The sequence below is a fragment of the bacterium genome, from assembly GCA_040755795.1.
Lineage (GTDB): Bacteria > UBA9089 > CG2-30-40-21 > CG2-30-40-21 > SBAY01 > JBFLXS01.
Genome location: JBFLXS010000004.1, coordinates 1 through 47,998, shown reverse-complemented (window position 1 = coordinate 47,998; position 47,998 = coordinate 1). Strand labels below are relative to the sequence as shown.

42 protein-coding genes and 1 pseudogene are annotated in these 47,998 nt (G+C 38.2%); 26 read left to right on the top strand and 17 right to left on the bottom strand.

The window, feature by feature from the left end; translation table 11 throughout:
• Positions 1 to 325: 325 nt before the first annotated feature.
• Positions 326 to 742 carry a nickel-responsive transcriptional regulator NikR gene (gene nikR, locus AB1414_00585; GenBank protein MEW6605931.1) on the top strand — a complete coding sequence of 139 codons (417 nt, stop codon included), beginning with the start codon at positions 326 to 328 and terminating at the stop codon, positions 740 to 742.
• A 13-nt stretch (positions 743 to 755) separates the two neighbouring features.
• Here the strand turns inward: nikR and AB1414_00580 are convergent, their stop codons facing one another.
• Entirely contained in the window at positions 756 to 2,351 is a 1,596-nt protein-coding gene (locus AB1414_00580; GenBank protein MEW6605930.1) for an HD domain-containing phosphohydrolase, read from the bottom strand.
• Positions 2,352 to 2,733: 382 nt separating this feature from the next.
• Between AB1414_00580 and surE the strand changes: the two genes are divergently transcribed.
• Complete coding sequence (surE, locus tag AB1414_00575) at positions 2,734 to 3,486, top strand: 5'/3'-nucleotidase SurE (GenBank protein MEW6605929.1); 753 nt, start codon at positions 2,734 to 2,736, stop codon at positions 3,484 to 3,486.
• 735 nt (positions 3,487 to 4,221) lie between these two features.
• Here surE and AB1414_00570 read toward each other — a convergent pair.
• The gene (locus AB1414_00570; protein ID MEW6605928.1) at positions 4,222 to 4,896 is read right to left on the bottom strand and encodes a methylenetetrahydrofolate reductase C-terminal domain-containing protein; all 675 of its coding nucleotides are present in this window, start codon (positions 4,894 to 4,896) and stop codon (positions 4,222 to 4,224) included.
• Between the two features lie 260 nt (positions 4,897 to 5,156).
• Between AB1414_00570 and AB1414_00565 the strand changes: the two genes are divergently transcribed.
• The 18 genes and pseudogenes from AB1414_00565 to AB1414_00480 all read left to right on the top strand — a co-directional run bounded on the left by AB1414_00565 (position 5,157) and on the right by AB1414_00480 (position 22,292).
• Positions 5,157 to 5,726, top strand: a complete 570-nt coding sequence (locus AB1414_00565) for a 4Fe-4S dicluster domain-containing protein (GenBank protein ID MEW6605927.1) — start codon at positions 5,157 to 5,159, stop codon at positions 5,724 to 5,726.
• Positions 5,719 to 6,042, top strand: a complete 324-nt coding sequence (locus tag AB1414_00560) for a nucleotidyltransferase domain-containing protein (GenBank protein ID MEW6605926.1) — start codon at positions 5,719 to 5,721, stop codon at positions 6,040 to 6,042. Before AB1414_00565 ends, AB1414_00560 begins: the two co-directional genes overlap by 8 nt.
• Positions 6,023 to 6,463 carry a HEPN domain-containing protein gene (locus tag AB1414_00555; protein MEW6605925.1) on the top strand — a complete coding sequence of 147 codons (441 nt, stop codon included), beginning with the start codon at positions 6,023 to 6,025 and terminating at the stop codon, positions 6,461 to 6,463. The genes AB1414_00560 and AB1414_00555 overlap by 20 nt, the downstream gene beginning before the upstream one ends.
• Before the next feature lie 15 nt (positions 6,464 to 6,478).
• Positions 6,479 to 7,318 (top strand): CoB--CoM heterodisulfide reductase iron-sulfur subunit B family protein, encoded by an 840-nt coding sequence (locus AB1414_00550; protein ID MEW6605924.1) that lies wholly within the window; start codon positions 6,479 to 6,481, stop codon positions 7,316 to 7,318.
• A gap of 13 nt (positions 7,319 to 7,331) precedes the next feature.
• Positions 7,332 to 7,607: a hypothetical protein gene (locus tag AB1414_00545; GenBank protein MEW6605923.1), complete on the top strand. Its 276-nt coding sequence runs from the start codon at positions 7,332 to 7,334 to the stop codon at positions 7,605 to 7,607.
• Complete coding sequence (locus AB1414_00540) at positions 7,604 to 8,239, top strand: nucleotidyl transferase AbiEii/AbiGii toxin family protein (GenBank protein ID MEW6605922.1); 636 nt, start codon at positions 7,604 to 7,606, stop codon at positions 8,237 to 8,239. The genes AB1414_00545 and AB1414_00540 overlap by 4 nt, the downstream gene beginning before the upstream one ends.
• Complete coding sequence (locus AB1414_00535; GenBank protein MEW6605921.1) at positions 8,205 to 8,456, top strand: type II toxin-antitoxin system HicB family antitoxin; 252 nt, start codon at positions 8,205 to 8,207, stop codon at positions 8,454 to 8,456. The genes AB1414_00540 and AB1414_00535 overlap by 35 nt, the downstream gene beginning before the upstream one ends.
• A complete protein-coding gene (locus AB1414_00530) occupies positions 8,457 to 8,690 on the top strand; it encodes a type II toxin-antitoxin system HicA family toxin (GenBank protein MEW6605920.1) in 234 nt (77 codons plus the stop codon). It abuts the gene before it with no gap.
• A 4-nt stretch (positions 8,691 to 8,694) separates the two neighbouring features.
• Positions 8,695 to 13,152 carry an FAD-dependent oxidoreductase gene (locus AB1414_00525; GenBank protein ID MEW6605919.1) on the top strand — a complete coding sequence of 1,486 codons (4,458 nt, stop codon included), beginning with the start codon at positions 8,695 to 8,697 and terminating at the stop codon, positions 13,150 to 13,152.
• A 369-nt stretch (positions 13,153 to 13,521) separates the two neighbouring features.
• Positions 13,522 to 13,941, top strand: a complete 420-nt coding sequence (locus tag AB1414_00520; GenBank protein ID MEW6605918.1) for a hydrogenase iron-sulfur subunit — start codon at positions 13,522 to 13,524, stop codon at positions 13,939 to 13,941.
• Between the two features lie 16 nt (positions 13,942 to 13,957).
• A complete protein-coding gene (locus tag AB1414_00515; protein ID MEW6605917.1) occupies positions 13,958 to 14,884 on the top strand; it encodes a methyl viologen-reducing hydrogenase in 927 nt (308 codons plus the stop codon).
• A 54-nt stretch (positions 14,885 to 14,938) separates the two neighbouring features.
• Positions 14,939 to 16,381, top strand: a complete 1,443-nt coding sequence (locus AB1414_00510; GenBank protein MEW6605916.1) for a Ni/Fe hydrogenase subunit alpha — start codon at positions 14,939 to 14,941, stop codon at positions 16,379 to 16,381.
• Positions 16,382 to 16,389: 8 nt separating this feature from the next.
• Complete coding sequence (frhD, locus tag AB1414_00505; protein MEW6605915.1) at positions 16,390 to 16,935, top strand: coenzyme F420-reducing hydrogenase, FrhD protein; 546 nt, start codon at positions 16,390 to 16,392, stop codon at positions 16,933 to 16,935.
• Positions 16,932 to 17,276 (top strand): annotated as a pseudogene (locus tag AB1414_00500) (four helix bundle protein). The gene frhD and the pseudogene AB1414_00500 overlap by 4 nt, the downstream one beginning before the upstream one ends.
• Positions 17,277 to 17,475: 199 nt before the next feature.
• Positions 17,476 to 17,718, top strand: a complete 243-nt coding sequence (locus AB1414_00495; GenBank protein MEW6605914.1) for a hydrogenase maturation nickel metallochaperone HypA — start codon at positions 17,476 to 17,478, stop codon at positions 17,716 to 17,718.
• A gap of 55 nt (positions 17,719 to 17,773) precedes the next feature.
• Entirely contained in the window at positions 17,774 to 19,156 is a 1,383-nt protein-coding gene (gene hydG, locus AB1414_00490) for a [FeFe] hydrogenase H-cluster radical SAM maturase HydG (protein MEW6605913.1), read from the top strand.
• Between the two features lie 4 nt (positions 19,157 to 19,160).
• Positions 19,161 to 20,339: a radical SAM protein gene (locus AB1414_00485; protein ID MEW6605912.1), complete on the top strand. Its 1,179-nt coding sequence runs from the start codon at positions 19,161 to 19,163 to the stop codon at positions 20,337 to 20,339.
• A 189-nt stretch (positions 20,340 to 20,528) separates the two neighbouring features.
• Positions 20,529 to 22,292, top strand: coding sequence for a formate--tetrahydrofolate ligase (locus AB1414_00480; GenBank protein ID MEW6605911.1), 1,764 nt, complete (start codon positions 20,529 to 20,531; stop codon positions 22,290 to 22,292).
• Between the two features lie 341 nt (positions 22,293 to 22,633).
• Here the strand turns inward: AB1414_00480 and AB1414_00475 are convergent, their stop codons facing one another.
• Complete coding sequence (locus AB1414_00475) at positions 22,634 to 25,405, bottom strand: BamA/TamA family outer membrane protein (GenBank protein MEW6605910.1); 2,772 nt, start codon at positions 25,403 to 25,405, stop codon at positions 22,634 to 22,636.
• Positions 25,406 to 25,604: 199 nt separating this feature from the next.
• On the opposite strand from AB1414_00475, the gene AB1414_00470 reads away from it, so the two are divergent.
• Positions 25,605 to 25,748 carry a hypothetical protein gene (locus tag AB1414_00470; GenBank protein ID MEW6605909.1) on the top strand — a complete coding sequence of 48 codons (144 nt, stop codon included), beginning with the start codon at positions 25,605 to 25,607 and terminating at the stop codon, positions 25,746 to 25,748.
• A 166-nt stretch (positions 25,749 to 25,914) separates the two neighbouring features.
• On the opposite strand, the gene AB1414_00465 is transcribed toward AB1414_00470, so the two are convergent.
• Positions 25,915 to 27,147 carry a type II secretion system protein GspK gene (locus AB1414_00465; GenBank protein ID MEW6605908.1) on the bottom strand — a complete coding sequence of 411 codons (1,233 nt, stop codon included), beginning with the start codon at positions 27,145 to 27,147 and terminating at the stop codon, positions 25,915 to 25,917.
• A gap of 8 nt (positions 27,148 to 27,155) precedes the next feature.
• On the opposite strand from AB1414_00465, the gene AB1414_00460 reads away from it, so the two are divergent.
• A complete protein-coding gene (locus AB1414_00460; protein MEW6605907.1) occupies positions 27,156 to 27,803 on the top strand; it encodes a DUF5752 family protein in 648 nt (215 codons plus the stop codon).
• 18 nt (positions 27,804 to 27,821) lie between these two features.
• On the opposite strand, the gene AB1414_00455 is transcribed toward AB1414_00460, so the two are convergent.
• The gene (locus tag AB1414_00455; protein MEW6605906.1) at positions 27,822 to 27,989 is read right to left on the bottom strand and encodes a hypothetical protein; all 168 of its coding nucleotides are present in this window, start codon (positions 27,987 to 27,989) and stop codon (positions 27,822 to 27,824) included.
• 97 nt (positions 27,990 to 28,086) lie between these two features.
• Between AB1414_00455 and AB1414_00450 the strand changes: the two genes are divergently transcribed.
• From AB1414_00450 to AB1414_00435, 4 genes are all read left to right on the top strand, one after another.
• Positions 28,087 to 28,683 carry a hypothetical protein gene (locus AB1414_00450; GenBank protein ID MEW6605905.1) on the top strand — a complete coding sequence of 199 codons (597 nt, stop codon included), beginning with the start codon at positions 28,087 to 28,089 and terminating at the stop codon, positions 28,681 to 28,683.
• The gene (locus AB1414_00445; protein MEW6605904.1) at positions 28,671 to 29,372 is read left to right on the top strand and encodes a nucleotidyl transferase AbiEii/AbiGii toxin family protein; all 702 of its coding nucleotides are present in this window, start codon (positions 28,671 to 28,673) and stop codon (positions 29,370 to 29,372) included. The genes AB1414_00450 and AB1414_00445 overlap by 13 nt, the downstream gene beginning before the upstream one ends.
• Positions 29,359 to 30,579 carry a glycosyltransferase gene (locus tag AB1414_00440; protein MEW6605903.1) on the top strand — a complete coding sequence of 407 codons (1,221 nt, stop codon included), beginning with the start codon at positions 29,359 to 29,361 and terminating at the stop codon, positions 30,577 to 30,579. The genes AB1414_00445 and AB1414_00440 overlap by 14 nt, the downstream gene beginning before the upstream one ends.
• 298 nt (positions 30,580 to 30,877) lie before the next feature.
• On the top strand, positions 30,878 to 33,082 hold the full coding sequence (locus AB1414_00435; protein MEW6605902.1) for a bifunctional alpha,alpha-trehalose-phosphate synthase (UDP-forming)/trehalose-phosphatase: 2,205 nt from the start codon (positions 30,878 to 30,880) through the stop codon (positions 33,080 to 33,082).
• Positions 33,083 to 33,122: 40 nt separating this feature from the next.
• Here the strand turns inward: AB1414_00435 and AB1414_00430 are convergent, their stop codons facing one another.
• The 12 genes from AB1414_00430 to radC all read right to left on the bottom strand — a co-directional run bounded on the left by AB1414_00430 (position 33,123) and on the right by radC (position 47,673).
• Complete coding sequence (locus AB1414_00430) at positions 33,123 to 33,272, bottom strand: hypothetical protein (GenBank protein ID MEW6605901.1); 150 nt, start codon at positions 33,270 to 33,272, stop codon at positions 33,123 to 33,125.
• 219 nt (positions 33,273 to 33,491) lie between these two features.
• Positions 33,492 to 33,953, bottom strand: a complete 462-nt coding sequence (locus AB1414_00425) for a hypothetical protein (GenBank protein ID MEW6605900.1) — start codon at positions 33,951 to 33,953, stop codon at positions 33,492 to 33,494.
• Positions 33,954 to 34,273: 320 nt separating this feature from the next.
• On the bottom strand, positions 34,274 to 34,870 hold the full coding sequence (locus AB1414_00420; GenBank protein MEW6605899.1) for a prepilin-type N-terminal cleavage/methylation domain-containing protein: 597 nt from the start codon (positions 34,868 to 34,870) through the stop codon (positions 34,274 to 34,276).
• A 247-nt stretch (positions 34,871 to 35,117) separates the two neighbouring features.
• Positions 35,118 to 35,525 carry a prepilin-type N-terminal cleavage/methylation domain-containing protein gene (locus AB1414_00415; GenBank protein MEW6605898.1) on the bottom strand — a complete coding sequence of 136 codons (408 nt, stop codon included), beginning with the start codon at positions 35,523 to 35,525 and terminating at the stop codon, positions 35,118 to 35,120.
• Positions 35,526 to 35,746: 221 nt separating this feature from the next.
• Positions 35,747 to 38,896, bottom strand: a complete 3,150-nt coding sequence (locus AB1414_00410) for a type I restriction endonuclease subunit R (GenBank protein MEW6605897.1) — start codon at positions 38,894 to 38,896, stop codon at positions 35,747 to 35,749.
• 3 nt (positions 38,897 to 38,899) lie between these two features.
• Positions 38,900 to 39,856 (bottom strand): RhuM family protein, encoded by a 957-nt coding sequence (gene rhuM / locus AB1414_00405; protein MEW6605896.1) that lies wholly within the window; start codon positions 39,854 to 39,856, stop codon positions 38,900 to 38,902.
• On the bottom strand, positions 39,856 to 41,088 hold the full coding sequence (locus AB1414_00400; protein ID MEW6605895.1) for a restriction endonuclease subunit S: 1,233 nt from the start codon (positions 41,086 to 41,088) through the stop codon (positions 39,856 to 39,858). Before AB1414_00400 ends, rhuM begins: the two co-directional genes overlap by 1 nt.
• Positions 41,089 to 41,114: 26 nt before the next feature.
• The gene (locus AB1414_00395; protein MEW6605894.1) at positions 41,115 to 43,292 is read right to left on the bottom strand and encodes a DUF87 domain-containing protein; all 2,178 of its coding nucleotides are present in this window, start codon (positions 43,290 to 43,292) and stop codon (positions 41,115 to 41,117) included.
• Between the two features lie 3 nt (positions 43,293 to 43,295).
• Positions 43,296 to 44,792 carry an SIR2 family protein gene (locus AB1414_00390; protein ID MEW6605893.1) on the bottom strand — a complete coding sequence of 499 codons (1,497 nt, stop codon included), beginning with the start codon at positions 44,790 to 44,792 and terminating at the stop codon, positions 43,296 to 43,298.
• A 2-nt stretch (positions 44,793 to 44,794) separates the two neighbouring features.
• Positions 44,795 to 45,118 carry a hypothetical protein gene (locus AB1414_00385; GenBank protein ID MEW6605892.1) on the bottom strand — a complete coding sequence of 108 codons (324 nt, stop codon included), beginning with the start codon at positions 45,116 to 45,118 and terminating at the stop codon, positions 44,795 to 44,797.
• 289 nt (positions 45,119 to 45,407) lie between these two features.
• Positions 45,408 to 46,967: a class I SAM-dependent DNA methyltransferase gene (locus tag AB1414_00380; protein MEW6605891.1), complete on the bottom strand. Its 1,560-nt coding sequence runs from the start codon at positions 46,965 to 46,967 to the stop codon at positions 45,408 to 45,410.
• Positions 46,968 to 46,983: 16 nt separating this feature from the next.
• Positions 46,984 to 47,673, bottom strand: coding sequence for a DNA repair protein RadC (radC, locus tag AB1414_00375; GenBank protein MEW6605890.1), 690 nt, complete (start codon positions 47,671 to 47,673; stop codon positions 46,984 to 46,986).
• Positions 47,674 to 47,998 lie beyond the last annotated feature (325 nt).

The following is a 47,998-nucleotide window of genomic DNA, read 5'->3' as shown; positions in this document are numbered from 1 at the left end:
TCAAAATGCCTAAAACAAAAATAAGGTGTAGAGTTATAGAGATAAGTCGTAGAGTCTTTTCTTAAGTAAAAAAATAAAAAAAAGCTTGACACTTTACATAACAGACACAGAGACGCAGAGAAAAAAAATAAAATCTATGGACAAGACGCTTAACATCCCTGATTTTCATCCTAATCATTACCCACATTTTTTATAGTAGTTATTAACGAAAATTTCTCATAGAACAGATATAGCAACAATACTAATGTGAACTTTTGGTTAATACTTACTATATGTCTTCTCTGTTCCTCTGCGTCTCTGCGGTGAAAAAAAAGGAGGGTATTCAATGAGTGAATTAATTCGGTTTGGAGTTTCTCTGGATAAAAAACTCCTGGAAAGGTTTGATAAACTTATCCATTCCCAGAATTACACCAATCGTTCTGAGGCTATTCGTGATTTGATTCGGGAAAGTTTGGTAAAAAAAGAATGGGTAGCAGGAAAAGAAATTGCGGGAACAATTACTCTTGTTTATGACCATCACCAACGAGAGCTGGTGAATACCTTAACGGACATCCAACATAATTTTCACCATCTGATTATTTCTGCTCAGCATATCCATCTTGACCATGATAATTGTCTGGAAATAGTCGTTGTCAAAGGAAAATCTGATGAAATTGAAAAATTGGCACATCAGTTAAAATCAACAAGAGGTGTAAAATATAGCTCATTAAGCCTGGCAACTATGGGTAAGGAATTAGTGTAAAGATAGGGTATCACTATTGATTTTCTTTTTCCTCCTCCAATATTTTTATAAATACTTCGACTATTTTTGGGTCAAATTGCATTCCGGCACATCTTTTCAACTCCATTATTGCATCAGATTTAGATAATGCTTTACGGTATGGTCTATCAGATGTCATTGCATCATAGGCATCGGCTATTTCTATTATTCGAGCACCTAAAGTAATATCAAAAATACCATATGGATACCCTTTACCATCTACTCGTTCATGATGTTGATGAACAACAGAAAGGATTTCTTTATTAAAGTCTATTGGAGATAAAATATTGACACTAATCGTTGGATGTTTTTTCATATCATTAAATTCTTCTAATGTTAATGGACCTGGTTTCAAAAGTATCTTTTCGCTTACACCAATTTTGCCTATATCATGAAACAATCCCGCCAGGTAAATATCATTTAAGTGGTCTTCAGGTAATCCTAAATTATTGGCAATAGCTACGGCATAATTTGCCACATTTTCACAATGCCCTTTTGTATAGGTATCCTTTGCCTCAATCGTTTCTCCTAATGACTGGCTGATACTAATTATTCCTTCACTTCTCAACACAAATAATCGTATATTTTCAATAGCAATCGCCGCCTGGTCGGCTAAGTTAGACAGAACAGCAATTTCATCATCTGTAAATTTATGTATCTGGCTGGAATAAACAGTGATTGTCCCTAACACTCTATTTTGAAAGATTAACGGCACAGAAAGTAATGAGGCAATATTTTCTTTCCGTGTTCTAGATGGGTCTTCAAGTCGTTTATCTTCCTGAGTATTGCTGACAAATATAGGTTTTTTCTCCTTAACAACCCTTCCTACAATACTCTTTCCTACCAGAACCTCTGTTTTTTTAAGATACTCCTTACTTAATCCACAAGAAGTGGTCATAACAAGTGCTTTACCTTTTTCATCTAACAATCTAACGGCACATTTTTTCAAACCCATAGTCGTAGCCGCGGCATTGACTATGGACATAAGTACCTTTCTTAAATCCATCGTTGAAATAATAGTTTTGTTTATCTCAAATAATCCTGAAAGTTCTATGTTTCTTTTATCCAGTTGATACTTTCGGTGACACAAGGTAGATATTAGATGAATAATGGAAAAAAGATGTGTCTTTCGTGCCTCAATATTCTTTTTAGAAAGAACACTCATTCTTTTTAAAACAGAAGTTAGCCTGGCAATATCAAATTCAGAAGGTAATTTTTTAACCAGAGATAAAACCTTTGAACGAGAAGTAAGTAATCCTTCTACAACTATCCATCCTATCAAGACTTCATCAGTGATTATTGGGGTAACCAGACACGATAAGCCCATTGGACAAATTAATTCTTTGGGTTTATCTATCTCTTTTATTTTATCTAAAAATTCACTGCATCTTTTTTTGCCTTCTTTAGTTCCTTTAATACACATACAAAATTTATTCACGCTACCCAATGGAATATGCAGTTTATCTTTTCTATCTATAATTACTACACCTGTTTCAAATGTTTGAGCTAAACTATCTTGAATTTCTTTAAGTGTAGAGCGGTCAATCAAATCAGTTAATTTTGGATAAATTCCATTTTTAAATTTCATCATCTCTCCTTATTTTTGGCAATTGGTAACTGGTGAATGGTAATTAGTTACCAGTTACTTATTTTTAATTTCGTAAAGCCCTAGTGTGGTGTTGAACAAATAACGCACGGAATTTGATTCTGGTAACTGGTGATTGGTAACTGGTAATTAAATACCGTTCGGCTGAGCTCAGGACGAAACTATTTAACCAATTACCAGTTACCAGTTACCAATTATCCGTTTGCAGGTTACGAAACCTGATGATACTCCGTGCAAAACTTACTCAACACCATACTAGGGTAATTGGTTAAATAATTATTGATTATAACTATATCACAAAATTATTACTTCGTCAAGAGAAAATTTATTGACATAGGAAGTTCAATATGGTATATTTAAAGATTAGATGAACATATTACTGACTAATGATGATGGGATAAAGGCACAAGGATTACATATTTTACGAGAAAGTTTAAGCAAGGTGGGTAAAGTAACGATTATTGCCCCTGACCGTGAAAGGAGTGCATCAGGACATTCATTGACCTTAACGCATCCTATCCGTGTTGACGAGATTGATGAAGATACCTTTGTAACGGATGGAACACCCGCGGATTGTATCAATATCAGTGTTTTAGGTATTTTACCCAAAAGACCCGATTTAATCGTCTCTGGCATTAACCCAGGTCCTAATTTAGGTGAGGATGTAACTTACTCAGGCACGGTTTCTGCGGCTATGGAAGGAACACTTTTAAATATACCTTCATTTTCTATTTCAATGGGCGATTATAAAGACCCAAAATTTGATTTTGCAGGAAAATTTGCTTGCAAAATTGCTAGCCTTATCTTAAAACACGGCCTACCATCTCATACTTTCTTAAATATCAATGTGCCTAATTTATCTGAAGAAGAAATTAAAGGTGTATCTCTTACTCATCTGGGAAAACGCACATATCAGGAAGAATTAATTAAAAGAACTGACCCAAGAGGAAAGGTTTATTACTGGATTGGCAGTAAATGTGTTATGGATGAAGAAGGGGCGGAAGGAACAGATGTTAGAGCAATTAAAGAAGGTAAAATCTCGATTACCCCACTTCATCTGGATATGACTAATTATGCGGTTATGCCCGAATTTAAGAAATGGAAATTTTGGGAAATATGAGTTTTCGTAACCGTTCAGGTGGTAATTTACCGCAGAGACGCAGAGGAACAGAGAAGGTAACTATTCACCCTGTAGGAAAGTAGGAGAGTAGAGAAGTAGGAAAGGCATTATCTAATTCTATCTAAAGATATTAATTATCTGCCAGATTTTCAATCCATTTGGGATATATCTGAAGAAGTGAGTAGGATGCTTATAGGTTTAATCAAATCAATTAAGAGTAAAATAGTATGAAGTATTTTCCCCCTTTCCTACTTCCTACTTCCTACTTGCCTGGTATGCTGAATAGTTACCAGAGAAGATATGGAAATAAATCAGATAACAGAAAAGATTATTGGTGTAGCCATTGAAATACATAGGACCTGCTTGCCGATTTAATGTTGTTGGACTCACGAGCTTGCACTGATGAAAATCAGAGATGTTATAGCACTTATTAATCGAAATTTGACATAGATATGGCTCTGAAATTCCAAATCACAAATTCCAATTAGTGAATTAGTGAATTAAGCGAATTAGCGAATTAGTAAAATCTAATCTCTAATTCACTAATCTCTAATTCGCTTTTTGGTATGTGGAATTTGGTGCTTATTTGAGATTTGGTGCTTGGGATTTTGGATTTTTTCCTTATCCACTCTGAGTAAAATTTTGACTAATAACTGCTATAAGCCTATCGTAAATAAATTTTAATTTTCTTCTCTGCGTCTCTGTGTCTCTGCGGTGAACGGTTACGAGTTTTCTTTATTGTCCAACAATAATATCTTCCCGCAATATTCTTCTTTGACCACCATCCCTATCTACAAACCAGTTTTTTGGTGGAAGTATTTCTTCAATCTGGTCGAGTTGATTAAGTTTTGTTAGCCGTTCATAGATGAGTTGCCAACCACAATCCATTTCTTTATTGACTTCACATTTACCATTTTGGCTGCCGCCGCAGGGACCATTAAGTAATCCTTTTGAACATCGGGCAATTGGACAGATACCTCCAAACTTACCTAATTCACAACTACCACAGCCACGGCAGGTTTCCAGCCATAATCCATGTTCTATGGGCATACCCATAAAAGTAGTGTTCAGGGCTGGATAAACAGGTTTATCCCCAAATCGTTCAGATAGTGCTTGCACTCCCACACCGCAAGCAGAAGAAAGCACGGCGTCAGATTGTTCCACTTTTCCTTTTAACTCATCAACAAATTCCCACTCACATTGCCGCTGAATACAAGCCTCACTAATATCAGGTTCTTTTCCATCCAATTTAAGTGCCATTCGCAGGCAAGTGGCAATAATACCAACCTCTTTTTCACCACCAGCCATACAAACCGTAACACAGGTTCCACAACCAACTACCAATATCTTCTGGTAGTTTGCTATCATTGCCTTTATTTCCTGGATTGGTTTTTGTTCTGCAATAATCATTTATTTTTTCTCCTTATTTCTGTGATATATCTCCGTGAACTCGGTGTCTCTGTGGTGATAAAAATCACAAAACTATAAATATATCATATTGTAATAAATTTATGTAATTTTGTCAACAGAAAATTCTTGAAATTTTTAAACTTTAAAAAAATTTTTTTCTTGACTTTTCAGTATAGATTATGATAAACTTCTTTTAATTAATAGAGAGTAGTCAAATTCTCTATCTACTATCTACTGACTATTTCTATAGGAATCGGGTAATGATGAACAATAACCTATTAACAACCATAGAAAAAGCATCAGGCCAAAATGTGAATCTATGCTATCAGTGTAAAAAATGCACCTCCGGGTGTCCGATGCTTCCGGAAATGGATTTGACCCCTACTCAGATTATCCATGCCTTAGTCTTGGGGATGAATGACCTTGTTCTAAAAAGTAAGACAATCTGGTTGTGTGCCTCTTGCGAGACCTGTATCACCCGCTGTCCACAACAGGTTGACCTGCCTAAAGTTATGGATGCGTTAAGAATGGTAGCTATGAAACAACGAATAAAGCCTGCTCTCCCCGAAATCCCCTTTTTCTATAATTGCTTTATTAAATCTGTGCGGTTGTTTGGGACGAGTTTTGAATTGGCTCTGGGTGGGATAGTAAAACTAAAGACAAAGGGGATTCAAAAGGAATTGCCACTGACCATTGAACTTTTAAAAAGAGGGAAATTGAACCTTTTCCCTTCAATAAAAGATGTCTGGAGGGTTAATCAAATATTTCGATGGGCAAAAAATGTCCCAATACTAACCAGAAAATTCGGAGGTTCTGAAGAAAATGATTGAGCAGGAAACACTTAATCAAGCTACGCAAAGAATGGTGGATATGTTTCATCCAGCAAAGATTATTCTTATTGGGTCGCAGGCAAGAGGGACGGCTGATAGCCGTAGCGATGTAGATATTTTGGTCATCTGTCCGATTGAAGGTAGTCGCAGAAAGCTTATGGTAGCAATTGATAGAGCATTAGCCGGGCTTGGTTTTGCACGGGATATAATCGTTCTTACTCCACAAGAGTTTGAGCGTGACCGTCATATTCCAGGCACTATAGCCCGACCTGCCTGGCAAGAAGGAAGGATTTTGTATGAACAACCTCATCAGTGAAATTCACCGTAAGGTCAAACAGTGGCTTATTTATGGAGATGAAGATTTGCAGATGGCACAATATGCTATGACCATGCGTCTTCCTGTTCCTTACCGATTAGTTGCCTATCATGCACAACAATGTGCGGAGAAGCACTTGAAAGCCTATTTAATATTCAAAAGGGTGGACTTCCCATATACACACAATATTTCTCGATTATTAGAATTATGCTCGCAACAGGCAAGTTGGCCTGGCCAATTGCAGAACGCAGAAGAATTAACACCATTTGCAATTACTACCCGCTATCCCGGCGAGGATGAAGAAGTAACAAAAGAAGAAGCATTTCGTGCTATTGATATTGCTACTTATGTGCGACAAGTAGTGCGAACTGCGTTACTTGAAGAAGGAATGGAACTTTCAAATAAGTATGATAATCTATGAAAGGGGTAACCTTATATGCAATACGGCTACTATCCTGGTTGTTCAATTCATTCAGGCTCAAAGGAGTATGGAGATTCTTTATCCTATGCAATCAAACCCTTTGATATTAAATTAGAGGAGATAAAGGGATGGACTTGTTGTGTGCCAGTGGCTCCTCATTGCTGTTCATCATCGGTTTCTATTGCCCTGGCAGCAGATAACCTGGCTAAAGCAGAAAAGCAAGGCTATAGCCAGGTAGTAGCCCCTTGTGCCGCTTGCTTTAGTCGATTGAAAGTCGCTACCTATGAAATCAAGCAGGATAAACAACTACAGGAAACAGTGTCTCAAACATTAGGTTATGAATTCAGAAACTCTGTGGCAATACTCCACCCATTAGAACTATTCCCCAAAAAGATTGAGCATTGCTTCATCACCAGAGACCTCTCCAGGATAAATGTGGTCTGCTATTACGGTTGTCTATTAACCCGTCCACCCAAGATTAAGCAGTTCGATGATGCTGAAAATCCTCAAACGATGGATAATATTTTAACTGATATTGGTATGAATGTCCTTGATTGGTCATACAAAACCGATTGTTGTGGGGCATCTTATACCCTGCCTAAAAAAGAGATTGTATTTCGATTAACCAAACAATTATTAGATAATGCCAGACAAAGCGGTGCAAATTGTATCTCGGTCGCCTGTCCCTTATGCCATCTTAATTTAGAATTAGTTCAGTGGGAGTTAAAGGAGTACCATCTGCCAGTGTTCTATTTTACCCAACTAATCGGGCTGGCGTATGGGTTGTCCGCGAAAGAATTAGGCTTGAACCGGCATCTAATAAAGGTAGATAAGGTGTTAGGGAAAATAAAATAAGAGGATAATTAGTATGAAGAGTGGATTAAAAGTGTCTCGGGAAGTAATATTGTCCTTTGTTGAAGGTTATAGAAAGGCTAATGAAGTAATTATGGCAGAGAAGAGAAAATGGTTATCCCATTTGTCAAGTCAAGATTCTCTTCGCATTTACGATAACCTTTGCCATTTCTGGGAACAAAATTCTCATAAGGAAGACATAGAAAATTTAGAAAGACAAAAAATCTCCTTTTTACTTAAAAAAAGAAGTATGTTTAACCAGGTTAGCGGTTATAAACAGGGTGCTAAATGAATCTACAAATTAAGGCTGCTGTAGAGATTCATCAATTCTTTACCAAAGCAGATATACCTTATGCCATCATAGGAGGCATTGCCCTCCAACATTGGGGAGAGCCACGCTTTACCCGTGATGTAGATGTTACTATTCTGGTTGATTTGGGGCAAGAAGAGGCAACATTAAAAAAGATATTATCTATCTTTTCCCCTCGAATTTCTGATGCATTAGAGTTTGCTCTTAAACATCGTGTCTGTTTAGTTCAAAGTAGAGAAGGGATAGAAATAGATATTTCGTTAGGTATCCCTGGATATGAGCAGGAAGTTGTAAAACGCGCAGTAGAATGTGATCTTGGAAGTGGAATTGTGCGGATATGTTCGGCAGAAGACCTCATTATTCATAAGGCAGTAGCAGGAAGACCTCAAGATTTACTTGATATTGATGGGGTAATTATCCGTCAAGGAAAGAGGTTAAATGTTGCGTATATCCGCCGGTGGCTTAAGGAATTTTCCCGCTTGTTGGAAATGGAAGAAATACTCCAGAGATTTGAGGAAGCCTGGAGACGATTTGGAAAAAGAGGTAGTGTCAAAAATAAATATGAAAAGGGGTCAGAAAATGAAAAAGACAATTCTATTCCCAATAATAGTTGAATGTTTAGAAGAAGGTGGGTATTATGCTGAATGCCCTATTCTTCAAGGATGTCATGTAGAAGGGGAAACCTATTTAGAGGCAATAGAGAATATCCAGGATGCAATAAAAATACTCCGTGATTCTTATCAAGAATTGGGCAAAAACATTCCTTCACTTCCAATCTATGAAGGGAAGGTAGTGGTTACTTCGGGTATTCCTATGTTACAGGAAGTATAAATGAGTGACAAATTCCCTGCAATAACTGATAAAGATGTTATAAGTGTCCTTCGCAAGATTGGATTTGAATTTTATCGAACAGCAAAAGGTAGTCACGAGGTATGGCGGAGAAAAAGCGATATGAGGCATACTATTATCCCAAGACACAGAGGGAAGATAATAAAAAGAAGGACTCTAAAAACTATACTGAATGATATTGGATTAACCATAGAAGAATTTAGGAGATTGGTTTAAAAAAATGGCAACGGAAATAAAAAATACAAAAATCGGTTCTTGTTTAGTGCTTGGTGGCGGTATTGCCGGCATGCAAGCCGCACTTGACCTGGCTAATAGTGGGATAAAGGTCTATCTGGTAGATACCAGACCCAGCATCGGTGGCGTGATGGCGATGCTCGATAAAACCTTCCCGACTAACGATTGTGCGATGTGCACGATGGCTCCCAGACTGGTTGAGATTGGCAGACATAAGGATATCGAAATAATTACCCTGAGCGATATAGAGTCTATTTCTGGGCAGGCTGGCAATTTTACGGTTAGATTGAATAAGCACGCAAGATATGTGCGTGAAGACAGATGCACTGGCTGTGGTGAATGTGAGACGGCCTGTCCTGTAGAGGTGCCGGATGGATTTAACTGCTCGCTTAACCAGAGAAAGGCAATCTATCGTCTTTACCCTCAGGCAGTCCCCAACTGGTTCACCATAGACAAATCCGAACATAAATCACCCTGTCGCCTCGCCTGCTCGGCCGGTTGTGATAATCAGGCATACATCGCCTTGATCAGTCAGGGAAGATTTAAAGAGGCAATGGAGGTTATTCGCCGCAGAATCCCTATTCCCTCGATATGCGGCCGTATTTGTAACGCACCCTGTGAGAGTAAATGTAATCGCAAGGATGTTGACGAACCCTTGAGCATCCGGGCATTAAAACGCTTTGTATCTGATTATGAAAGAGTAAATGGCGGCTGGCAACCCTCTAAAGTTGAAGTGAAATACCCTGAGAAGATAGCCGTAATTGGCTCTGGTCCTGCTGGACTAACCTGTGCCTATAATCTGACTCAACGCGGATACCCGGTAACCATATTTGAGGCTTTACCGGTGGCAGGTGGTATGCTGCGGGTAGGTATCCCGCAATATCGTTTACCCGCAGAGATTATTGACTATGAAATCGAACAGATAAAAAACTCAGGGGTAGAGATACTAACTAATACCCCGCTGGGTCCAGATTTAACCCTGAATGACCTCTTTGATAGAGGCTATAAAGCTATCTTTATCGCTATTGGTATGCATCAGAGCAAGAGATTGAATATTGAGGGAGAGGATTTAGCCGGGGTTGTCCACGGAACCTCCTTTTTGCATAGTGTCAAGCGGCATAGAGAGATAGACTTAACTGGTAAGGTGGTAGCGGTTATCGGCGGCGGCAATGTAGCTACTGATGTTGCCAGAACCGTATTACGCTTAGGGGCAGAGAAGGTTAGTATGGTGTGCATGGAATCCCTTGAGGAGATGCCTGCTCATCCACAGGAAATCAAAGACGCCAAAGAGGAAGGGATAACCATCCTTCACCGCAAAGGGACAAACCGCATATTGGGCAAAGACGGCTCTGTCTGTGCCATAGAACTGATAGAATGCCTTTCTGTGTTTGATAAACAGGGAAGGTTTAGCCCGGTATTTGCCAGAGAAAATATCACCACGATGGATGCAGATACGGTTATTATTGCAGTAGGACAAGTGGTGGACTACTCAATGGTTCAAGCCGCAGATGGGGTATTGATAACTGAGCGGGGCTTTTTAAAGGTTGATAAAACCACCTTAGCTACAAATGTGCCTGGGATATTTGCTGGTGGTGATGTAATCGGGTTGTCTGGCATGGCAGTGGATGCAATTGCACACGGACACGAGGCAGCAGAATCCATCCATCGCTATCTGCAAGGGATGGATATGTTCGAAGGCCGAGAAAAAAAGACCGAAGCAGGGGCAAACCTGCCTCAAAGGGAGATTAAGATAGAGCAGAGACAACCAATGCCTAAATTGCTACCACAGGAGCGAATAAAGGACTTTGAAGAGATCGAATTGGGCTATTCTCAAGAACAGGCAGTCAAAGAGGCAAAACGCTGCCTCAACTGCGGTGGCTGCTCTGAATGCCTGATGTGTGTCCAGGCGTGCAAGGCAGAAGCAATAGAGCACCAGCAGAAACAAGAAGCCATTAATCTGGAGGTAGGTGCGGTAATCATAGCCCCTGGTTATGAAACTTTTGAGGCAAAACTCGCTGGCGAATACGGCTACGGCAGGTATCCCAATGTGGTCACCAGCCTGGAGTTTGAACGGATAATGGGTGCATCAGGTCCCTTTAGAGGAGAGGTGTTAAGACCATCAGATAAAACCCATCCGCACAAGATTGCCTTTATCCAGTGCGTTGGCTCAAGGGATACAGAAAGACCCTGGTGCTCATCCGTCTGTTGTATGTATGCCACCAAAGAGGCGATAATCGCTAAGGAACATCTGCCAGATTTGGAATGTAAGATATTCTATCGGGATGTGCGAGCCTTTGGCAAGGGGTATGAAGCCTATTATGAACGGGCGAAAAAAGAGGGGATAGCGTATATTAATCAGACACCGTCAACCCTCAAGCAAAACCCTCAGACAAAGGGTCTGGTTATCCGCTATGGACTTTCTGGCGAGATAATCGAGGAGGAGTTCGATTTAGTCGTCTTGTGTGTGGGTATCACACCACAGCCAGTAAAGGCTATTGCCCAGCGGTTGAATCTGCGGCTGAATGAGTTTGGGTTTGTGGAGACCGATGCTTTCCTAAAGACAAATCTGGAGGGAATTTTTGCGGCGGGTGTAGCCACAGGACCAAAGGATATTCCAGAGAGTGTAATGGAGGCAAGTGCATCTGCGGCTGAATGTTTAGCCATTCTCTCTGATGTCAAATGGAGCTTAGTCAAGAAGCAGGAGTATCCTCCACAACGCGATGTGACTCAAGAAGAGCCAAGGGTGGGTGTATTTGTCTGCCACTGCGGGACAAATATTGCCGGTGTAGTAGATGTTAACAGTGTAGTTGAGTATGTGCGGAGATTACCCAATGTAGTGCATTGTGAGAATAGGTTATACACCTGTTCAAGTGATAGTTGTGAGCGGATAAAGGAGGTTATCCAGAAGGAGGGGTTGAATCGCGTGGTAGTAGCCGCTTGCACCCCGCGCACGCACGAGCCGCTCTTTATGGAGGTTTTAAGGAATGCCGGGCTTAATCCGTACCTCTTTGAAATGGCTAATATCCGCGACCAAAATTCCTGGGTGCATAGACAAGAACCACAAAAAGCCACCCAGAAGGCAAAAGACCTGATTAAAATGGCGTTGGCTAAGGTGAGAATGAATGAGCCGTTGTATCCAAGCTATCTAACGGTAAACAAGTCTGCCTTAGTTATTGGTGCTGGCATAGCTGGATTAACCGCAAGTATCGAAATAGCCCGACAAGGTTATCAAGTTCATTTGATTGAAAAGAACCAGGAAATTGGCGGATATAACCAAAGGATTAAATATCTTCTTGGAGCGGAAAGAAATAAATTATGGGAAAAAGTAGTTAGTGAGGTCAAAAATCACCCAAAGATAAAGTTGTATCTCAATACCCAGCTGGTAAATATCGAAGGAAGCGTAGGAAACTTTAAAACACAATTGGCGGTTAATGGAACGAGTGCAGAAATAGAACACGGTGTGGTCATCGTGGCTACTGGCGCCACAGAATACAAGCCAACAGAATATCTCTACGGTCAAGACAAACGCGTAATAACACAACTTGAATTAGAGGAGCGATTAGCGAATCTCGAACCCCGAGCCCCGAGTCCCGAGCCCCGAGTCCCGAATACCGTAGTGATGCTCCAGTGTGTTGGTTCACGCGAAGAAGAGCGAATGTATTGCTCACGGGTATGCTGTCAAGAGGCAATTAAGAATGGCTTAAAAATCAAGGAGGTCTATCCGCAGACAGATGTCTATATTATATACCGTGATATTCGTGCTTATGGATATTATGAGGAATATTACCGCCAGGCAAGGGAAAAGGGAATTAAATTTATCCAGAGACAGGATAATGAAAAACCGCAAGTTGAGCTGAAAAATGGTCAGATAAATGTTTCTGTCCTGGATATGCTTTTGGGAATGAAGATAGACCTACCCGCGGATTTAGTTGTTCTTTCTTCTGGCACACAAGCCAATGAATCAAACAAGGATATTGCTCAGAAATTAAAGGTGTCGTTAAATGAACACGGCTTTTTCTTAGAGGCGCATATGAAGTTAAGGCCTGTAGATTTTGCTACTGAGGGAATTTTTGTTTGCGGCACTGCCCATGGACCCAAAACTATCCCTGAATCCATCATTCAAGCCATGGCGGCGGCAGCTCGGGCATCGGTAATACTCTCTAAGGATGAACTGGAGATAGACCCGAGGATAGCTGAGGTGATAGATGCCAATTGTGATGGCTGTGCTTATTGTGTTGACCCCTGCCCATATAAGGCAATTACCTTAGTTGAATATGAGAAGGATGGAGCTATCAAAAAGACGGTTAAGGTAGATATTGCCAAATGCCATGGCTGTGGAGTATGTATGGCTACCTGTCCCAAGAAAGGGATATTTGTTAGAGGGTTCAGGCTTGAGCAGATTGCCGCACAGGTGGAGGCGGCGTTGGAAGAAGTAGGAAAATAGGAAAGTAGGAAAGGGAAAAGAGGATACTCCCTTTCCTACTTTCCTACTTTAGTAACCGTTCACCGCAGAGACACAGAGACGCAGAGAAGAAAATTAAAATTTATTTACGATACGCTTAACATCCCTGATTTTCATCAGTGCAAGCTCTTGAGTTCAACAACATTAAACTTGCCCTGATGAAAATCAGGGATGGATTAACAAATCTGGCTTGCCTGCTGAAGATTCGGCAAGCAGGTCCTATGTATTTCAATGGCTGCACCAATAATCTTTTCTGTTATCTGATTTATTTCCATATCTTCTCTGTTCCTCTGCGTCTCTGCGGTAAATTACCACCTGAACGGTTACCTACTTTAAATGAGAGGTTTTATTATGGAAAAAGACTTTGAACCCAAAATCCTGACTTTTTGTTGCAACTGGTGTTCTTATGCCGGGGCAGACCTGGCAGGTGTATCAAGATTACAGTATCCTGCTAATAATCGCATTATTCGGGTGATGTGTTCTGGAATGATTCACCCTAATTTAGTCATCGATGCCTTAACTAAGGGTGCGGATGGTGTCCTTATCTGTGGCTGTCATATTGGTGACTGCCATTATCTGGAAGGGAATCTTAAAGCCCAAAGCAGGGCAGAGGCTATCCAGTTAATGCTGGATGACTTTGGAATTGAACAGGAGAGATTTAGGTTAGAATGGGTCTCTGCCGCAGAAGGGCAAAGATTTGCTCAGGTGATGACAGAATTTACTGAAACAATAAAGCAATTAGGACCAAGCCCATATTCAACAAGGAATTAAAAGGAGATAAGAAATTATGGCAGTGAAGGTTGCAGAGGAGTGGTTAAACATTTGTGGTGGGTGTGAGGTAACTATTCTGGACATTGGAGAACCATTACTGGATTTGTTACCTCAACTTGAGTTTGTCCATATGCCGGTGATTATGGACCATAAATACTACGGACAGACCGGCGAAAAGGAGGAAATGGAGATACCAGAGGCTACAGTTGGTATTATCTCCGGTGGGATACGCAATGAGAAGGAAAAGCATGTGGCAGAGGAGATGTGCAAGAAATGTTCGGTAGTAATGGCTCTTGGCTCTTGTGCCTGCTATGGTGGTATCCCTGCCTTAGCGAATCAATATAATTTAGAGGAAATTTACGATAAAATCTATCGTAACTCCAAGACTACGGACTCTGGAGAGACACCCTCACAAGAACTTCCACCACTGACTGATCGGGTTTATGCCCTTGATGAGGAGATCAAGGTTGATATTTATATCCCTGGATGTCCTCCTTCACCAGAGATAGTAGCTGAGGCACTAACTGCCCTGCTTTCGGGCAAGCCATTTACCTTACCAGAGCGGAGTGTGTGTGATGACTGCCCAACTAAACGGGAAAAGAAGGCAGTAACCTCTATAAAGAGGCCGCTTGAGCCGATTATCCCGCCGGGGCAAAAATTAGAAGAATCACGCTGTTTTATGGAGCTTGGATTTTTATGTCTTGGACCGGTGACTAAGTCTGGTTGTGGTGGCTCTGCAAAAATACCACGATGTATTAAAGCAGGAATGCCCTGTCGAGCCTGCTTTGGTCCAATCAGAAAAGGTGCTAATCCAATGGTAGATATGATGGGTGCACTTTCTACTACTGGATTAGACCTAAAGTCAATCCTTGACAGATCAGCTACCTTTCAGAGATATATTGGTGCTCATGGCAGATTAAGACCACTGCCGAAGAGGGCATGACATAGGAGAATAAGATATATACGACATATAGACTTATAAGAAAAAGGAGATTTGATGGGTAAAAAGATCATCATACAACCAGTAACCAGAATTGAGGGTCATGCTAAGGTGACCATTCAATTGGATGATAATGGGAATGTGCAGGAGACAATGGTTAATGTTGTTGAACTGCGTGGCTTTGAGAAATTCTGCATTGGCAGACCAGTGGAGGAACTGCCCAGGATTGTAACCAGTATTTGTGGTGTTTGTCCCTGGTCGCATCATTTAGCCAGTGCTAAGGCAAATGATGCCGTTTTTGGGGTGGAGATTCCTTCTGCGGCTAAAAAACTCAGGGAATTGGCGAATGCTATTGCCTTTACAGAGGAGCATATCTTGCACTTTTATTTTCTGGCAGGGGCAGATTTTGTTATCGGGCCGGATGCGGATTATTCAATTAGAAATGTCATCGGTATTGCTCAAAAACTCCCTGATGTGGCTAAACAGGTGGTTAGATGCAGGCATCTGGGTGCTCAGATGCTGGAAATCTTGAGTGGTAAATCCATTCATCCCGTAGCGGCTGTGCCTGGCGGATTCAGTAAAGCTTTAACTACACAAGAAAGGGATGAGATGAAGGCGAAGGCTATGGAGATATTAGAACTGGCAAAATTCTCGATTGACTTTGCGAAAAAGAATATCTTCCCACCATTCCTTGAGGCAGTCCAGACTTTGGGGGTGATAAAGACAGGCTTTCTGGGCACAGTTAGAGAGGACGGATGCCTTGACCTTTATGACGGCAGATTAAGGATGATGCAGGCAGATGGAAGTTACCATGACTTTGATTATAACCAATACACTGACTATATTGCAGAACATATTGAACCGTGGACATACCTCAAGTTTCCTTATATGAGAAAGGCGGGAGGTTTTTCAATGGATTTAAACAATCCAGTGGGAATATACCGAACAAACACTCTGGCGAGAATCAATGTTTGCGATAAGATTGGGACATCGCTTGCTCAAAGTGAGCTTGAGGAATTTAGGAGCAATTTTGGCAGACCGGCTCAGTTAACCCTGCTTTATCATTGGGCACGCTTGATTGAATTGCTCTACAATGCCGAACATATAGTTAAACTTTTAGATGACCCAGAGATTATCAGCATAGATATCAGGAAATCCGTTACCCCCAGAGCGAGTCGTGGAATAGGCTGTGTAGAGGCACCCAGAGGAACATTAATCCATGATTATGAGACGGATGAGAATGGTCTGGTTACTAATGTTAATCTAATTGTAGGCACGACCCATAACAATGCACCCATAAATATGTCAGTTAAGAAAGCGGCAATGGATAACATTAAGGATGGCAAATACGACCAGAGGATACTTAATCGGGTTGAGATGGCAATTCGTGCCTATGACCCCTGTCTTTCCTGTGCTACCCATGATTTAGATGGCAGGCTGCCTGTGAAGATAGACCTTATTAATTCGGCAGGGGAGATAATAGATAGTTTAAGGAATTAAAAAAGGTTATGCTTGATTATTACGAAAAGCGTGTGCTTATTTTAGGTTGTGGAAATATTCTATTTGGGGATGATGGATTTGGGCCAGCTGTGGTAGAATATCTTCAGAAACACTATGACCTGCCTCAAGATGTAGCAGTAATAGATGTAGGCAGTGGTGTGCGAGAGATACTGTTTAATCTATTACTCTCTGAAATAAAGCCGCAAAAGATTATTATCGTTGATGCTATAGACGCAGGTAGAAAACCAGGTGAGGTTTTTGAGGTAGCAATTGAGGATTTACCGAAAAATAAGGTGGATGACTTTTCGATGCATCAAATCCCAACCTCAAATCTACTCAGAGAACTTAAGGTGTTAGGTCAGGTAGAGGTAAAACTCATTGCCGCACAGGTAGAAAACATACCAGAAATGGTTCAGCCAGGGCTCTCTAATAGACTATCTGAGGCGATACCTGCTGCCTGTAAGATGATACTGTCTGACCTGTCTGACCTGTCTGACCTGTCAGACTCGTCAGACAGATCAAACTTGTCTGACCCAAAAAGGAGCATTCTATAAACCAGAGACATAACCTCATCCCACCTCACGGCGGATACTGTAATCTCCGTAGTTTCCAGACCGCACAATTAGTCTATGATGCGACGGTTATCTTTTGCAATCGCTTTATTGAGAAATATTCGCGCACTCACGACCAAATGATACAGGCCGCCCGTAGCGGTGTGCAAAATATTCCTGAAGGCAGTATGGCTTCTGCAACCTCAAAGAAGATTGAACTTAAATTAACAGGAATTGCAAGAGCCAGCCTTGAAGAACTGGTGCTTGATTACGAGGATTTCTTGCGTCAGCATGGATTGAACAGATGGAATAAAGACTCACCTGAAGCACTTGCGGTGAGGAGAAGATATAAGTCTGACCAGTCAGACAAGTCCGACCTGTCCGACCCTTACTGCATCAAACAAGCCTCAGCTGAGGTGGCAGCAAATACAATCAATGGTGGTTTCACAGAACGGCTATACCAGGAGCGGCAAAAAAAAATAATAGTCTGACAGGTCCGACAAGTCTGACAGGTCCGACTATTCTGACAAAAAGGAGCTATTTATGCATGAATGGGGAATTACACAAGAAGCAATAGATGAAGTCATTAAGATATCTAATAAGAACGGCGTGAGCAAGGTAACCAGGGTCTCTTTATCCGTAGGCGAGGACGACCATTTAACACCTGATGCAATAAAGTTATGCTTTGAATGCCTGGGGAAAGGGACAATGGTTGAAGGGAGTGAGTTGGAGGTTAAAAAGGGCGATGGGCAGGGGATTACTATTGAGACTGTAGAAGGAGAGTAGTCTGACCTGTCAGACCTGTCTGACCTGTCAGACTTGTCAGACTAAAATAAAAAAGATGACTCAAGAGATAATTAACCAGGAAAGGATCAACGAAATCCTACAAAAGACAAAGAACCCAACCCCTGAGCTAATCAAAGACATCTTTGGTAAGGCTAAGGAAAAGAAAGGATTGAGTTTAGAGGAGGTTGGATTCTTAGTTAATCTGTCGGATACTGAATTTATAAATGAGATGTATGAGCGAGCAGGTAAGATTAAGGATGAGATCTATGGTGAACGGCTGGTATTTTTTGCTCCACTCTATACCTCAAACTTTTGCATCAATGATTGTGCCTACTGCAATTATCACCTCAGCAATCGAGAGCTAACCCGTCACAGATTGACATTAGAAGAGGTCCAGGAGCAGACAGAGTTCTTACTTAAGATGGGGCACAAAAGGTTGCTGCTTGAGCTGGGTGAGGACCCAATTAATAACCCGATAGATTATGTGGTTGAAGCCATAGAAAAGATATATTCGGTCAGACTGCCGGTTGGTAATATTAGAAGGATAAATGTCAATATCGGGGCTACCACTGTAGAGAACTATAAGAATCTAAAGCAAGCAGGGATAGGCACCTATCAACTCTTTCAGGAGACATACCATCAGGAGACCTACCAGAGATTACACCGTGGTCCAAAGGCAGATTATATCAGGCAACTGACTGCCCATAACAGAGCCTTTGAATCAGAGATTGATGATTTAGGCTTTGGGGTGTTATTTGGACTTTATGACTGGCGGTTTGAGGTATTAGCCCTGGTATCCCATGCCCAATACTTCGAGCAAAAATACGGGGTAGGACCGCATACCTTCTCTGTCCCGCGTTTTCGGGAAGCTTCAACCATCAAATATAAACCAGAGGGTTACGAAGTTACCGATGCTGAATTCCTCAAAATTATTGCTATACTAAGGTTAGCAGTGCCCTATACCGGTATGATTATCTCTACCCGTGAAACTCCAGAGATAAGAAAGATTGCCTATCGGATTGGCATCTCCCAAACATCAGCCGGGTCAGTAACTACAGTAGGAGGATATGGAAGGGATAATGGTAACGGGCAATTTACGGTTTATGACCACCGTTCATTAAACGAGGTTATCTCTACTGCTTTAGAGGATAGGTTATTACCCAGTTTTTGCACGGCTTGTTATCGTCGTGGTCGAACGGGTGATGTCTTTATGGGCCTGGCAAAGCCGGGTGAAATTCACAACTTCTGTCGGCCTAATGGACTACTTACCTTTGCTGAATACTTAGAAGATTTTGCCAATAAGTCTAATGGATTGTATCAAAAGGGCTATGAGGTAGTAAATTTTTACCTGAACAAAATGGAAGATAAAAATCTGCGCCATCAAACAAAAAAATATTTAAAGAGGATTAAAGAGGGCGAAAGAGACCTGTATTTCTAAAAATATGTGTTACGCTATACCGGCTAAGGTTGTTGAAATAAATGATAATATAGTTACTGTTGATTACTTTGGGGAAAAGAGAAAGGCAAGGAATGATTTCTTTAAATTAACCCCAGGCGAGTATGTCTATGCTCAGGGCGGATTTATCATCCGACAGATACCCACTCCAGATGCCCTTTCTATCCTTAATACCTGGCAAGAATTCTTCTTCAAACTCAAAGAAACAGATTTAAGGCTTACCCGAGAGGCGAAAACCCTTTACCAACAAGCAAATTCTATTCGACAAAAACATCTGGGTAATGCCTGCTGTGTGCATGGAATTATAGAATTTTCTAACTGGTGTCAAAATAACTGCCTTTACTGTGGACTGCGTAGAGATAACACGGAAATTAAACGCTACAGAATGCAACCAGAAGAGATAATTGAACATTGTGCTTATGTGGTTAATGAATTAAATTTTAAGGCATTAGTTTTACAATCAGGAGAAGACCCCTGGTATACAGAGGAAAAACTGATAACCATTGTTGAAAATATTATGAGGCGGACGCCTGTTTTGCTGATATTAAGTCTGGGCGAAAGGGATATAGCAATTTATAAAAGATTGTATGATGCCGGTGCTCGAGCAGTGCTTATTAGATTTGAGACAAGCAATCCACAGCTTTATGAGAGATACAGACCCAACCATAAACTGAAAGATAGAATTAATTTGGTTAAGGAGTTATATCAGCTTGGTTATCTTATCTTTAGCGGATTTTTAGTCGGGTTACCGCAACAGACAGAGGAAGATATTCTTAACGATGTTGAGTTAACCGCCTCTCTTAACGCCGAGATGTTTTCTTTTGGTCCATTTATCCCCCATCCTCAGACACCCCTGAGCAATGCCGAAAAGCCATCCCTTGAAACGGCATTAACTACCGTCGCTCGGGCAAGGATAAGGTATCCTCAATCAAGGATACTGGTGACTACTGCCTTAGAGACCATTGATAAGGAAGAAGGTCTAATACGCGGTCTTTTGAGTGGTGGAAATTCTCTAATGATTAATCTTACCCCACAAAAATATCGCCCCTTTTACGACATCTACCCAGGTCATACAGATGGGAATAAAACCCTTTCTGATAAGATAGAAGAAGTCGTAACATTATTGCAATGCATTGGCAGAGCACCTACAGATTTAGGGTTGTGATGCTTACAACGGAACTTCCCCTCAAAAAGAGCCTATAGGTAAGTTTCAATTCAAAAAAATACTTGACATTTTTCAAATCAATATGGTATAATTCACAATCTATCAATTAAAAACAAATAACTGGTAATTAGTAACTAATTACTATATCACCAGTTACTATTTACCAAAACAAAAGGAGGATTTTAAAAAATGGCTTATGATGCAACAAAATTACAGGATTGGGAAATTGCCAGAGAGACAGAAAAGAAGATGCCGACACCTGAACAATGGAAGGAAAAATTAGGGCTTGAAAAGGATGAGGTGATTACTTATGGAAGGATAGCCAGACTTGATTTTCTAAAAATTATTGAGCGACTTAAAGATAAACCTGAGGGTAAATATATCGATGTAACGGCGATTACCCCCACGCCGTTAGGTGAAGGGAAGACGACGACTACCCTGGGTTTGATAGAAGGTTTAGGTAAAAGGGGTATGAATGTTGGTGGTTGTATTCGTCAGCCTTCTGGTGGACCGACAATGAATATCAAAGGCACAGCCGCAGGCGGTGGTAATGCCTTGCTTATTCCAATGACTGAGTTTTCCCTTGGATTAACAGGTGATATTGATGCCATTGCTAATGCCCATAATTTAGCTATGGTCGCTATGACAGCTAGGATGCAACATGAGGCAAATTACACAGATGAAGAGCTTTTAAAACATAGTAAGATGAAACGATTAGATATTGACCCAAAAAGGGTAGAAATGGGCTGGGTAATTGATTTCTGTGCTCAGGCACTACGTAATATCATTATCGGTATTGGTGATAAAAAGCATGGGTTTATGATGCAGTCAAAGTTTGGCATTACGGTAAGTTCTGAGTTGATGGCTATTCTTTCTATTGTCCGAGACCTTAAGGATTTACGCGAACGATTATCTAAAATCATCGTGGCTTATGATAAACACGGTAAGCCGGTAACTACCAATGATTTAGAAGTTGCCGGTGCAATGTGTGCCTGGATGAGACATACGATTAATCCTACTTTGATGTCAACCGCAGAATATCAACCAGTTATGGTGCATGCAGGACCATTTGCCAATATTGCCGTCGGTCAATCATCTATCATTGCTGACCGTATTGGTTTGAAGATGTTTGATTACCATGTAACTGAGAGTGGTTTTGGTGCAGATATAGGTTTTGAAAAATTCTGGAATGTAAAATGCCGATTTAGTGGACTTACTCCTAATGCGATTGTAATCGTTGCCACAATAAGGGCATTAAAAATGCACGGTGGAGGACCAACTGTCGTTCCTGGCAGACCTCTTCCTGAAGAATACACCAGGGAGAATTTAGGATTGCTTGAAAAAGGAATTGAAAATCTACTCCATCACATAAAAAATGTGAAAAAATCAGGGGCAAAGCCTGTAGTTTGCATTAACTCTTTCCATACCGATACCAATGAGGAAATTGCTCTGGTGCGTAAATATGTTGAAGAAGCAGGGGCTCGCTGTGCACTGGGTAAACACTGGTTGATGGGTGGAGAAGGTGCCCTAGAACTTGCAGATGCCATTACTGATGCCTGCAATGAAAAAGTTGATTTTAAATTCCTCTATCCAATCGAAATGCCACTTCGACAAAGGGTTGATTTGATTGCTAAAGAAATATACGGTGCAGATGGAGTTTCCTGGACACCTGAGGCAGAGGCTAAAGCAAAGACAGTAGAAAGTGACCCAGAAATGCAGGATTTTGCAACGATGATGGTTAAAACCCATTTGAGCCTTACCCATGACCCAACATTGAAAGGTGTTCCTAAAGGTTGGATTCTACCAGTGCGTGACCTGTTGATATTTGCCGGAGCAAAGTTCCTTTGTCCTTGCACAGGCACTATTAGTTTGATGCCCGGAACAAGCTCTAATCCCGCATTTAGAAGGGTAGATGTGGATGTGAACACAGGCGAAGTGACCGGGCTTTTCTAGTATCATGTTGAACAAATAACGCACGGAATTTGATTCTGGTAACTGGTGATTGGTAACTGGTAATTAAATACCGTTCGGCTGATCTCAGGACGAAACTATTTAACCAGTTACCAATTACCAATTATCCGTTTGCAGGTTATGAAATCTGATGATACGCCGTGCAAAACTTACTCAACACCACACTGGGTTCAGCCATTGATTAACACGGATTAGCACGGATAAGTAGCAGAGGACAGAGGACAACAGGAGAAAAAACCTTGAGCCTAATTACGGACACGGATACCGGACACGATTCACGAATTTTCCGTGTTTCATCTGTGGCTGAATAGTTACTTAAAATCTTAAAAATCATATCCAATACTAAAATTACCTTTTGCCTTTTCAGTATCAACAAAATCTGTATTCCAGGAATAATCTACTTTTATGGGAAAAAAGCCTAAAAGCACTCTAAATCCCAAACCATAACACGCTTTCAAATCAGTATCTTTTTTCTCATCGGTAGAATGATGTCTTCTGGTAAGTGTTTCGCCTTTAGACCAGGTAGAACCTACATCCGCAAATATTACCATCCGAATGTTTCTAATCGAAACAGGTATCGCAAATTTAATCTCATCGATTAAAGGTAGTCTGAGTTCTGTATTTGCCAGGATGATATAATTGCCCCAGAATTCTCCGGCTTCATATCCTCTTAAACTTCCAAATCCCCGTCCTCCTAATGGGAATTCTCGGCGGTCTCTACCTTTACTTACAACACTAAAAAGACGGAAGGCAAAGTTTGACCGTCGGGTTAATCGGAAATATTGACGATAGTCGGTTTTAAAATTAGTGTATCTTGTTTGATGATGAATAAGTGGAACAGTTTGTTCAATACTTACTCTACTTCTGCCTCCACTTAAAGGCCCAAAATAACCCCAATTGGTCGTATCCTTGACTGATGAAACAAAAAAATAATCTATGCCTTCTTTCTCATATTTTATATCTTCCATAGTAACTTCTTCCTTTGAAGTTACCTCGCTGACCAGGCCTAATTCTACTCGTCTAAATTTACTAAAAGGATACTCCATACTACCTACTATTCCGTATTCTTGCTCGGTAATATCTTTATCCGTAAAACTATAAAAATCAGACCAATTAAAAACCTCAACCAGATATGATGGTCTTTTAGTTAAATAACCGTAAGAAAGTTGAAAGTTAAGGTCATTGCTCAGTGAGGATGCATTGTCTAATAGAAGTGCGAACCTATGATTTCCAAGAATATCTGAGGCTGAGAATTCTAAATTAGCTGACATCCCTTGAGAAGAACTGTAAATAAATCCTCCCTGCCGCCAATCAAAAGAGAATTTAGGTGAATACTCATAGATTTTAGCCTTTTCTATTCGTTTGACTTCGGCTATTTTTGCCTCTGTTCCTAATGTTTCAGGTTTATTCCATGAAAGTTTTAAATCTTCCATTAGATATAATCTATATCCCTGTTGATAATATGAAACAAAAACTACATCTCCCTGCGGTGAAATACTTCCTTGAAAAGCACCACCAATACAGTTTGTTACCGTTGATACCTCTTTTGTCTCTAAATTATAACCATAGATATTGAATACACCATCCACATCTGATGAATAAAATATAACTTTACTATCATCTGACCAGAATGGGTCTTTTTTATAGCCGTCTTGAGTGATAGTTATTATTTCTTCTTTTGTCTTAGGTGAAATGACACAAATATTAGAAATCCCATCCCTTTCTTTAACATAGGCAATATATTCCCCATTTTTAGACCAAATAGGCTGATGGTCAAGTGAGTCACCAGAGGTTAATTGAACGATATTATCATCTTCAACTAAATATATTTTATTGTGACCATTACCTAATGCAGAAACAGCCAGACTTTTCCCATCTGAGGAAAAGGATATTGAAGATATTTCATCAAATTTATCTATTTCTAATATCTCTTTAATCTTAGAGGTAAAGACATCGAAGATAAATATGGCATCTTTTCCTTTTGTTTTAGCAATAAAGGCGATTTTAGAACCATCACCAGACCAGGAAATTGCACTTGATTCAATATTAAGTTCTTCAAAATTACTGGTTACCATACCTTTAGTAATTCTTTCAATTACTTTACCATCCTTAAGTCGTATGGTGACAATTTCTGGTTCTCCGGATTCATAAGAGACAACCGCAAGCATATCTCCACCAGGAGAAAATGTTGGATGGGAATAAAATTTATCACGGCTTTCGACAACTATCTTTCCGAATTCTGTTGGTAACTTACGCCTGGTTAATTCAGGATAATACTTTTGCTGTAAAAATTTTATCCAATCATTCTCTAAATTTTCCATACTTACGCCCAGAGAGGTTTTAATCATACTCTCAACATTCGGCTGTGCCTTAAATCTTCTTAACAAAAGATGTATTTTATCCTCTCCATAAGTTCTGGCAATATATCTGAGTAAGGAATGGCTTTGTTTGTAGGCTAAATATACATTTGGCAACCCGGAAAAATCTGATAAATCTGAGAGAGGAATAATATTATTTTCAAACACGGCATCAGATAAAACTGTATGTCCCATTGTATCTAAATCCCCGGTCTCATATTCTGCCAATCCTTCCATCAGCCATAAAGGTGGAGATATAAAGGCTTGAGATGAAAACATAGTTTGTAAAGCCTCACGATATAAAATGTCGTAGGAAAAGACATGGGTCAGTTCGTGGGTGATGACGGTTTGTAACCTCTTATAGCTTCCGGTAAACGGTATAACCATTCGATACTTAAAAATCTCGGCAAAACCACCTACACCTCTTTCGATTAACTCAAGGATAATATTTGTTTGTTGAAAATCATAATGGGATTTAAAGATAACAAAAGGGATTAATTTTGAGACATTATATTTTAAATCAGCACTGATTTTTTCATAGGCATCTTCAGCCATTTTAGCCGATATTCTGGCTAAATCTTCTATCTCTGAATTATAATATACCTCAAAATGTTCGGTTTGAAGCACAGACCAGGTAAATCCTTTATATCTAACCTTATTTTTACCAAAGTTCTCGGCAAAAGTAAGATTAGTCATTAATATACATAGAGTTATAAAAATTATATATTTTTTTAACATAACTTATCCCTGAATGATTTAATAATAACATATCTGCAACAAAATGTCAAAAGAAAAAGTTGGAAGTGTCAGTGTGAGTGTCAGTGTCAGTGAAAAAAGGTTGAATTCCTTAACTGTCACTGACACTCATTTTCAGGGGAAACGCTCATGAGTCTGCGACTCACAAAGGAGAATGAAAATAGTAGGTAGGAGATAGAAGGTGGGAGGTAAGGAGATAGGCGTGAGGAGTGATGTTTTCTTTACTTTCTACTTTCTACTCTCTACTTTCTACTTCCTATTTTCAGGGGAAACCGTCATGCCCCTGCGGGGCACAAAGGACGATGAAAATAGTGGTAGGAAATAGGAGGTAAGGAGATAAGCGTGAGGAATGATGTTTTCTTTACTTTCTACTTTCTACTCTCTACTTTCTACTTCCTTATTTTCAGAAAAACCCTTGAGCCTAATTACGGACACGGATACCGGACACGATTCACGAATTTTCCGTGTTTCATCCGTGTCTAAATATAATCTTAACTTGCATGCCAGCTAAGTATCTTTACCTGAAATTTCCCACTTTTTTCTTCTCGTTCAACAATGGCTGTTATTTTTTTTGTAAAAGGGCTGTTGGTTAAATGTCCTACGGATTCAATCGTAAACTGGGTAGATTTTACTGTAAGATATTCACGCACAGGGACATAATCATTAGCCTTTTTAATGGTATTAAACTCCGCTATTCTATCATCTAACTCAAGATATGTTTTAAATGGGGATTTATTGCGGGCACTAATTATCTCATCCGCAAAATGAGTCGAATCAGCCCCTAATGTCCCTAAAAAATAAGCATACAAAACTTCTTTAGAGGCGGTATTAACATTTATCTTCCCAAGCCAGGTAATAAAAGGTTTTATATTTTCATAATGTTCTTTACCCAGAGCGGTTATAAGTCTTGTCTCGGTATTAGAAATGATGTAAGGTAATGCCCCTTCACCTTGTTTTTTCGCCTTTCTAAAATCAATAGCTTTATTTGCCAAATCTTCATATTCTTCGATTTTTTGCTCTAATTTTAGATTATCGGTCTGGGTTCCTGTTTGATACATCAAGGTAGCAAGAATTGGGGCGTCAATAATATTCAGGTTTATTGGTCCAACAACCGTAATGTAATCTTTAATGTCATAAAAAAGATTTTTTTCATCAGACACCATTTCTTTTACCAATTGTAACTCATAGATAGTGTCAAATAATAGATTTTTATTGTCTTTTTCCTCTTGCCTTCCGTCCCATTTTTTAAAATTTGCGTCTTTAAAATCACAGATATTTTCAGTTAATTCATCAGCCTTTGTTGAAACAAATCGTTTAATGAATTCCTGTAAAATGTTTGCGTCTATTTCATTAATATTTATCTTTCTTTGTTCATCAACGATTTTAACGGTAAAACTACCAATTTGTAATTCTTGAGAGATTCCCTTTGCCCAGGAATCTTCAAGAGAATCATAATCTTTAGATTCGTCGGTAAGCAAAGAATTTATCGCCTGAATAACACCTGCTTCGGCTAAGGAATATGCCTGGGCATCTTCCTTAAAATTGATGACGACATTTGATTCAACTCGCATTAGATTTACTATTTCAAATGCCATAATGGCAAGTATCATCACCAGCCATAAGGTCATTATTAATGCTATACCTTTGTTTGAATTAAGGGAATGATTCATATTTTTAATTATAACACAGGGAATAGCAAAATGCAAGAAAATAAAAGTTGACATCTGATAGGATGCTGAATATAATATTCATTATGGAGCCATTTTTATTTTATACCAGATTTAATCAAACCATACTCTTAGGTAAAAAGGCAAGGGATTTAAAAGAATTATTAGACGGGATAAAAACAGTTCCCGGCTCATCAATCTATCATCATACTCACAGGTTTTTACAACAATATCAATATCTTGTTCCAGAACCTCCAAACGATTTTGCCTACTGGGTTAATAATGTTTTGAATGAGAAACTACTGGGTGAAAAATTGTTCAGTATTAATATCATCCAGTTTCATTGGATTGAAGAGATAAGGAAAAAATTTGTGGAAATAATCGAACAACACCTTTTAAAAGACGCTCGGAATGTCCAGTGTCCTGAAGATGAAGCGTTTTATTTTGTATCTTCAAAGAGTTTTATCTTGAAAACTCCTTATGTGGCAAACAATCTCAACGAATTTAAGGATATAGTCAAAAAAATAAGTGCTGATTCCTTGTATTTTCATATCTTTGAGGCAAGGTTAAGACTAAAAAAGGAAGATAACGATTTCTCTTTATGGTTCAGGGATGCTGGCTATGCTCAACTGGCAAACAAAATGGCAAATTTAGACCCTTATGCTTATACCCTCGAAAGTTTAAGGGGAAAAATTATCTCGCTGATGGAATAATAACCTGACAAATTATTACTAAGTGTCGTGTTGAACAAATAACGCACGGAATTTAATTCTGGTAACTGGTGATTGGTAACTGGTAATTGGTAACTGGTGATTGGTAACTGGTAATTGGTAACTGGTAATTAAATACCGTTCGGCTGAGCTGAGGACGAATCTATTTAACCAGTTACCAGTTACCAATTATCCATTTGTAGGTTACGAAACGTGATGATGCCCCGTGTAAAACTTACTCAACACGACACTAAGGATATATAAATATCATAGGTGATAAGATATTATGATTAGTAAAAATATACTTAAATTACAAACATTAGCTCAATCGCCTTATTTTACTGTTGAAGACCTGGCAGAATCTCTGGGAATTAAATTGGAATCAGCACGAGTATTTTGTTCGCGGTATGTTAAAAAGAAAATATTATTAAAACTAAAGAATAATTATTATTCTTCAGGACAAAGGTGGGAAAGTAATAATCGTGATGAGTTTTTGAAGATTGCTAATATCTTACAAGTGCCTTCTTATATCTCCTTACAAACTGCCCTGGTTTATTATGAAGTAACTACGCAAATTCAGAGAAACTTTTTTGAAAGTGTCTGCTTGAAGCGAACACAAAAACTCGAAATCAAAGATACTATATTTAATTATTATAAGTTAAATAAACAGTATTATTTCGATTTTATTAAAAAAGACGGAATTTTTATTGCTTCTAAAGAAAAAGCCTTTCTTGATGCGATGTATCTTTACTCTTTTGGGAAATATAAATTAGATTTTAATGCTCTGGATTTCAATAAACTGGAAAAAACAAAAATCAAAAAACTCATAGAAGTCTATCCAGAAAAGACCTTAAAAATCGTGGGGAAATTATGCAAGATTTAAAAAAAAATGAACAATTCGAGCTTGAAATCCTGGATAAATTGAATAGTGGTAGATTTTTGACTTATCTGGTATTTGGTGGTGGAACAATGCTACGGCTCTGCTATGGATTAGACCGCTATTCTGTGGACCTGGATTTTTGGGTTGTTAAAAAAATCAATTTTAATAAGTTATTCTCTGACCTCAAAACTTATATAGGACAATTTTATACCTTAACTGACACCGCTAATAAATTCTATACGATACTTCTGGAAGTAAAATCACCAAATTATCCTCGTGCCTTAAAAATTGAAATTAGAAAAGAGATTAGAAAGATTAAAACTGCATCTGCCATTGCCTATAGTCCAGATGCCAATATACAAGTCCTCTTAAAGGTAGTAGCGTTATCAGAAATGATGAGAGCCAAGATAGAAGCATTTTTAAATAGAAAAGAAATAAGAGATGTATATGATATAGAATTTTTAATTAAAAAGGGTGTTGACATAGAAACATCACCTGAAAATCTAAATGCATTACTTAAAGAAATAGAAAATCTTACCCAGAAAGATTATACAGTTAAACTTGGATCTTTATTGGAACCAATTCAAAGAAAATATTATAAAAGCGAAAATTTCAAGATTCTTACTTTTAAAATAAAGGAAATGTTATCAGAAAAATCCTCTAAAGCGGTGGGAAAATATGCTGAATATTAATAATTATACAAAGATTGTTGGTCAAGAGGTGATAGATGACCTGTACTTTTTAGCTAACTGTCTCAAAGGAAAGGTTATCCAAAATATAAACTCAACCGCAGTTGGCGGTGGTGTGGCTGAAATCCTGACCAGGATGTTACCTTTAATTCAACAGTTAGGAATAGATTTTAGATGGGATGTTATTAAAGGGAATGAAAGGTTTTTTGTGATAACCAAAAAGATTCATAATGCCTTACATGGGGTAAAAACCGAGTTTTCAGATGAAGACTTAGAATATTTTATCGAAATAAATCGTAACAATGCCCAGGAGTTAAATCTTATTGGTGATATTATTTTTGTTCATGATTCTCAACCAATTGCCTTAGTTGAGGAAAAGAAGAATCTTGATAAAAAATGGCTCTGGCGTTGCCATATAGATTTCTCAACTCCACAAAAAGACATCTGGGAGTTTTTAAAACAATATATTAACCAGTATGATACAGCTGTCTTTTCAGCACCAGCCTTTTCCAGGGAACTTAGCATACCGCAGGTTCTTATTTCTCCGTCAATTGACCCGTTAAGTGATAAAAATAAAGAGATACCGGAAGATGTAATCGATTCTATTTTAGAAAGATACGGGATTGATAAAAATCGTCCGATTATTACTCAAATCTCCAGATTTGATTATTTGAAAGACCCATTAGGTGTAATTGGGGCATATTTTGAGGTAAAGAAGTATGTTGATTGTCAACTAATTTTAGCCGGCGGCGGAGCAACAGATGACCCTGAAGGGATGGAGGTTTTGAACAAAGTTAGAAATGAGGCAGAAAAGGATAGAGATATTTTTGTTTTATTCCTTCCACCAGCAAGTGATATTGAAATAAATGCCTTACAACGAGCCTCGAGCGTAGTTTTACAAAAATCGTTGAAAGAAGGATTTGGTTTAACTGTGGCAGAGGCACTCTGGAAGGCAAAACCAGTCATCGCTGGTGCAGTTGGCGGCATCCCCCTTCAAATCACTCATAAATATTCTGGTGTTTTGACCCGCTCTATCGAAGGAACTGTTTATTGGATAAAACGACTTATTAATGAACCTGAATACGCAAAAAAACTGGGTGAAAACGGTCGAGAACATATCAAAAATAATTTCTTGATTACAAGACATATCCAGGATTATCTCTTGTTGTTTTTATCGATGTTTTATGAGGGGGATATTGTATATCTGTAGAGGTAATGGGTCAGTTATTTGGGGGAATGAACATTAACCTGCGGAGGATAAAGCAATGAAAATAGTAGGCAAGTAGGTAGTAGGTAAGTAGGAAAGGGATAAAGGATGTGCACGGTATTCCTCTTCTGGGGACAATGTCTCCCCCTTTCCTACTTTCCTACTCTCCTACTTCCTACTTTCAGGAGAATCCCCCATTTCAGTGACCCATTGCCTGTAGAGGTATTACATAAATTTTGGATTTATTTTTCAATCAAAAATCAGCAATCTAAAATCTAAAATAACATTGGTGGTAAATTTAATGAGATTACTCATCGTTTCTAACAGATTACCATTTACGGTTATAGAAAAAGAAGGGGAACTGGAATTAGTAAAAAGTTCGGGTGGACTTGTTACTGGATTAAGTGACTACCTTGATTCCTTGAAAGATTCTTCATTTACACCACTTGAGCATCTCTGGATTGGGTGGCCCGGGGTAACCGTGAAAGAAAAATATCAGCGTAGGTTAAGAAGGAAAACCATTAAGGAATATAACTGTTCACCTGTATTTATCCCGGAAAAAGAGATGGATAATTTCTACCATGGATTTTGCAACAAAACTATCTGGCCATTGTTTCATTGTTTTCCTATCTATGCTGAATTTAACGAAAATTTATGGAATTATTATAAACAGGTAAATGAATTTTTTTGTGAGGCAATTTGTAAAATTTTAAAGTCAGATGATATTTTATGGATACATGATTATCATCTTTTGTTACTTCCAAAACTCATCCGCGAAAAAAGGCCAGAATCACTTATTGGCTTTTTCCTGCACATCCCATTCCCACCTTATGAAATATATCGCCTTTTACCTAAAAAATGGCGCACAGAGATATTAGAGGGACTTTTAGGAGCAGATTTAATTGGATTTCATACAATTGATTATACCCAGAGTTTCCTGAGATGTGTTTTACGGATTTCAGGATTAGAACATAATCTTGGAAGTCTAACTTTAAATAATAGGATTCTTCGTGCCGATACCTTTCCTATGGGTATTCACTATAAAAAGTTTTATGCGGCGGCTACTGACCCTGATGTCCAGAAAGAAAAAGATGAGTTTGCCAGAATCTTAATGAATACAAAAACCATACTCTCCGTAGATAGACTTGATTATACCAAGGGGATTATCAATCGTCTGGAAGGCTATGAATTATTCCTTGAAGAAAATCCACATTGGCATAATAAAATCACTCTTTTGTTAATCGTTGTTCCATCTCGAATCGGAGTAGAACGCTATCAACGGATAAAAATCAAGATTGATGAATTTATCGGAAAAATCAATGGTCGGTTTGGAAATGTCGGCTGGACACCCATCCAGTATCAATATAAACATATTCCGTTTAAACAATTAGTTGCCTTGTATAATGTTGCGGATATTGCCTTAATCAGCCCTTTGAGGGATGGGATGAATCTGGTAGCAAAGGAGTATATTGCCTCACAATCAGATAAAAAAGGGGTTTTAATCTTAAGCGAGATGGCTGGTGCGGCTAAGGAACTTGGCGAGGCAATTATCATCAACCCAAACCATAAACAAGAAATTGCTCAAGCCATAAAAGATGCCTTATCAATGTCTATAAAAGAGCAAACAAGAAGAATTAAAATTATGCAGAAAAGACTGAGTGATTATGATGTTATTCGGTGGGCAGGTGATTTTATCTCCGAACTTTTAGACTTGAATAAACAAAAAATGACTCGAATGACAAAACTTTTATCTCATCTGGAAAAAGAACAGATAATAAAAGATTTTAAAACCTCTAATTCAAGAATTATCTTTTTAGATTACGATGGAACATTAGTTCCGCTTACAGACAAACCCCAGAGGTCTAAACCGGATAATAGACTATTAAAACTTCTCCGTATTCTATCCGAATATCCAGATACAGAGGTGGTGCTTGTTAGTGGTCGAGATAAATCTACATTAAAGAAATGGTTTGGTAAATTAGATATTTCTTTATCCGCAGAACATGGTGTCTGGATAAAAGAAAAAAATAAAGACTGGTTACTGCTAAAACCTGTATCTGCTGACTGGAAATCTAAACTTTACCCTTTGCTTAAATTAGCCGTAGATAGGTTACCTGCCTCGTTTATCGAAGAAAAGGAATTTTCATTAGTCTGGCATTACCGCAAATCAGACCCTGAACTTGCCTCTATTCGAGCCAAAGAGTTAATCGACGATTTAATCTCCTTAACCGCAAATATCGATGTCCAGATTTTATCAGGAGAGAAGGTCATCGAGATTAAAAGTGCTGGTATAAATAAAGGGGTAATAGCCACGCATTTTATCTCGAACAAGAATTATGAATTTATTTTAGCCATTGGTGATGATGCCACAGATGAGGATATGTTTAAAGTTCTTCCTCAAAAGGCATATTCTGTCACGGTTGGGATTTCATCCTCCTTTGCCAGATATAATATCTATGATTATAAAGAGGTGCGAAGATTTATTACAGAACTGGTAACTGGTTAAATAGATTCAGCGTAAGCGTTCAGCCACAGAGGCACAGAGTTCACAGAGAATTAAAGAAATTAGCCACAAATGCACACGAATTAACCTCTGACATCCCATAAATGTAGTGCGAACCTTTAGGTCTGCCTTCCGGTTTGCCAGAAGTGAGGCTAAAACCTCGCACTACAAATCTCTTTGTATTTGTGTTCATTCGTGGTTATATATTCCCTCTGTGTTCTCTGTGACTCTGTGGCTATATCCTGAACGGTTACGAAGGCATAAAGAGATTTGTTCTGTAACATCTCCCTGCCCTTCGTGCTCTTCGTGGTGAATAGTTACCAATAATTTTATATTTAAAATCTTGAAAATCTGTGTTCATCTGCGTTCCAAATTCGTGATATTCGTTAATTCGTCCAATTCGTGTTCTTTCTTAAATCCCAAAGACCTTTTCTATTAATTTCACAAAGGTAGGATTAGCAAAGGTTAGGGCAATAAGGGCAATGGCGATAAAGATATTAAGCCTAAAATTAAGGCTCTTGAACTTTTCATCAACAACATTAAATCTTTCATCAACAACATTAAATCTTTCATTCATCTCATTTTCAAGGGTCTTAAATCTTTCCTCCATTTTGTTATCAAGAGTCTTAAATCTTTCATCTACAACCTTAAATCTTTCTTCAAATAATTCTCTTGTTACCAGTTCATTTCTTAATTCATCTCTTAATTCCGTCTTTATCTGGCTCTTTTTTTCTACTATTCCCTCTTTTGCCCGATTATCAATTGCCTCAATTACTGACTCCATTGCCTTAGCAAAAGTCTCTGCTCTTTGTTTTTCTCCTAATGCCTCTATTAATAAATCATATGTTGCTCGAGGCAAGGTATATGTAGCCATATTCATCTCTCCTCTTTAGTCAATTTTAGAAATCTCTTTCAGGAAACATTCTTATCATAGCATAACTCTTCTTTCCTGTCAACAGTTTTTTTGTGAAACTTATCTTTAAGGATTAGGGTTCTTCTACCTCGAAGTTCCCATTTATCCCGGCTCATCTCTCCCTTCGTAATACGTCAGTTATTTGGGGGAATGAACATTAACCTGCGGAGGACAAAGCAATGAAAATAGTAGGTAGTAGGTAAGTAGGAAAGGGATAAAGGATGTGCACGGTATTCCTCTTCTGGGGGCAATGTCTCCCCCTTTCCTACTTTCCTACTCCCCTACTTCCTACTTTCAGGCTCCTTGATAGATTCCATTGCCGCCGGAATCATAATTACTACCTCCGGAATAGTAATCTTTTCTACCTGATCATTGCTTATTGCAAAGGTAATGAAAATTTTAACCGCAAATGGTAGTCGTCCATGTTCAGAAGAATCCCAGTTCTCTTTCCACTGCCCATCTTGAGAGTCATAATACATAAATTCTATTGATTCTATACCTTTACCTATGAATATCTTTTCTCCTTTAGCCAATTCTTCTTCTTTTTCCAACCATAAGAATTCTTCCTCCTTTTTTATTCCAAAATCTACCTTTGTCCAACCTTCAAAATCTGATGAGGTGGTAATAAAACTTAAGGAATATCTATCTCCTTTAAAGGTTAAATTTTTATTTAACGGGAAAATAACCGCATTACGGATTCTTGAAGTCATCATATCCAGACAGACCCTGACCCGTTGATAGACCTCTACCTTTGCAGAGACAGAAGACCAGGATTTTAAACTCAAACTAAAAGAACTGGCAATTAGAACTACAGTAATACTGATAATTAATAAAGTAATTAAAAGTTCGATTAGAGTAAATCCTGATTGTCTCTTCACTCTTTTTCCCTTCCTTATCTTTAGTAAATGGTAACTGGTGAATGGTAATTAGTTACCAGTTCTGTGATTCAGACACTGGACATCAGACACAAGACTATAGACTCTTATAGTGTAAGTGAAAGTGAAAGTGAAAAACACATTCACATCCACTTCCACTTCTTTTAAGCCTTCATTCTTCTGCAATTTCTGCCCGCTTTAGTCTGAGGTCTAATGTCTACAGTCTATTGTCTGAATTACAGTTACCAGTTCATTTTTCTTCCCTGTCTTTTCTTGATTCAATAACTCGATACCCAACTAATTCGATATTTTTTTTCGCCTTTTGACCTTTCCATGTCACCTGAAGTCTGATTTCTTCTATGTTTTTAATTTCTGTTGGATTTGTATGAACTGACCATTCATACTCAATATCATCTTCCTCGAAAATTCCAGCTGATTCTATTTCTAAACCACTTTTAATCTCTGCCATTTTAGATTGAGCCAGGATAAGTCCTATGGTATAATGACGAATCTGTGTATTTGATTTAAGTGTTGTGGAGAATAAATTAAGAATGGCAAGGACACTCACGGCAAAAATGGTTATTGCCACTATCACCTCGATAAGGGTAAAACCGTTATTTCTCTTTGCTTTTAAAAAGATTTTATTGGGACGGTTCATTTTCATTGTTTTTCCTTTTGTATTATTCAGCCACAGATGGACACGGATGAAACACTGAAAATTCGTAATCCGTGTCCGTAATTAGGCTGAAGGTTTTTCCTCCTGTTGCCTTCTGCCTTCTGCCCTCTGCCTTCTGTATTTATCCGTGCTAATCCGTGTTAATCAGTGGCTGAATAGTTACTTTTATTTTTGCCGATTCCAAATATGGCTTTGCATTTTCTTCAAATTTGATGTGCATATATGCTCATACCACTTCCATAGTATGACTCATAGATATGCTGATAAATTAAACCACACTTCTGATGATAGATTTCAGTTGAGAATATTGGTGGTAGATTTTCAAGTATTTCTTCAATGCATAACTTAACTGATGCCCTGGCTTGCTGTTTCTTTCGCCAGTCAAGGATAAGTTTTTCTGATTTCAGTTTCTCCAAAAGGTCTTGTGCTACTTTTTTTACTGCCAGAATCTCTTTCTGCGTCATTTTAATCGGCGGATTCACCAGCAAGTCATAGATTGCAAGTTCCTCTTCTGATAGAGATTCTTTCATCGCCCGCTTCTCTTCCTCATCCAAACTTTTAACGAATTCAAGTAATCGTCTGTAATACTCTTCCACATTCATTGACCCGGCATTGTATTCATCAATTAATTGCTGGAATCTTTCCATATAATTCATCCGGGTCTTATTCAGCATACATAAGGCATATAGTTTAACCTCAATCGCTTTCCTTAACTGCTCTGCCAGTATTCGCCTACGACCTTTGTTAAATTCTTTCTGCAATTTTTCAATATCAATTTTACTTAAATCAAGAATTCTACCTGCTCCCTGCCATTTTTTAACCTGTACTGATTTATCCAGTAATTCTGAAACCTCCTTAAGCACATCAGAAATATCAACTGTGGGAGATATTAAACCCAACTTATCCGCTAAAACCTGTAATAACTTCACAACCGGCTGGAATTCACTTGCAGATATATCTGGCAGTATCGCTTTATACATCTTTTGAATGATGGCATTCTTTTCTTTAAACATAGACTGCCGTTCTTCATCCTCTAATATACACTCAATTGCATCATCCATTAAAGCAATTTGTTTAAATTCTTTTGCGGTCATTATTTTTGGCAAAGATATTTCCCATCCATCTAACAAGTCCATCATCTCCTGAATATCTTTACGGAGTTGTTCTATCAATTCGGATTTTTCAATGATTGGTGTATCAACGCTACCTTCTTCAACAGGAGCAGCATAAATAGCCAGTGCCTGATTCAAATTATGAAGCACGCCGATATAATCAACGATTAGTCCTACAACTTTATTCTCGCCAAATACCCTGTTTACTCTTGCAATGGTCTGCATAAGGGTATGATTTTTCATTGGCTTATCAAGATAGATTGTAGAACAGGAAGGCACATCAAACCCGGTCATCCACATTGCACAGACAAAAACAATCCTTAATGAGTCATCCGGGTCTTTAAACTTCTCATCAAGGGCTTCCTTGTTCATTCTAATGCGATGTGGTGTGATATCCACTCCCTTTGCCTTTAAATCCTCAACCTCATTCTGGGATTGCGAAACCACAACTGCCATATCGGTTTGATGCATATCAATCAGTTTATTGCCGATTTCTTCTTTGACAACATCTGTCGCATGCTTATAATCTTTTTGTAATTTATCAGCGTATCTATTCCAATATTTCTTCACCTTATCGTACATCTTTACCGCGGTAGCCTTGTCAATGGAAACTACCATTGCCTTACCCATAAAACCCCTGTTCATAAAATGCAAAACAATATCCTGGGCAATTTCTTCCAGACGGTCTTCACGGGTAATGAGTTGGTATTCTTTAGAGAACTCTCTCTCAAACTTTTGTTCCTGTGCCTCATCAAGTTCTGCGTCTTCTAAAATACGCTGAATATCTTCATTCAAACTTAAGTTTACCAACTGAACTTTGGGCTTCCTGTTCTCATAATAAAGCGGCACGGTTGCTTTATCATCGGTTGCCTGTTTAAAATTGTAAATACTGACATAATCACCAAAAACCTCTTTTGTTTTCTCTTCACCAACAATAAGTGGTGTGCCGGTAAAGGCAATGAACCCTGCGTTCGGCAAAGCATTGCGCATATTCATAGCAAATATATCATACTGGGTTCTGTGTGCCTCATCAGTTATAACAACAATATCTGAACGGTTAGAAATAACAGGATGCTTTGCTCCTTTTTCTGTCCTGAATTTTTGAATGGTTGTAAATACATAACGATGGTCTTCTTTTAGCAATCGTCTTAAATCCTCAGTGTTTTGAGCCCATTCCTGTTTTCCCTGAATAACCCCTGAACGCACGAACCGTTTATATGTCTGCTCATCCAGTTCTTTTCTATCGGTTACAACTACAAATGTCCAGTTGCCCGGTATTTTTCTTAAAATCTTCTGTGAAAAGAAAATCATTGATTCTGTTTTTCCTGAACCTTGAGTATGCCAGAAGACGCCGAGCCGTCCTTCATTTTCTTTTATCTTATGGAATGCTCTTAAGATGTTCTCAACACCAAGATATTGATGATTCTTTGCAACAATCTTGACAAGTCCATTTTGCTCCTCTCGAAATAGAGTATAGTTCTCCAATATGTCCAATAACCTCTTTTTGTCGCATACTGCCCTGATAACTGTTTCTAATGAGACAATGCCTTGCTCACCCTCGGAATTAATCTTTTTCCACTCGCTGAAATACTCCCATTCTGCAGAGAGTGTTCCCACCCGGCTTTGACTGCCATTGGAAAGGATGACCACTCCGTTAAACCAGAACACCTGTGGAATGGTTGATTTATAATCCCTTAAATTTTCATCATAAGCCTTTTTAAGATGGCGATGAGATGCTTTGAGTTCCATAAAAAGAAGTGGTATGCCATTAACAAACCCTAAAAGGTCAAATCTTCTGGTATACATTTCGCCTGAAATCCAAAACTGTGAAGTTAGAAAGAAATCGTTGTTTTCTATATTTATCCAGTCAACAATTTGGACTCGTTCAGAAACCTGCTCATTTTTATTATTCAGATAGGAAACAAGAATTCCATTTTTAAGAAAATCAAATACCTCACGGTTTGCGGATACCATTCCCATCAAACTTCTATCCGCAGTTAATGATTTTATTGCTTCATCAATGACAGTTTCAGAAAGAGATGGATTAATCCTTTTCAGAGCAGGTTTGAGTTTTGAGACAAGAATAACATCTGCTTTTGTCTCTCTACCGAGAAAACTTTTGCCATTCTCGTCACACTCGTGTAAGCAATTTTGGACAGACCAGCCTAATTGGCTGAATAAGTCCATTGCTGGTCTTTCTACTAATGCGGATTCTGAGTAATCGTTATTTTTTGGCCACATACTTTATTCTCCTAATAAATTTAATATGACCTTAATCATCGCATCTTTTTCTGATGGCTTGCTTGTGGCAATCATCAGGGTTAAGGCAACCAAAGCGTTATTATCAATGCGTCTTGTCCCATCTTTACGGGTCAAAATTCCATTCTTTTGTAGAAAACAGATAAAAATCGCTGCTGCAATTCTTTTATTGCCATCCACAAAACTATGATTTTTGACAACAAAATATAATAGGTTTGCCGATTTTTCTTCTATTGTAGGATAAAGCTCTTTACCATCATAAGTCTGATAAATTGTATTAAGCGAACTTTCAAAACTTTTATCTTTTTCCCGTCCAAAAAGTGAAGAGGTTTTAAATTTTTCCCTCATCTCATCTATAATTATCCTCGCTTCCTGGTAAGTAAGTGTATATTTTAACTGAGTTGTCCCTTTTGGGATAGGTAATCTGTTATTGTCATACTCATCCAGAAGGTCAAGTGCACGGGAATACTCAGTTATAACTTGAATCAAACCTTTGGTCTCGTCAGAAACTTCGTCAAGAGCAAGAACATTGCTTAATAACCGCAATGAGTTCTGTAATTCATTATATTTATGCTCGGCAACCTTAAGTCGTTTTTCATTGATAGTATACCCGTCAACAAGATGCCTTTTTAACACATTCGTTGCCCAGATACGGAATTGAGTAGCCCGGGTTGAGTTGACCCTATAACCGACTGAAATAATAGCATCCAGATTGTAAAATTTCGTCTTATACACTTTTCCGTCGGAGGCAGTATGTTCCAAAATGGAACATACTGATTTTTCTTGCAACTCTTTTGATTTGAATATGTTAGACAAATGCTTTGTAACCGCAGGACGCTGAGTTCCAAATAATTCGGCTATTTGTTCCTGCCGCAGCCATACTGTGTCCTGTTCTAATCTGACCTCAAGCCGGTTCTTGTATAAAACAATTTGTCCTTTCATTATTCCTGCTCCCTTATAGCAATGTCTAATTCCGACACATCGATTTCACCTGAGATGAGTTTGGGAAGGAGAAGGTCTCGGGTCTGTCGTAAATTAACATTCCTTTCTAAAAGTGTATTCAATAACTGGCGTAGAGGTTTAACAACCTCTACAAATTGTTTTAATATGCTTTTATACGGCAAAAGAATATTTGTGTCAGTTATCACACCAGCACTCGCACTTTTTCTGGTAGTTCCAGTACTTGCACCAACAATATAAGATTGATATTGTTCAGACAAAAGAAAATAAAAAAGATAATACGGGTCTATACCATTCTTGATTTTTAAACGAATTAAATATGATGCGAATATAGCCTCAATGTCCTTTTCAACAATACCTACTTTACCAGGGTCAGCCATACGAATAATAACAATGTCTCCTCTATTCAATTTATATTTCTCGTAATCTTCTGTCTCAATTTTACAGTAAGGAACATCATCCCAATTAATGTATGAATTCTTATTGATGTCTTTTCCCCTTAAAAACTTGGGACCAATTTTTTCTTCAGATGCGCTCTCAGTATATCCATATTGTGTCTCTACAATATTTGACAACTGTTTTACTTTCCATCCTTCAGGAATCTTTCCCATTTCTGAATCTACAAACCTTGCTTTCTCATGCCCTGGAAATCGGAAATCAACAAACCATTCCCGATAAATCCTCTGTGCCATCTCTTCAAGAATCTTTATCCTTCGGGTGTTGTTTTCAATCAAGTCATCGTAGGCAGAGAGGATGGAAGAGATTTTTTGTTGAATATCTATTGGATAAATCGGAATCTTACCTCTCTGAATAATTTCAGTATCAACAGCAGGATAAGCAGCTCCTTTTGCACTTAATGTAAGGTAATCTGTAAATTTTTGGTCTGTTACTGCATAATATAAATATCTTGAATCAATACCATCTTTTGCTCGTAGGACTGCAAAACCGGTAGATACTACAACATTACTCTTTGGTCCTTTTATATACAAAAAAGAACGCCGATTAGGTCTTACCGTAGATAAAATAGTATCACCATCTTTTATAAGACGTTTTGCCCTACTTGGCGCTTCAGATAGTGGCATTAACTTACTTTCAATTAAATAACCACTGCCAACAGACTGAATATCTATATACTCAATCTCATCGTAAGGACAATCCTTTTTAATTGAATCAGGATTAATAAATGCTATTTCTTCTATTGTTTTCAATTTCATAGTTTTCAACCTATACTTTTTTCAAACTATTCAGCATTTTTAACTCCTTTTTCCCAGTCATCACAGATTTTTTCAAAGTCGGGTTCATATACTGGTTCTGATGTCCAATGTTTCCATAGTTCTGGATTTTTACTTTGTGGTTTAGGAAACGCTGTTCGGATTTTTACGTGCATAGGAGCCCTAACACATTCTCCCAAGATAAGCGCTGTTTGTGAGGCAAGTGAAGGTAGTTGCTCTAAGAGTATTGAATGTATCTCTGGAACAATTTCCCTGAAATATCGTAAATCTTCAGGATTTTGTAATCTATGCACAATAAATGAATTGCATTGAGAGAGCGCAGTTTTAGACAAGTCACTCAATCTTTGAGAAGCGATAACAAGGCTTAATCCATATTTCCGTCCTTCTCTCGCAATTCTTTCGAACACCAATTTTGAGGGAGATTCTTGCTCTTGACTCCTTGCCTCTTTGATGTAATTTTGAGCTTCTTCTAATATAAGGACTACAGGGAATTCTCCTCGTGTCTCTTCAAGTCGAATAGTTTTACCAGTATTTTCATCTTTAATTTCTGCAGAGCCACGAATTCTCTGGAGAAAATCTAATATAATACGTCCTAAAAGAGCAGTAATATTTTCTAGAATTTCAGTTGCCAAAAGATGTAGGTCAATTATAATAATTTGGTAGTTCCCTTTGTTGTTTCCCTCAAACTCATTTAGATAAGGCAAATCTGCCTTTGCATCTTTGGAAAAAGTAGTATCTTTCGGTGTTTCTTGTAATCTTCCAAAAATATACCTTAAAAATAAAGCTAATGAATGAGGATGTTTTTTATATTCATGGAATAAGAAGTCGTATCTTTTATCATTAAAATAACTGTCAATTCTTAGTAGTAGAGTCGCACAGTATTCTGCAAGTCTTCTATCCTCTTTGCCGGGTTGTACCTCCATAGCATTATTAATACTTGTTTTTCTAAAATAGGTTTTGTCGAAAAATGTGGGAGTATCCACGCTAATATCATACCCTCGTGTTACACTACTCATTGTAAGTTCATTAAGTAAATTCTCTTCAATATCTTCGGAAATCCTAAAAATATTTTCAACTTCGTCTGGTTTCATATCTTTTTTATAGGTATTCCAATCGATACTATCTTGATCTTGACTTGTATCTATTCCACCTGCACTTTGCATGTTAGAAAGTTTTTCAATTATTTTTTTAAACACTTCCTTTATTTGGGGATCACTGCAATTGGCTTCCCAGTCTCTAACCCGATCAATAAGTTTAGAAATTGTTTTTGCAGCATTACGCCTATTATGCATCTGTTGATTTCCAGTACGTTCGACTTGTGCTGATACACTTCGTAGAGCATTTTCTATAATTCGTGCTTCCAAATTATATGTCTTAATCTGTAAAGATTCATTTTTTGCGTCAACAATAGCATCTCGCAATACAGGGGCTTGTGTGCCTTCGCTTGCTTTAAACAAGGTACGAAAATCATCGAAATTCATAAACCAGTATGGAATTTTTAAATCCTTAATATGAAGAAAATCATACGGTTGTTTACGCCCCTTAAAAACTTCTCCGTACTCGCCATTAGTATCCAAAATTACAAAATGAGCGTTTTTGACATTTTTCATTTCAAATATTGATTGAAGAATTGAGGCAATTGTGCAGGATTTACCCGAACCTGTGCTACCAATTACCGCAGCGTGTTTACCAAAAAATGCGTCTGGGTCAATTCTAACTTGGTATTCTGGAAAAACAATGGAAGTTCCAATAGGAATTCTGTACTTACTATCTTCACCTGAAGGCGATTTGTCAAAAAGTATATCTAATTCCTCTTTTTCTATGAACCATACAGGGTTATCCAATGCTGGGAAGGAAATGACACCTTGGTAGAATTCTTGTTTTCCCTCTGGTCTTTCTCCAATCGTTCCTATCATAGTTACAGTCATAATACGTTTTGCTTCAGGAAGAACTATCGTTGTTTTACTTGTAGGTCCTTCTGCTTCCTCGGTTAATTGAACTCTGCTTATCATCCCTACTATTTTTGAGCTTCCGACAGGAATAATCACATAAGAATTTATCCTTGCAAAATCGTAGGTTCCTGTAAAAGCGGTCTTAGTGAGACTTTTAAGATCCTTATCTATTTCAACGATGGCTTTGTAACTATCTACTAAGACAATCCTTCCGATGGTTCTATCATTACTCATTGTTTATTCTTCCTCCTCAGAAGAAAAATTTTCGTCTTCCTTTACTCTCAACATGCGCCGGGCACTCTTTGCCGATTTTTCATAGACATCCAATTCTTTTATATCGGGTAAGAGCTTTTTGGTAAAATTTTCAAATGCACCTATATCCCAGCCTGATATGACATGGATACGGCTATCTTCAAGTGTAATTAATCTTTTAATTTCTTCATTCTTATCCGCGAGAGGATCCACTATCAATAAAGTAAAGGAAGGAATTGTTAAGGCTTGATAAATTATTCTATTAACATGTTCGTCTGCAAAACTATATCCTATTATTACGAGAACAGATTGTGGTTGGGTTATAGCGTCTGCAAAACGTCTAAAAAGGTCAGAATATGGAAAATCCAAAGTAAATTCATGTTTTAGAGGTGTTGGATAAATCATGACTTCACGATATTTTTCTTCTTTCTCTATTGTTTTTATGTCTTTTGTTTCAATACCATATATATTTTCTGGTGAATCAAAAGATGTTACCCAATTAATGGAACCATGAATTTTGTAGAAATGAATTACTTGGTCGATGCGATGAACTTTACCCTCTGTTGAGGTTGAAGGGAAGTAAAAGTCATAATTATAACATTCGGGACGGAATGCTCGTCGTATTGTTCCAACAAAACCATCTAGATACATAATGCCTAATTCATCCATTGCCTGCTCGATTAATAGGTCATTATTGGTTGTAAATATTTTAGGTCTTCTCAGATTTAATGGTCTTGTTAAGATCTTCTTAAGGAACTGCTTGTGTGCAGTCAAAGGATTTTTAATTGAAGGGTCAGGAACTTTTGAGAGTAGAGAAAAATATTCTCTCTTGATTGCTGTTATCAAATTATCCAGCACTTGTAATCTTACTTTAATTTCTTTTTCGCCATTATTTAGAGATACTATATTTGTGGGAAGGAAATTATTCTGTTTTTTAAATGGAGTACAGATAGCACTTCTTAAGCAATACAAAAAAGATAATAAATCCTCAAGGGTAATTTTAATCTCTTGTTCCTTTATATTTTCGGTATTTCCTTTATCAGTTAGTTGCTTAATAGTTTCTATCCTTTCTTGGACATTTTTTTGCCTGAAGGGTTTTGAGCCCTTTAGGTGTTCTAAAATCTCATAAAACAATTTAATATCGTCAGAATCGGTAGAAAATGCCCGATTAATCTGATATTCCAACTTAAGGGGAATATTTCTGATGGTTACAGCCCCAAGAGGAATCGAAGGACCGGCACCAAATAAAAACGATAGATTTTCTGCTTTTAGAAGTTTAGATATGTAAATTTGCCCTTGTAAAAGAAATTCATTCCATTTATCTCTGATGCCTTTTTCATTAAGAGTTTTCGATTCTTCCTCAGTAGGTTTTGGTCCCATAATTTCTATTAAAAGTTCTCTCGACCCTAATTGGAATTTGTTATCCCAATACGCAGGAGTTAGGGATGATGAAACAACACTCAGGTTTGCTTTATCCTCCATATTTATTTCACCTCCAATATCTCTACAACATTTCCTGATATTTGCTCTCCGCAATTCGGGCAGCGGAAAGTTTTACTATTTCTTATTTCTTTAAATCTTAACCCGGTATCTTTATTGGGCTCTTTTTCAAAAACAGTAAACAACCTTCCATAAATATCTATATCTTCCATAAGTCCACATTTTGGACACTCAAGCAATTCACGGTCATCAACAAAGATACCAAGTGCTTTGACTTTTTCGTTTAATTTTACAAGTTGTTTAACGGCTTTAAAAAGACTGTTTGAAATTAAAGTGTTTTTGCTTTTGTTTGAATTTTTCTTATTCATAATCTTTCAAATTTACAAAAATCACAAAATCCTCTTAAATTTGTGATTTCTGTTATTTTCTTGTAACTATTCAGGTGTAAGTAAGGGGAAATGGAAAAGTAGGGGAAAAGGGGAAAATATTAAAGAATTTTATTTCAAATCCAAGTTAATAGAACTTTAAGATTTTTCTCGCAGATTAATTAAAATAAAAAATCCTGAAAATCTGCGTATACATCTTGCGTCCTATTTTCAAATCCCTCTACATAAAAATAAATTCCCCCTTTTTCCACTATTTTCCCTTTTTCCTTATTTACACCTTCTCCAGAATCTTTGCCACATTTTCTGATATTTGTTCTTGTAACTCTTTTGCTTCTGTATTTAAAACTTCCAGCTCTTCATTCAGTTCTTCAAGCCGTTCTTGGAAATCAAAACCCTCTACTTCCTTTTCAACTACGCCCACATATCGTCCGGGATTTAAACTAAAGCCTTGTTCTTCAATCTCTTTCAATGTCGCAACTTTACACAAACCAGCAACATCCTGATACCTGCCCTTTGGGAATGTTTCTTTTGTCAGTTTCTCACTGCCATGTGTTATTTCAATATCCTCTCCCCGATATAAGCGAACGATATTAGCAATAAACTCTATCTGCTCTGGTAAAAATTCACGATGTGCTCGGTCTATCTGCTGATAGATTTTTCTTGCATCAATAAAAAGCACCTTATCCTTACGATCTGTATTGTGTTTACCTTTATCTAAAAACCATAATGTGCAAGGCAGGGTCACCGTATAAAAGAAGTTAGAACCAACAGCAATCATTATATCAACAGACCTGTCTTCAATTAGTTTTTTTCGCAGTTCCAGCTCACTTGCTCTGGCATCGCTTGCTGAATTGGCCATAACAAACCCTGCCCGTCCTTTTTCATTTAAGGCACTGTAAAAAAGCTGAATCCAGAGATAATTACCGTTGTCCACTGAAGGCATACCAAACGGAAAGCGTCTTCTATCATTTTTAATACGCTCTTTATCAATCCGGTTGACATTAAACGGTGGATTAGCCATCACAAAATCAAACTTGGCGACCATATCGTGAAGATCTTCATAGTAGGAATTACCCTGTAAAACATCACCAGAAAGGCCATGGATAGCGAGATTCATCTTGCAGAGATTGACTGTTTCTCTGGTCTTCTCCTGTCCATAAATGCTGATTTCATCAATTGCCCGCTTTTTGTGTTCTTCAACGAACTCAGCACTCTGGACAAACATACCACCCGAACCACAGGCCGGGTCAAGTATCTTCCCATGAAACGGCTGAATCACAGAGACAATTAACTTAACCACAGAAGTAGGAGTAAAAAATTCGCCTCCTTTTGAACCTTCACTCATTGCAAATTTGCCTAAAAAATACTCATAAATCTTACCAAAGGCATCTCCTTCTATATCTTCGGGAATTGATGACATAAGTTTAAGTAGTTCTACCAACAGATTGTTTTTGAACCTGTTGTATGTCTTTGGAAGGGCACCCTTGAGTTCTATTTCGTTCTCTCGTTCAATCGCCTTCATTGCAGAATTTATTGCTCTGCCAATATCAGCACCTTCAGGAAGATTTAGCAGGTAAGAGAATCGTGCTTCATCAGGTAGATACATAACACCAGCCGCCTGATAATCTGTTTTACCAATCTTACGACGACTACTTGATTTTTCAGAAAGCATCCTCTCTTGTTTGGTAAACCGATAATCTGCATATTTCAAAAAGATGAGTCCTAAAACCGGTGGAGAGTATTCAGATGATTTTAAATCGGAATTAGCCCGTAATTCATCCGCTACATCCCACAACCGTTTTTCAAGTTCTGTAATATGATTTCTTGCCATATAATTACTCCTACTTTTAAATCAGCCTTTTCTCCTTAAAGCTATAGAATCCTGTTTTAGCGATGATGATGTGGTCGGTTATTTCTATGCCTAATATTTTGCCTGCTTCAATGAGCCGTTTAGTAATTAGTAAATCATCCTCTGATGGTTCTGGATTTCCCGAGGGGTGATTGTGAACCAAAATTACCGAATTGGCAACGGATTGGATTGCCTCTTTGAAAACCTCTCTTGGATGAACTAAATTGGCATTCAGGCTACCAATGGATATTTCGCTAATTTTGGTTAGATTGTTCCTTGTATCTAAAGATAAGATTAAGAAATATTCCTTTTTCTTATCTTTAAGTCTTGGTCTGACTAATTTAGCTACATCTTCAGCAGATTTTATAGAAACCCTTTCTCCTACTTCCTCATCGCCTCTTTTTGCCAGCTCAAATGCGGCTTTGATTTGCGAGGCTTTGGCTTGATCTATGCCACGCACCTTTGCCAATTCTTCAAGCGAGGCTTCGGAGATTGCCTTGACATTGCCAAAGGTAGTCAATAACCTTTGAGCAGTAACCATTACCGACTCCCCAGCAATCCCCCTTCCTAAAATCAAGGCTAAAATCTCCTGAGCAGAGAGTGCTTCCGCGCCAAATTTCTGCAATCGCTCCCGCGGTCTTTCCGAAATTGGCAGGTCATGAATAGTGAAAGATTTATATTCGTTCATTTGTCCTACTCCTAACTATATTCTATTATTTAACATCTGTCAAGCAAAAATAATGTAACTATTCAGCCACAGATGGACATAGATGAAACACTGAAAATTCGTGAATCGTGTCCGGTATCCGTGTCCGTAATTAGGCTCAAGGGTTTTTCTCCTTCTGACTTTTATCTTCTATCCTTCTTGATTCTCTGCCAGTGGAGGAAATTTCGGTGGTGTCCGAAATTAGCTAACTTCCTCTAACCGGATAGGTAAGCCATTCCTCTATACTCCAAACGTGGTCGGTTAGACCAGCAGCCATTGCCGGAGTTCGTTGTTGCCAACCACCATC

Bases quoted from the DNA above. Each gene is read 5' to 3' on its own strand.
- nikR (MEW6605931.1), top strand. From the start codon at position 326: ATGAGTGAATTAATTCGGTTTGGAGTTTCTCTGGATAAAAAACTCCTG.
- AB1414_00580 (MEW6605930.1), bottom strand. From the start codon at position 2,351: ATGATGAAATTTAAAAATGGAATTTATCCAAAATTAACTGATTTGATT.
- surE (MEW6605929.1), top strand. From the start codon at position 2,734: ATGAACATATTACTGACTAATGATGATGGGATAAAGGCACAAGGATTA.
- AB1414_00570 (MEW6605928.1), bottom strand. From the start codon at position 4,896: ATGATTATTGCAGAACAAAAACCAATCCAGGAAATAAAGGCAATGATA.
- AB1414_00565 (MEW6605927.1), top strand. From the start codon at position 5,157: ATGATGAACAATAACCTATTAACAACCATAGAAAAAGCATCAGGCCAA.
- AB1414_00560 (MEW6605926.1), top strand. From the start codon at position 5,719: ATGATTGAGCAGGAAACACTTAATCAAGCTACGCAAAGAATGGTGGAT.
- AB1414_00555 (MEW6605925.1), top strand. From the start codon at position 6,023: ATGAACAACCTCATCAGTGAAATTCACCGTAAGGTCAAACAGTGGCTT.
- AB1414_00550 (MEW6605924.1), top strand. From the start codon at position 6,479: ATGCAATACGGCTACTATCCTGGTTGTTCAATTCATTCAGGCTCAAAG.
- AB1414_00545 (MEW6605923.1), top strand. From the start codon at position 7,332: ATGAAGAGTGGATTAAAAGTGTCTCGGGAAGTAATATTGTCCTTTGTT.
- AB1414_00540 (MEW6605922.1), top strand. From the start codon at position 7,604: ATGAATCTACAAATTAAGGCTGCTGTAGAGATTCATCAATTCTTTACC.
- AB1414_00535 (MEW6605921.1), top strand. From the start codon at position 8,205: ATGAAAAAGACAATTCTATTCCCAATAATAGTTGAATGTTTAGAAGAA.
- AB1414_00530 (MEW6605920.1), top strand. From the start codon at position 8,457: ATGAGTGACAAATTCCCTGCAATAACTGATAAAGATGTTATAAGTGTC.
- AB1414_00525 (MEW6605919.1), top strand. From the start codon at position 8,695: ATGGCAACGGAAATAAAAAATACAAAAATCGGTTCTTGTTTAGTGCTT.
- AB1414_00520 (MEW6605918.1), top strand. From the start codon at position 13,522: ATGGAAAAAGACTTTGAACCCAAAATCCTGACTTTTTGTTGCAACTGG.
- AB1414_00515 (MEW6605917.1), top strand. From the start codon at position 13,958: ATGGCAGTGAAGGTTGCAGAGGAGTGGTTAAACATTTGTGGTGGGTGT.
- AB1414_00510 (MEW6605916.1), top strand. From the start codon at position 14,939: ATGGGTAAAAAGATCATCATACAACCAGTAACCAGAATTGAGGGTCAT.
- frhD (MEW6605915.1), top strand. From the start codon at position 16,390: ATGCTTGATTATTACGAAAAGCGTGTGCTTATTTTAGGTTGTGGAAAT.
- AB1414_00495 (MEW6605914.1), top strand. From the start codon at position 17,476: ATGCATGAATGGGGAATTACACAAGAAGCAATAGATGAAGTCATTAAG.
- hydG (MEW6605913.1), top strand. From the start codon at position 17,774: ATGACTCAAGAGATAATTAACCAGGAAAGGATCAACGAAATCCTACAA.
- AB1414_00485 (MEW6605912.1), top strand. From the start codon at position 19,161: ATGTGTTACGCTATACCGGCTAAGGTTGTTGAAATAAATGATAATATA.
- AB1414_00480 (MEW6605911.1), top strand. From the start codon at position 20,529: ATGGCTTATGATGCAACAAAATTACAGGATTGGGAAATTGCCAGAGAG.
- AB1414_00475 (MEW6605910.1), bottom strand. From the start codon at position 25,405: ATGTTAAAAAAATATATAATTTTTATAACTCTATGTATATTAATGACT.
- AB1414_00465 (MEW6605908.1), bottom strand. From the start codon at position 27,147: ATGTCAACTTTTATTTTCTTGCATTTTGCTATTCCCTGTGTTATAATT.
- AB1414_00460 (MEW6605907.1), top strand. From the start codon at position 27,156: ATGCTGAATATAATATTCATTATGGAGCCATTTTTATTTTATACCAGA.
- AB1414_00450 (MEW6605905.1), top strand. From the start codon at position 28,087: ATGATTAGTAAAAATATACTTAAATTACAAACATTAGCTCAATCGCCT.
- AB1414_00445 (MEW6605904.1), top strand. From the start codon at position 28,671: ATGCAAGATTTAAAAAAAAATGAACAATTCGAGCTTGAAATCCTGGAT.
- AB1414_00440 (MEW6605903.1), top strand. From the start codon at position 29,359: ATGCTGAATATTAATAATTATACAAAGATTGTTGGTCAAGAGGTGATA.
- AB1414_00435 (MEW6605902.1), top strand. From the start codon at position 30,878: ATGAGATTACTCATCGTTTCTAACAGATTACCATTTACGGTTATAGAA.
- AB1414_00430 (MEW6605901.1), bottom strand. From the start codon at position 33,272: ATGAACACAAATACAAAGAGATTTGTAGTGCGAGGTTTTAGCCTCACT.
- AB1414_00425 (MEW6605900.1), bottom strand. From the start codon at position 33,953: ATGGCTACATATACCTTGCCTCGAGCAACATATGATTTATTAATAGAG.
- AB1414_00415 (MEW6605898.1), bottom strand. From the start codon at position 35,525: ATGAACCGTCCCAATAAAATCTTTTTAAAAGCAAAGAGAAATAACGGT.
- AB1414_00410 (MEW6605897.1), bottom strand. From the start codon at position 38,896: ATGTGGCCAAAAAATAACGATTACTCAGAATCCGCATTAGTAGAAAGA.
- rhuM (MEW6605896.1), bottom strand. From the start codon at position 39,856: ATGAAAGGACAAATTGTTTTATACAAGAACCGGCTTGAGGTCAGATTA.
- AB1414_00400 (MEW6605895.1), bottom strand. From the start codon at position 41,088: ATGAAATTGAAAACAATAGAAGAAATAGCATTTATTAATCCTGATTCA.
- AB1414_00395 (MEW6605894.1), bottom strand. From the start codon at position 43,292: ATGAGTAATGATAGAACCATCGGAAGGATTGTCTTAGTAGATAGTTAC.
- AB1414_00390 (MEW6605893.1), bottom strand. From the start codon at position 44,792: ATGGAGGATAAAGCAAACCTGAGTGTTGTTTCATCATCCCTAACTCCT.
- AB1414_00385 (MEW6605892.1), bottom strand. From the start codon at position 45,118: ATGAATAAGAAAAATTCAAACAAAAGCAAAAACACTTTAATTTCAAAC.
- AB1414_00380 (MEW6605891.1), bottom strand. From the start codon at position 46,967: ATGGCAAGAAATCATATTACAGAACTTGAAAAACGGTTGTGGGATGTA.
- radC (MEW6605890.1), bottom strand. From the start codon at position 47,673: ATGAACGAATATAAATCTTTCACTATTCATGACCTGCCAATTTCGGAA.